Source organism: Legionella steigerwaltii (assembly GCF_001468065.1).
GTDB lineage: Bacteria > Pseudomonadota > Gammaproteobacteria > Legionellales > Legionellaceae > Legionella > Legionella steigerwaltii.
In genome coordinates this window covers 1-40,533 of the sequence record NZ_LNYZ01000042.1, presented here as the reverse complement: position 1 = coordinate 40,533, position 40,533 = coordinate 1, and the positions used below count along the sequence as shown (strand labels likewise).

The window sequence follows — 40,533 nt, the reverse complement described above, 5'->3', positions numbered from 1 at the left end:
GGGGCATAACGACTAAGTGGCATATTGCCCGAACTATTCCAGCGAGCAAATATTTGATGCATGTATGATTTTGGTGTTCTTAATAGTAAGCAGACTAAATGCATTCGTTCAAATATTTTATCTGCTCCATGAATAATATTTTCAGCAATAATTTTAGCATCAGCATGCGTTTTACAGGATCTGGTATTTATTCCCAGTTTATTAAGCTCATTAGCTGTACTATTTAAATCTACATTCGATAATTGAGCGCGCCAATTTTTTGCATATAAGCGTTCAATCTCTTGGAAATCACCGCTGACCCATCGATTAAAAGCGTCATTTTCGGATGTCACTTTTTGTACTATCCCCGATTTTCCATCCTTTTTTACAAAGTTACCTCTATTTAAAGGTATACCTCTTCGCATGGGAATGGGAGAGCCGAGCAAATTTACTAGTGCCATTTCTAAATGAAATGCGCAAGGTGAACCACTTGCGTCTGGGAACTTATTAGCGATTCTTTCCACAATAGTTTCTGGCGGAATTTTGCCGTTTGTTTTTGCTAGGTCTGCTAAAGTTTCAACATAAAATATAGGGCATATGATGGGATAAAAAAAATGTCCGAACCATACAGATTCATCCACAGAAAGCGCCTGTATGAATGATTTATCAAAAAGCGTTATCGGCCCCATATCGACCCCAAAATTTCCTTATAATCTGTCTACATTGCGTCTACATGATTTTTTCAAACTTTCTGAAAACTACCGTAACTACTTGATTTTATTGGTGGGCCCACTAGGACTTGAACCTAGGACCAACGGATTATGAGTCCGCTGCTCTGACCAACTGAGCTATGGGCCCGGAGAGGGGGTCATTTTAAACTTAATTTGTTTAATGTTCTAGTTTTTTTTGTGTTTTTTTTAGGGATTTTCCTCTCCCGTTCGGGAGAGGGGTAGGGAAGGCAAAGAGGTCACAAATCCTTTTTATCCTTCCTTTTATTTGAATGATTAGCCTTCATCACCTTCTAAGAAGCTTCTCAGTTTCTCCGAGCGAGAAGGGTGGCGCAGTTTACGGAGCGCTTTTGCTTCGATCTGACGAATTCTTTCGCGAGTTACGTCAAATTGTTTACCCACTTCTTCCAGAGTATGGTCAGTATTCATTTCGATACCAAAACGCATACGAAGTACTTTGGCTTCTCTTGGGGTTAATGTTTCCAAGATTTCCAGAGTTGCTTCGCGTAAACCTTCGGCGGTTGCCATATCAATTGGTGATTCGATGTTGTTGTCTTCTATAAAGTCACCTAAATGCGAATCATCATCGTCACCGACCGGGGTTTCCATGGAGATGGGTTCTTTTGCAATTTTTAAAACCTTGCGAATTTTGTCTTCGCTCAATTCCATTTTTTCCGCGAGTTCTTCGGGAGTGGCTTCACGGCCGGTTTCCTGAAGAATTTGTCTGGAAATACGGTTGAGCTTGTTAATCGTTTCGATCATGTGTACCGGAATACGGATGGTACGTGCCTGATCGGCGATGGATCGGGTAATTGCTTGTCTAATCCACCAGGTTGCGTAGGTAGAGAATTTGTAACCACGGCGGTATTCAAATTTATCTACTGCTTTCATCAAACCGATATTACCTTCCTGGATTAAATCAAGGAATTGCAAGCCGCGGTTGGTGTATTTTTTCGCGATGGAAATTACCAAACGTAAGTTGGCTTCAACCATTTCTTTTTTTGCGCGGCGTGCTTTGGCTTCGCCAATAGACATTTTGCGGTTGATGTCTTTAATTTCTCCGATCGTCAATCCATATTCAGCTTCGAATGCGACCAAGCGGGATTGGATACGCAAAATTTCGTCAGTATACTCCTGGATACGATCCATATCGAGTTTTTTGCCGTGTTTGGCAATAATGCCATTGAGCCATTCCATATCCGTTTCTTGGCCTGGGAATGTATCAATAAACAGTTTACGTGGAATACGCGCTTTTTCAATGCAAAGTCGCATAATACCGCGCTCAAATTCTCTGATGTGGTTACGCAATTGACGGAAGTGACGCGTTAATCGATCGACTTGTCTGGAAGTGAGCTTAAGCTTTAAGAATGATTCAGACATTTTTTCCAATGCCTTGAGCGTTTTGGCATGTTCTCTACCATGCTCTTTTAAAGCAGCGATTGATTCCTCAAATGTATCGCGCAAGTCATCAAAATAAATTTTGGCTTGTTCTGGATTTGGACCGTCATCGACTTCACTGATACCGCCTTCGCCATCTTCATCTTCTTCATCAGATAGCATTAGGTCATCCATTTGTTGCTCTTCATCCAACATGGAACCAATACTTGCTGCAGGAGCCATTTCATCTTCAACGTCAGAGAAGCCACTAATAATTTCATTGAGACGAATTTCTTGAGCGTTAAATCGCTCATAATCATCGAGCACTAATTGGACGGTTTCTGGGTAATTTGCCAAAGATTTAAGTACTTGGTAAATACCTTCTTCGATGCGTTTCGCAATACGGATTTCGCCTTCGCGGGTTAACAGTTCTACTGTACCCATTTCACGCATGTACATGCGAACAGGATCGGTCGTTCGTCCTGTTTCTTTGTCCACAGAGGCAAGTACCATTGCGGCTTCTTCAATATCGGGTACTTCTTCTGTATTAAGCAGAAGTGCCAATTCATCATCACCAGGGGGTAACTCAAATACTTTGATGTTCATGCCTTCTAGCATGCTGATAATGACATCAAAGTGCTCTGTATCAACTATGTTAGGCAAAAGGTCATTAATTTGGCTGTAAGTCAAGTAACCCTGCTCTTTTCCCAAGCTAATGACTTTGGTTATTTGTGAGCTTTGCTGTTCTTGATCGTTCGTGGTCATAGGCACTTCTCTAGGGACAATTAGACACAATCCTAAAAAATAAGCGAATCGTACAGCATTTAAAGCACTAGTTGAAATGATCGCTTTTTTAGGATTACAAAATCTTACAATTATAAACCGGGAGTTTGCAACATACTAGTAATTTTTCCTGCTTTTTTCAGAACATCCTATTTATGAGGTTTTGGCTCATTCCCTGCCAAGTTTTATTTATCATATTTTATACAGAATGTTCAATAAAATCTATAATTACAATGGTCAATAGATAATTTTATTGCGCTTATGAAGTAGATTAAGGGGGCGTCAACATGAAAGAGAGACCCAAACATTTTGTTGAGAGAATTAAGTATGCTTATGATCGCATTAAGGACATGAAACACGGATATGTTTGGGTAGGATCGAGTGATTATAACTTCGAATATGCAGAGGGGGTGAAATTAAATACCAAAAATCTTATTGAAGAAGCAGCTCATGAACGAGATATCACGGTATTGGATATTGGTACTTCAAATGGAACATTTGTTGCTGCGAACGATACAGATTTAAATAAAATGCTCAAACACAAGCATAAGGTGAGAGTATTTGGTATTTCAGCAACGGATGAACGTCCTCCTAGTGGTACTATTATCCCAAACGAAAAATATCTTACTGGCAACGCAGAATATTTAGGGACTCCGGGGTATGAAGAGTTTCAAACGATTGCCTCACAGCAATTCGATTATATTTTTTCTAGTAAAACGTTCATGCACCTTGTTGATCCGGTTGGTGCAATAATTCAAGCTTACGATAAACTCAAACCTGGCGGTATCTTAGTGATTGATGAATTTACGCTCAAAGGTTGTGAGGGGCGATTACAAGATATTGTGACGTATCTAAGGAAACAAGGTCATTGCATCGCTGTATCGTTAAATGATCAAAAGGGAACCATAGAGCAATTTTGCATAAAAAAAACCAGCAAATCACTGGAATTTCCTCTCGAATACAATGGACAGGAACTCAGTTATGTGCCATCTCCTATGTTAGCAAAAGACAATCGCAGCACTCTTGAAAAAATTGTTGCAGCACGAACTCTTCTTGACGGTATCTTAGAACAATCAGGATTATCTTTATATAAAGAATTTAATTCCCTTGAAGCATTATTAAAAAGCAAAGGCTATCAAAGTCTCACTCATAAACAACAGGAGTATTGTATTTTATATGTTGTTGCCAAAGAACTAAGTGTTCATTTCCGAGAGGAACATAAACCTCAATTAGGCTCAACAAGTACTCTTTTTGCAAGCCATTCCATTTCATTACAAAAAGTTCTTAATTTGAAACGAATGTGTTACAACAGGGCCGGGGAAGGGGATCGCATTCTTTCGGGTGATTTGCACGGTGTGGGTGTGGATAATATCATAATTAACAGTGATCATATCCCATTAGCAGTTCGGTTAAATTTGATCCGCTTAACGGCCTGTCAAAAACTGTTAAGTTTGGATCTGGAAAACTTTGCCGAGAATGCAAAGGCTTTTGCGCAGATGGGGATACAGCCCACTGTCATTGAGTCTTACCATGATGCAAGCCTTTTCAGTAAAATATGCAAAATTTTGTCGCAGTCTCAATCATCAAAACCAATGAATGTAGTTGTAGGCAGAAAATTTACTGAAAATTCCCAATTATCTCAGTTAAGTCCTTATTTTATTGAGACTCTCAATTTTATGTCTAATAATCAAAACAAAGAATATATCTGTAATATGTTGCAAATAAAACTCAATTCTTCTTCCTATGATTTTACCAAAGTTGAATACGTTAATAATAATGGCCATTATTTCTTTAAACTTCTTGCAGAAAGCCCATATTCGACTGATGCGGAACAAAATTTTTTAATCCCAGCTTCTCAATTCCTTGCTGTCATGAATTGGTCTTACAGTACGATACATCGACATGAATTGGCATTAGAAAAATTACCTCTTGTTTTTGATTCACCAACTATAGTCGATTACCTAAATGGTAATCTAGGAGGTACTGGTATTCATGTTCTTGATTGTTTGGCAGGGTACTTTAGGGTAGAGGAGATAAGCACTACTGAGGATCCTGATTGCTTTAAAATTAGCATTAGAAAAGAGGGCTTAGAAGGGGCTTCTCAAGAGATTATGATTTCCAAAGCTGAAATGTCCGAATTGATTTTGCAGCAGCAAAGTGTTGCGTTGGCGTTAGGGCATCATTAGGTCCTGCTTCCATTTCTGCTATCTTGGCTCAACTCTCCTGATTTTCTGTGCCCTATGCTCAGATAGCCCTAAATTTAAATATGTCGCTCTTTTAACATCTCTTGCAATTTTATTTTTTCAGCTTCATTCAATCCTTGCTGACGTGATTTATTAATCAGCTGGCGTATAGTTAATTCACGATTTTGTTTTTGTAAAAACAGGATAATATCAATGAATTCTTTCACTAATTCTTGTTCGGGGACCAGATGGTCCCAGGCAGCAAGTTTATTCAAGGAATCAAAATAAGAATGATTACGCCATGATTCAATCAGTGTCGCAGTAGTTGCTTGAGGGGTTGTTGCCAGTTGCTTTAATACACTGAGCAGAACTTCATGTTCTTTAGCGTCCAGAAGCTCTAGATTGATTTGCGGTTTGATCTGCGTATAAATTTCAGGATGTTGTAGGAGTAAAGCTACCGCAATACGCATTGGCGTACGAGCAATAGTCATGGTTTGTTCTTGCTGAGGCGCTTTAGATTCCTCTGTAATCAACTGATTTAAGCGATGTGTTTCGATATGAGTTAAACGAGCTAGATCTTCGATGAGAAGTTGTTTGTACGAACCCTCATTCATTTTTTGTAAAAACGGTTTAGCCAAATTAATCAGTTGAGTTTTTCCTGCAGGTCGAAGCAGATTGAGATCTTTGGCTAAGCTGTCAAAAAGGAAGCGATGCAATGGTATGGCTTGCTTGAGTTGGTTTAAAAATTGGTCTTTGCCTTCATCACGAACTAAACTGTCTGGATCATGTCCATCGGGCAAGAACATAAAACTGGCGTCCAGTCCTAAATTCAAATGAGGCAAACTGCTTTCAAGAGCACGCCAAGCTGCTTGTCTTCCAGCGTTGTCGCCATCAAAACAGAATATGAGAGACTTGGTATGTTTGGCAAGAAGTTGAATGTGGTATGTACTGGTCGCTGTCCCTAAGGTTGCAACTGCGTTCATAACTCCATGTTGGGCTAATGCGATGACATCCATATAGCCTTCAACCACAATGATGTACTCTATCGTTTTTTGCTGGCTTAGAATTTGATGTAAACCATACAATTCCCTGCTTTTTTGGAAAATGACAGTTTCAGGTGAGTTAAGGTATTTGGGTTTTTGTTCCTTGTCCAGTACGCGTCCGCCAAAGCCTATGATACGTCCATGGCGGTCATGAATAGGAAACATGATGCGGTTACGGTACCGATCATAGATTTTTCCGTCCTCATTTTTAATCAACATCCCAGTTGCAAGCAGTTCGCGTTGATTGCGGGGAAATGCTTTTTCAAGATGGTGCCATCCTTCGCTTGCATAACCTAACTGATACAGTTTGGCAATTTCTCCGCTTAAGCCCCTGCCTCGCAAATAATCAATGGCAACTTGTCCTTCATGTCTCAATTTTTTTTGATAATAAAGACTCACGTCTGACAAAAGTTTATAAAGATCCTGCGATGGATTATTTTTCTCAGTTTGTTTGTCCCGAGGGATTGTTAAACCCACACGAGTGGCCAGGGTTTCAATGGCATCAACAAAGCCCTGATTGAGGTAGTTCATGACAAAGCTGATGGCATTTCCTGAGGCACCACATCCAAAGCAGTGATAAAACTGCTTTTTGGCAACAACATTAAACGAAGGGGATTTTTCATTATGAAAAGGACAGCACGCAATATGGCTGTTCCCTCGTTTTTTCAAGGGAACATAGCTGTCAATTAATTCAACCAGATCCGTGCGGTGAAGAAGATCATCAATGAATGGCTGCGGGATTAAGCCAGACATAGTGATCCTTAACTTAGCTTAGCCTTAATCATGGCACTGACTTGAGCCATATCAGCACGTCCTTGCAGACTGGGCTTTAAGAGTGCCATAACTTTACCCATGTCTGCCATTTTTTCTGCACCAGTTGAGGCAATGGCATCTTGAACCATTTTCTCAATTTCTGTGGCAGATAAAGGCTCAGGTAAGTATTTTTTCAGGACTTCAAGTTCAAATTGTTCCTGAGCAACCAAATCATCTCGATTGGCTTTTTCGTATTGTGCAATGGATTCCTTCCGTTGTTTGCTCATTTTATCCAAAATCACCAACATGCGCTCATCATCCACTTCAATCCGTTCATCGACTTCAACTTGTTTTACGGCAGCAGTAATTAAACGAAGTGTGGCTAATAATTCTTTATCTTTGGCACGCATTGCGTCTTTAACATCATTATTGAGACGTTCTTTAATAGTCATTTCTTATTCCTTAAAATCCAATGAGCAGCTCGGCCCTAATGTAAGGAACCTCTCCTCATATTTTGCTCACTACGTGAGGAAGAAGTTTAATATAATCTAAAAAGCGAAAGGCCACTAAATACAACATCATAATCATAAATCAAATTGTGACTATGCGAAGTACATGTGGCCTAGTAAAAAATACAGGACAGAAAAAATCCTATTTACGTCGGCGTTTTCCGCCTTGTTGTTTTGCTGTCATATCACGAGAAATTTTCTTCAGATGACGTTTTACTGCAGCAGCTTGCTTGCGTTTACGCTCAGCAGTTGGTTTTTCATAAAATTCACGACGGCGTAATTCGGTTAAAATACCGGCTTTTTCACAAGAGCGCTTAAAACGGCGCAATGCGTATTCTGGGTTTTCGCCTTCTTTGACGCGAACGGTAGGCATTAAACTAATCCTCTGGTTATTTGATCTTAATAGGTGGGCAATTCTAGTGCTAGTTGAAGCCCTCGTCAAGTTTTAATAGATAAATTTTATTTTAACTTCTGTGGCTGGGTGATGTTTGGTAGTTGGGGTGAAGCGTAGCGTACCCGGGACTATGGTTTTCCTTTGGGTTTGAGAACCCCCGGGTTACGCTGCGCTTCACCCAGGCTACATGATGTATGGTACAATCACTGAATTTTTTTATCAGGCTCTTTCTATGTTGGTTTTAGGTATTGAATCTTCCTGTGATGAAACTGGAGTAGCGATTTATGATTCAGATGCTGGTTTGTTAGCGCATGCCTTGCATTCGCAAATTGATACCCATCGAGTGCATGGTGGGGTAGTGCCTGAGCTTGCTTCGCGTGATCATATTAATTATTTGGTTCCTTTGCTCGATAAAGTATTGCAACAGACGGGGCTTGATAAAAAAGCACTGGATGGAGTTGCGTATACGGCAGGGCCTGGGTTAATTGGCGCATTACTGGTTGGTTCTTGTTTTGCCAAAAGCTTGGCGTATGCACTGCAAATTCCTGCGTTGGCCATTCATCATCTGGAAGCACATCTTTTGGCCGCTAAAATGGAAACCCCCTCACTTCAATTCCCTTTTATTGCGCTTTTGGTATCTGGTGGCCATTGTCAATTGGTTGAAGTTAAAGATTTAGGTGAATACCACATACTCGGGGATACTCTCGATGATGCAGTAGGCGAAGCGTTTGATAAAACCGCCAAGTTAATGGGGATACCTTATCCAGGAGGCCCTGTACTCGCAGCCCTTGCTGATCAATGCGAATCAACTCCATATCGTTTCCCTCGTCCTATGACCGACCGTCCCGGTCTTGATTTCAGTTTCAGCGGTTTGAAAACATTTGCTTTAAACACTTGGAGCCAAAGCACTAAAGATGAGCGCGCACGCGCTGAAATTGCCAAGGCATTTCAGCAGGCTGTTGTTGATACCTTAATGATTAAATGCAAACGCGCCGTGCAAGAGTCTGGATGTAAGGAATTAGTAGTTGCAGGTGGAGTGGGGGCGAATAAAGCCTTACGTTCAGGTTTGAGCGAATGGATTCAGAGCATTGGCGGAACAATTTATTTTCCAGCTTTAGAATATTGCACTGACAATGGGGCTATGATTGCTTACGCTGGGTGTTTGCGAATGTTAAGAGGCGAAAAGGATTTGAGCTCCAGTGTAGAAGTTAAGGCGAGATGGCCGCTGGCTTAATTGACTTTCTTGTTTCAATTGCGACTCTGCATTTCAACTTTGTACGCTTTCTCCTGCATCATGCCAATAAGAAGAGGCTGTATTTTATCATCTGTCAACTTTATGCCATACTTTAAGTTGTTTGTTTATTGAGCAATCAATTGAATATTATGTTCAATAAATATCACGTACAATCAAGGAGGATATCATGCGATCTTCTTTAGTTGCTTTGATGTTGTTCTTTTGGGGATTGTCGTTTAATGCAGCTGCAGCACCATCCGGTGGTGGAGGTGGTGGTGGCTTGAAAGATTCTTGTGAAATGTCAGGAGGTACTTTTACAGGGAGTGAAGGTGGGGATTGGGCTTGTTGCTGGTCAAATTGGGGTTGTTATGGATGTATTGGTGGCAACTGTAAAATTAAATGCAATACCGATAAATGCAGAAAAGCAAATGGAGTAGGGAGTAAAGTTACTTCAGGCTTGGCACCAGTTAATGGTTTGGCCCCCGCAGGAATGAAGGCGCCAATTGTTCCTAAAGCACCTACTAAGATAAAGCAAATACCAATACCAAAAAATAACCAAAATTATCAGCCATAGTTTCTGAATCTCTGAAAAATCGATTACTGCATCGGTTTTTCAGAGATTTTTAATTTGATTTTTGCTTTGACTATTCAGTTTATTTTTATTCCTCTTTAGGTTGCTTATTTTTTTCAGCTTTGGATGTAGCAGTTTTTTTAGCCGTTTTGGTTTTCTTTTCAGATGTCTCAGTCTTTTTACTGGTTGTTTTCGTAGTTTTAGCTGTTTTTGTTGTTTTAGGCTTAGTTACTACGGTTTCAGTGATTGTTATGGTTTCCACTTCAATTGCTACTTCTGGGACAGGGGTTTCTGCCCGTTTAGGTTGAATCACGGTTTCTTCAGGTTCATCCTGCATAATCTCGTCAATAACATTATTTTTTAATTTGATTTTTGGTTCTTTTTTATCAATAAGACGCACAATATTGTCTTTATGCTTGTAGAGAACCAAGAGGGCCATGATGAATATGGGTGGGAAAATATCCAAACGTTGGATGAGTAGCAGCGAATAGAATGGAGACAAACCAATAGCGGTGATGGATGCTAAAGAAGAATAGCGGGAAAATTTAGCGACCAATAACCAGGTTGCGGCGACTAAAACACCAACAAGAAAATGAAATCCTAAGAGCGCTCCAATTGCTGTTGCAACTCCTTTTCCACCTTTGAAGTCAAAGAACACAGGGTACATATGGCCGATAACTGCTGCTAAAGCAGTAAATCCTACTGTAGCTGGGCTTGCATCCAAGATTTTGGCGATGAGTACTGGAATGGTACCTTTGAGTATATCGGTAACCATAACTAAGGCTGCGTATTTTTTTCCTGAAAGTCGTAATACATTAGTAGTGCCAGGATTTTGTGAACCCTCGATACGTGGATCAGGTAAAGAAAACGTTTTGCTGACAATGACTGCAGAGCAGATAGATCCCATTAAATAAGCAAGAACTACCAAGAATATGAATAATATCACCGATTGCTCCTTTTTCGGAAAGTAACTTATTATCAATTAATCTTTATTTGCAAGCAAGTGTCTGCGCATGACTGAGTACTTCGTAGCCTGGGTGCAGCGCAGCGGAACCCGGGTTTCGCTGCGCTGCACCCAGGCTACAAATTCATCATCGCTATAAATACAGAGCTTGTAAGTCATTTGTGTAACGTCTACCGAACGCAGTTACTTGCCAGTGTGTGTCTGTTAGGGTAATAAGCTTTTTATTTGCTGCAATTTGAAGTTTAGGGAGGAGATGACTTAGCGGCAATCCGGTAGTTTGGGTAAAGAGTGCTAATGGAATGGCTTGTTCCAAACGCGTCGTGTTGAGCATAAATTCAAAGAGAAGATCTTGGGCATTCACATGTTCCATACTTGCCAGGTAAGACTTTTCTGGAGCTAGGTAATCTTTAGGCTGACGATGTTTGCGTGTTCTAATTATTCTGTTTTCAGCAGTGATTTTGCCGTGAGCTCCAGCTCCTATGCCTAAGTAATCGCCAAATAACCAATAATTCAAATTATGTCGAGCGTGTCGCCCAGATTTAGCAAAGGCAGAAATCTCATAACGTTCAAAACCGGATTCTTTAAGTAATGCGAGTCCCTCCTCCTCAAGAAGCCAGGCTTCATCTTCAGAAGGTAATGGAGGTTTTTCTTTGTAAAATACCGTATTAGGTTCTATGGTTAATTGGTACCAAGACAAATGTTCCGGTTGATGCGCGATTGCAGTCCGTAAATCATCGATTCCTTGAACGACACTTTGTTTGGGCAAACCGTGCATGATGTCTAGATTTAAATTGTTAAATCCAGCATTACGTGCGGACTCTATGGCACGATGAGCTTGTTGTGCATCATGGATCCGGCCCAAGGCATATAAATGCTCTGGATTGAAGCTTTGAATTCCCAAGGAAAGTCGATTAATGCCAATTTGTCGGTATTCAGTAAAACGTTGTTGCTCTACAGTGCCTGGATTAGCTTCCAGCGTGATTTCAATGTCTTTGGCAAAGGGCAAAAGACGCTTCAATTCGGTGAATAAAGTATCGTAGGCTTGTGCAGAAAATAGACTTGGGGTGCCGCCACCAATGAAAATAGAGTAAATTTCGCGGGCTTCGACGTGTTGTAAATCTGTTTTTAAGTCAGCAATAAGTGCTTGCACATAGTTTTGTTCGGGCAAAGTTTCAGGACTTTTATGAGAATTAAAATCACAATAAGGGCATTTTCGAATGCACCATGGAATGTGAATGTACAGCGATAAAGGGATCATTACTCTTTTTTATACTGGCTTGTTTGGGAATGCAATAGTATCATGTTGCGAGTTTTCTAACAAAAAATGTAATCATGCGTTTTGCTTTCTTTCCAATTCAAAAGAAAGAATTTGCATGAATTACCTAAAAAATAAGAGGAAATCACATGGCAAATAAACGAGTTAGAGTTGCTGTTACTGGGGCAGCTGGGCAAATTGGTTATGCATTATTGTTTCGGATTGCTTCTGGACAAATGTTTGGTGCAAACACTGAAGTGGAATTAAATCTGCTTGAGCTTGAAGCAGCGCTTCCTTCTCTAGAAGGGGTTGCTATGGAGCTGGATGATTGTGCCTTTCCTTTATTGAAGCGCGTTGTTTGTACTGCAGATATGAATAAGGCAATGGACGGAGTGAACTGGGCGTTACTGGTTGGCTCTGTGCCACGTAAACAAGGCATGGAACGTTCTGATTTATTGCAAATTAACGGTGGGATATTCACCAAACAAGGCCAGGCAATTAATGATCATGCAAGTGATGATGTGCGCGTCTTCGTAGTGGGTAATCCTTGCAATACAAACTGCTTAATCGCAATGCATCACGCCAAAGATGTACCCAATGATCGCTTTTATGCAATGACTACGTTAGATGAATTAAGATCTCGCACCCAGTTGGCTAAAAAAGCAGGTGTTGATATTACTGCAGTCACTCAAATGACCATTTGGGGGAACCATTCCTCTACTCAATATCCTGATTTTTACAATGCGAAAATCAATGGGGTTTCTGCAGCTCAAGTTATTGATGAATCTTGGTTGAAAGATACTTTTGTTTCCACGGTACAACAGCGTGGTGCAGCAGTAATTAAAGCACGAGGCTCTTCTTCAGCCGCTTCTGCTGCTAATGCGGTCATCACAGGTGTGAATCATTTGGTTAATGATACTCCTGTAGGTGAGTCATTCTCTGTGTGTCGTAGCTCTCAAGGTGAGTATGGTGTGGATGAAGGGTTGATCTTCTCATTTCCTTGCCGTCGCGAACATGGAGAGTTAAGGGTAGTTGAAGGGTTATCCTTTAATGGTTATGGTCGTGATATGTTTGACAAAACATTGAATGAGCTAAGACAAGAGCGTGATACGGTTAAGTCTTTAGGTCTGTTGGATTAAGGGTAAGTTTAACCCTCACCCCTGCCCCTCTCCCGATGACGGGAGAGGAGATTTTTTTCAAAAGAGATAGAGGCTCTTGAATCCCTTCTACCCCTGGGGAGAAGGTGCCAGTAGGGCGGATGAGGGCTTTGATAATTCACCACCTTGCAAAATTAGCGTGGTTTCGAAGATACATTTTCTGCAAATGAAGGGTGTTCTTGGCGAGTTTCCTGATATGTTTGAAACAATTCTGAACTCTCTAAAATCGCTTTAGCTTTGTCACTACGTAAAAGCATAGGAATAGGACGTCTATACAATTTTTCATTCAAACCATCCATGAGTTGTTTTAACGGAACCGAGGGATTCTCTTGGGCTAAAACAGGTAAGTATTTGATAATGGCTTTGGCTATATCTTCATCAGTTAAATGAAAAATAAGCTTCGATTCAGCGATGTCGAAAAAATGTTCCTTGGATTCCATAATCAAGCGCGATAAAAATTCTGGATCTTTATCCAAGTGAGAATTTAATTTTTGAGTAAATCCAGACTCACTTGTACCCGCAATTAACTGAGAATGCAAGCTTGGTTCTTCCAGAGTAAAAGTTTTATCTAATAGGGTGTCAAGCCAGGGGATGAGCTCGATTTCTTTTTGTGAGTCGCCAAATTGGAATCTTGGAGAAACTTTAGGATGAGCAAAGTCAAAAGGAGGCATTTGATGTTTTGCAGCCAGAGAATCTATTGCATTTTTAATCGGCTGAAAATTAATCTGCCACCCCTCAAAAAGGGGTAATGCCGCACTTAATTTATTTGCTAGTTCAATAAACGTAGCTTTTTTATTGGGCTGATAATTTTCAATAGCATCCTTAAGCTCTTGGATTTCAGAATAAGTATATTTTCCGTTGCTTCTTGGTTGCACGTGAAGAAAAACGGGTTCAACAGCTTCTTTTAGCTCTGAAAAGGGGTCAAAAGGGTCACCCATAGATTCATCCTCAATAGGAGAAGGCCCTTCTTTAAAAGTAGTTTATAAAAAAAGAAAATGCCAAGCTTTTTTACATATTGGCGTTAATAAAGTTGGAATTTACAAAAAAAGGCCTTAAAATCAGGGTTTTTTAGGTGCAGTGCAGCATTTTAGGTCAGAAATTTTTTGGCTTTGACTCAATATAATGTGATGTGATTGTCTAGGGTAATTCTGGTACAATAAGCCTATTATTTTTTCCACAAAGTAGGTGTGCAATATGCAGTCTTTCAAAGTAAGCTGTGTCATTATTATTGCCATTGTTTTTTGGGCTTCAGCATTCGTTGGAATACGTATTGGTTTAGCCGGCTACACCCCAGGAGCGCTTGCTCTTTTGCGATTTATCGTTGCGTCACTGTGTATGTTTGTCATCTACTATAGTTTAGGAATTAAAAAACGAGTGGCATGGAAGGATCGCATTCAATTGCTCCTTGCTGGGATGGCTGGTATTGGCATTTATAATATTTGTTTGAATTATGGCGAGTTAAGCGTCTCTGCAGGTATAGCCAGTTTTGTTATGGGTTTAATGCCGGTGATGACCGTACTTTTATCGTTGATTTTTTTACGGGAGAAACTGACGCGCGGTGTTTGGTTCGGCATTTTCATCAGTATATTAGGCCTGGCTTTATTAGCGATTGGTGAGAGTTCAGAGCCTGGAATGCAACAAGGAATTCTGACAATTTTGGTTTCTGCATTGATGGGCGCGATCTTAACCATCATTCAAAAACAATTTGTGAGTGTTTATCATCCTGTCGCGATCATTGCCTGGGTTATGTGGGGTGGCACATTATTGTTAGCCATATTTTTGCCTGACATGCTTCAGCAAATTCAAATTGCTGATTTTCAAACTACCTTAGCGGTGATCTATATGGGTATTTTTCCAGCCGCGCTTGCTTACTTAGCATGGGGCTACGTGTTGAAATATTTATCTGCTTCCAATGCATCCATCACGCTTTATGCACTTCCAATCGTATCGACTTTGATGGGCGCTTTTTTGTTAGATGAACAAATTTCTCCTCGTTCTTTGATTGGATGCAGCATTACCTTACTAGGTGCTTTTATTGCCAATCATTTTCAGTTGCGTCCTTCTTTTGCCAGGTAGCCTGGGTGAAGACGAAGCCGTAACCCGGGTTTCGCTACGCTGCACCCAGGCTACAAGTTTCTTGCTTATTCTCTGTGAAAAGATGCAAACAGGGTTTATACTTTTATTTTTCGTTTTGATGTCCCTTTGTGAGAGTACTCATGGAATTGAGAATTGATAATACCCCGTTTAAAGCTTTATTTCAGCCTTTAGATTTAGGCTTTACTCAATTAAAAAATCGTTTGTTGATGGGTTCTATGCATACTGGCCTTGAAGAAGATAAGGACAGTTTAAATCGGTTGGCACAATTTTATCGAGAAAGAGCGCTTGGGGGCGTAGGCTTAATCACAACAGGTGGTTTTGCTCCGGATCGTGCCGGGCGTTTAGCTCCTTTCGCTGCTAAGTTGACGAACAGTAAAGAACAACATCGACATGAATTAATTACGCATACAGTACATGAAGCAGGAGGCAAAATTATTTTGCAAGCCCTGCATGCTGGTCGTTATGGCTATCATCCATTTATTGTTGCACCCAGCGGTATCAAATCGCCGATTAGTCCTTTTAAACCTTGGGTAATGAGCCAACATCGTATTAAAAAAACCATTAAACATTTTGCGCGCTGTGCTCGTCTTGCCCAATTGGCGGGTTACGATGGTATTGAAATTATGGGTAGTGAAGGGTATTTACTGAACCAATTTATCGTCACGCATACTAATCAACGCCAGGATGAATGGGGTGGCAGTTATGAGAATCGCATTCGCTTTCCTATTGAAGTGGTTCGCAGTGTGCGTGAAGCAGTAGGCGAAAAATTTATTATCATTTTCCGTTTGTCCATGCTTGATTTGATTGCGGATGGTAGTAGCTGGGACGAGGTAGTGATTCTTGCTAAAGCGATTGAAGAGGCGGGGGCTACGCTCATAAATACAGGAATTGGTTGGCATGAAGCGCGAATTCCAACAATAGCGACTATGGTTCCTGCTGCAGCGTTTACCCATCTCACACACCATTTAAAACCGGAAGTTAAAATTCCAGTAATTACCTCAAACCGTATCAATACACCCGAAATAGCCAATGAAATAATCGAGTCTGGGGTAGCGGATATGGTTTCCATGGCCAGACCCTTTTTAGCGGATCCATTATTTGCTGAGAAAGCTAAAAAAGGAGAAAGCGAAGCGATTAATGTGTGTATTGCGTGCAATCAGGCATGTCTTGATCGCGTCTTTGTAAATAAAACAGCTTCTTGTTTGGTGAACCCCCGCGCCTGTAACGAAACGGAATTAATCTATGAGGTCACTGCACAACCTAAATCCATTGCCGTTGTGGGATCGGGTCCAGCAGGGCTTGCCTTTGCTGCAGTTGCTGCGGAGCGAGGACATCAAGTAACGTTATTTGAAAAAAATGCTCAAATAGGCGGACAATTTAATTTGGCAAAACGAATTCCTGGAAAGGAAATTTTTCAGCATACACTGGATTATTTTAATTATCAGCTGCAGAAATTTAAGGTTACGATTCGTTTAAATACCGAAGCAACAGTTGAGCAATTGCACGATTTTGATGAGGTTGTTATCGCCAGTGGGATTAGGCCGCGTATTCCTATGATTCACGGAATTGATCATCCTAAGGTAGCAAGTTACATCGACGTGATCACAGGTAAAAAAGATGTAGGTCAACGAGTGGCTATTATTGGTGCAGGTGGGATTGGTTTCGATGTAGCCGAATTTTTAACACACCAACATCCAGTTCCCAAGGAACAGTTTTACAATGAATGGGGTATTGATATTTACGGGAAATTCCGAGGTGGGATTAAAACTCCTGAAATTACTCCAAGCCCGCGCGAAGTTTATTTGTTACAACGTAAAAAGGAAAAAATGGGTAAACGTTTGGGTAAAACAACGGGATGGATTCATCGTTCCAGCTTGAAGCATAAACAAGTCAAAATGATTTCTGGGGTGCAGTATGATGCGATTGATGATGAAGGTCTGCATGTACACATTAATGAGAAATCTCAGATTCTACCCGTGGATACAGTAGTGATTTGTGCCGGACAAGTCGAACTGGCTGAATTGTTCACTCCTTTAAAAGAGGCAGGAAAAAACGTGCATTTAGTAGGTGGAGCATATAAAGCTTTAGAGCTGGATGCGCGCCATGCGATTGATCAGGCATGTCGTTTGGCTGCTTTGATTTGATGAAAATCCCATTTACTGCCATTGAGTTAAGAATCCCCGTTTATTAGCTGTAATCAATGATCTCATCCGCCCTGACGGGCACCTTCTCCCCTAAGGGAGAAGGGAAATTCTTAACTTACTGTGAGAGAATCCCGGGTCACCAAACACTTAAACTACGGTTGATGTCCTATGATAATTTCATAAATATCGTGCATTATTCTGGTTATTTTGTTATTATAATGTCCAATTTTTATATCACTTAGCCTTTTGTAGGTTATGTTTTAATCGATCAGGATTTTTATGTCTCAAGAAATAACAAGCTTCGCATCCTTTAATTTTTCAGATGCTTTAAATAAAGCATTGGAGGATATGAAGTTTACCACTCCTTCTCCAATCCAAACACAAACAATTCCTTTACTGTTGGAAGGTCGTGATGCGATCGCTTTGGCACAAACAGGAACAGGAAAAACAGCTGCTTTTGCTTTGCCTATATTGCAAAATTTATCTCCTAATGTGCAGGGCACTCAAGCGTTGATTTTGGCTCCTACCCGTGAATTAGCGATTCAGGTTGCTGAACAGTTTGAGTTATTAAGTGCAAAACAACGGGGTACTACTGTAGCTGTTTTATGTGGCGGACAAGATTATGGCCGTCAATTAAAACAATTAAAGGCTGGCGCTCAGGTTGTGGTAGGAACTCCCGGCCGTATTTTAGACCATATCGACAGACGTACTTTGCAGCTAGACAATTTGCGTACATTCATTCTTGATGAAGCAGACGAAATGTTACGCATGGGCTTTATTGAAGACATTGAAACCATCATGGCAAAATTGCCTGAAAAAAAACAAATTGGTCTGTTTTCAGCGACCATGCCTCATCGTATACGACAAATTGCCAATACTTATTTGCATAATCCTGCATCCATCGAAATACGTGGAGAAACAGCTACGGTAAAAAGTATCGAACAACGCTTTTTATTTGCCTCAGGACATCAAAAACCTGATGCATTATTGCGTGTATTGGCTGTAGAAGAGTATCAGGGTGTGATTGTATTTGTGCGTACTAAAAGCAGTACCGAAGAAGTTGCTGAAGTCTTGCAGCAACAAGGGCTGCGCGCTATGGCCATTCATGGAGATATTACCCAGGCATTGCGTGAGCGTATTATTGCGCAATTCAGACAAGGGGCTATTGATATCCTAGTTGCTACAGATGTGGCAGCACGAGGTCTGGATGTGGATCGAGTAACCCATGTGATTAACTATGATTTACCGCATGATAATGAAACTTATGTTCATCGTATTGGAAGAACAGGTAGAGCAGGGCGTTCTGGGGTAGCTGTTTTATTTGTAACTCCCAAAGAATCACGTTTAATCAGCAGTATTGAGCGACATACGCGCCAACGTATTGCCAAAGTAACTGTCCCTAATGACCATATGATTCAAGTGGTGCGGCAACAACGTTTTATGGCAAACATCACGTCACGTTTAGAGCATGCAAACTTGCCTTCATACAAACGAATCGTTGAAGAATACATTAAAGAAAATGATGTGCCTGCAGTAGATGTTGCTGCAGCACTTGCTTTGCTGTTAAACAAGGACCTGCCTTGGCAAAAAGAGCAAGCATTACCTAAATCACCACGTCCAGTTAAAGAGGGGCGTACTGAACGCGTTGGCAAATTCGAACGCTCTCGAGCAGATGAGCGAAAAGGTTTTGCTGCGGATAAAAAAGGGTTCCGCGACGGACGTAAAAAATTTAGTGATGAATCTGTAGAACAGGATTTATTTCGAATTGATGTAGGCAAAATTCATGGTGTGAAGCCAGGTAATATTGTTGGTGCCATCGCGAATGAAGCTGGTTTGCAAAGTAAGCATATTACTGGTCTTAAAATTCATGAAGATCATTCAACTGTACGCTTGCCCAAAGGCATGCCTAAAGAGGTAATGAGTGATTTAACTAAAGCTTGGGTCTGTGGACGTCAGCTAAAAATTACCTTAATAGGGAGCGCTCAATAACCATCTTGGTGAAGGATGGGGTTGTGATATGAAAACACCCCGGGTTCCGCTGCGCTGCACCCAGGCTACAATTTTATTATTCTGATGTCACTGAATGAGTCAATTTAATTTTTCGTAATCACGTAGCCTGGGTGCAGCGCAGCGGAACCCGGGTTATTGATATCAGACTTATGCTTTGTAAGCTAATAAAGCTGCTGTTGTAGCTGCGACAGCCAGCACAGCTAAACCTGCGGTGACAGGGGTGAAGAAAGTGTAGGGGTTCTCAGACCGTTCTATTTTATTTTTCAGATCTGTTTTCATTTGTACTATCTTTTCTTTTACTGAATCAATTCGGTTACTAGGATTGGTTTTTTCAGTCATTATCGGTAAATAATGCTCCTTAAACGCTGTATTAGCCGCATTTATTTCATGCGCTCGTTCCTCGCTCTCTGAGTAAAAGGATAAAGAGGTGCGGGCAATTGCTTCAAAAACGGAGGCGTTAAAGCACAACTTATCATGTTCACTCCATTGTGATGATTCAGTAATCTTAGAATTGAGTTGATAGCGCGAAATATCAGCTTTATTTTCGGTAAAATGACAAATTGCTTCTTTTAATTCTTCCTTATTAGAAAGTATTTGCTCTATATAATCTAGACACTTGAGGATAAAATTTTGTTCAAAAGCCATTGTTTGAGCCTCCGTGGCAAAAATATTAGGGCCTGTTCCATTTCTACTATCTTGGCCAAACTGTCCTGATTTTCTGTGCTCCGATGCTCACATACTTTGTGTATGCTGCGCTTCGGTGCTCGAAAAATCAGGCCATTTTGGCTCAAGCTAGCGAAATGTATACAGGCCCTAATATAAAATAACTTTTGCTTGAGGCGCAATCGAAAAATACTTCAAAGCCATTTTTTTGTCCACGAAATAAGCATAACTTTAATTTATACCTCTGTTTCCAGGGAGTTTGTTTATATTTAACCTATTGATAAATAAATGAAAAATATGGAGAGCAAGCGTAATTGCTTATAAAGGATCTTTCATAATATAATGCGGAAGGCTTTTGTTTTTAAAATAACCAGATAAACTCTTCAAAATTCAGTGCGGTAGTCATTCTTAATCAAGATGTCACTGCTTTTTTGGGGATTAGAACTTAAGGGTATACATGAAACTGTTTGCAACTATAGGGGCTTTTTTATTCTCTGGGATTGTTTGGGCTACACCTCTTCATAATATAGTTGTATTTGGAGATAGTTTGTCTGATAACGGTAATTTATATAAATTTATGAAATATCAATTACCTCCATCCCCTCCTTATTATAAAGGCCGTTTCTCCAATGGGCCTGTCTGGATAGAACATGTAATCGCTTCTTATTTTCCTAAAGACCCGGCCGCCCATTTATTAGATTATGCTTATGGTGGTGCTGGAGTATCTGAGGAAGAAGGGGCTGACGATGTATTGTTTACTTTAAGAAGGGAAGTGAGCAATTATTTAACAGAGCATCATGATAAAGCAAGTGAAGACAGTCTGTTTGTCATATGGATAGGCTCAAACAATTATCTAGCATTTCCTTCAGAGATCGAACAAACATTACACGACGTGCATAAAGGAATTATAAACAGCATACAGCGTTTAGTAGAAAAAGGTGCTAAGCATATTTTGGTGGTTAATTTGCCAGACTTGGGGCGAACTCCTGCAGCAATTGAATTTGGCTCGGTGGATGCGATGACCTATTTTGCCAAAGAACATAATAACATGATAAATAAGTCGATTGATGAATTAAGGCAAGAACATCCTGATGTAGAGTGGTTGTATTATGATCTGCATCAAGCTTTTGAAGAAGTGATGTCTCATCCACAAGATTATGGTTTTACCAATTTAACGGGTACTTGTGTTAATTCAGTGGTTGAAGACATTACCAAAACATCTGTCTTAGAAATGGTGGCATCAGTCAAACCTCGAGCAGCACAGGATGCATGTACAGGTTATTTGTTTTTTGATTTAGTACATCCAACTGCATTAGCACATAAAATTCTTGGGGACAGAGCTAGAGAAATGTTGGATCAAGCGGGTATCGAATTGACAGATTAGAGGAAGGGTGATCTTTCAAATGTAGCCTGGGTGCAGCGTAGCGAAACCCGGGAAATTGACTATCCATACCCCGGGTTTCGCTACGCTGCACCCAGGCTACATATTTCGTTTTTAATCGATTAGGACTAATTTATTAGGATGCTATGAAATACATTACAAGGATTGTTTTGATATGTTTCTGCCTCTTTTCAGTTGCCTTTGCAGACAAACTAGAAATTAAGGTTGATGGTAAAAACATTGACTTACCTTACTGGCCTGCAAAAAAAGAAAAATATGGGGCTGTACTCCTAGTGAATGGTGGTGAGCAAACACAATCTACTTCATTGTTAGATAATTTGGCAAATCAATTGGCCCAAAATGGATGGCAGGTTGTCTTACTCAATAATGACAGCGGTATTCCTGTGCCCTGGATCAAACAATTTCCTGAAGTAATTGCTACGTTACGAAAACAAAAAAACATACGTGTTGTGCTCTTGCATTATGGGGAGCAATTAAAACAAACGTTTGATTACTTAGGTAAACCTCCTATACCTGAAATTGAAGGCTTGATTTTATTGTCTGCTTACGATGTTCCTCCCTCAGGGGATAAGGAACCAAAATTGAACATGCCTGTTTTTGATATCGTTGGTCAGTTTGATTATGATATGACAAAACAAGAAATGGCCGTCAGAAAAAAGGAATTTGGATCGAATAAAGATAATTATCTGGCTATAGAGATTCCTGGGGCTCACCATGATTATGAATACTCGAGACAACTGCTGTTTTCATTTATCCATGGTTGGATGGTAAAGCTTCCTGAGTTTCAAGGGAAATCGCCTCCAGTTATGTACTCTTATTTGTCTCCAATTACCCCTTTTTTTAAGGAACAAGTGGCAAAAAATAAGGAATCGGATTGGAGCGGATACCTTGAGCATCCTCCTGAACTTGATTGAAAGTAAATGCTCACCCTGTATTAAGGAACGGCCGTATTTGGCGCATCTTGCTCGAAAACAATACTTCGGAAGCCTCACATACTGATGTATGCTGCGTTTCCTCAGCATCATTTTCGGGCAACCTGCGTTCAAATCCAACCGTTTTCCAAGATTCAAGAATGCCCCCTGAACGGTTACTGACTTTATTTGTGCGCTCACCAAGATTTATGCATCCCTCATGACCTAATGTGTTTACCATCCTTTACTGGTACAAATTAATTCATAGGCCTTCACAATTTTCTGAGTTTTTTCATTGGCTATTTTAATCATTTCTTGCGGTAAGCCTTGAGCAATTAATTTGTCAGGGTGATTGCGGCTTAATAAACGTCGATACGCTTTTTTCACTTCTTGTTTGTTGGCATCCGGCGACACCTCTAAAAGAGCGTAAGCATAATCCATGTTTGTTTTTGTAGGTTGATAATTGTATCTACTGTAGGATGAATACGAATGGGATGACGAAGAGGACTGTTGCGATTGCTGCGATTGTTGCTCGGCATTATTTTGTGATTCTGATGAATAGCTCCTGCCAAAATCTTCATAAAATCTATATTGATTATGAAGGGGGGCAAAGCCGAGCTTGGAAAAAATCTTATCCAGGACCTGGATTTTTTTGACATCAAGTCCATCAGCTTGAGCGGCTCGATATTGAATGTCGATAAATAACCGTAACAAGTCTCGGTTATCCTTACAGGTCTTTTTTAAATTTTCAAGCATTGCATCGAGGTTGAACTCGGATTGCTTTCCTTCATTAAATAAATGTTTTGCCCGTGTTTTCTGTTCACTATTCAAACGCATTTCGTTCATGAATAAACGCGCCATTTGCAGTTCTTGCTCTGTAACTCGGCCATCTGCCTTGGCCAAATGTCCCATGATGGAAAAGGTGGCTTCAAAAAAGATTTTTTGGGTTGTCTTACGTTTTTCAGTGTAATATAACCAATGAGGATTAGAAAAATAGCTGTATAAGCCGCGATCAAAAAAATTACCCACCAAGAGACCAAAGATTGCCCCTGTAGGACCGCCGATTAAATAGCCAAAGAAAGCGCCAATAATCTTTCCCCACCAAGTTGATATGATAAAGAAGTCCCGAAAAGACATTCAAATGATTCCTTAAATTAGTTCATTAAACTGATTTTATCGCTTTATACCACATTTTAAGTATATACTGTCGACTTTTGGGTTTGGTTTTATATGCGATTTTTTTACTCTTTTTTGATGTATTTACTTACTCCTTTTATACTGGTTCGTTTATGGTGGAAAGGAAGAAGCTTACCTGCTTACAGGGAACGTATATCAGAACGTTTTTTTCTTGGTAAACATGAGTATAAACCGGTTGACGTCTGGGTTCACGCGGTATCTTTGGGAGAGGTTATTGCTGCTATTCCCTTGATTGATGCTATGTTGGAAAAAAATTGGTCTATATTTGTTACTACTATGACGCCAACTGGTTCTGAACGAGTACAAGCACGTTTTGGTAATAAGGTAACCCATCAGTACTTGCCCTATGATCTTCCCAGTGTGCTTAAACGCTTTTTTAAACAAATTCAGCCGAGAGTTGGCGTGATTATGGAGACTGAGCTATGGCCGAATTTAATTTATCAGGCACGGGCAGCACAAGTTCCTTTACTGCTCGCTAATGCACGGATATCCGATGATTCATTAAATGGGTATAAAAAGATTAAATTTTTAATTAAACCGATTCTAAATCAGTTTTCTGCTATTTTGGCGCAAGGAGAAGAGGACGCACGACGTTATATCACATTAGGAGCAAGAAAAGAGATAGTCCACGTTTTGGGAAATATTAAATTTGATTTGCAAACTAATACAATCGACAGCAAACGTTTTAGTGATTTAAAAAGTCATTGGGGAGCAGATCGAGTTGCGGTGATTGCAGCAAGTACTCATGAGAATGAAGAATCACAGATTTTGTCCCATTTAAAACGGTTACAACAAGCGATCCCTGGTGTGATTTTATTAATAGCCCCACGTCATCCAGAGCGCTTTCAAACCGTATATCAATTATGCATTCAATCGGGATTTAAGACCGGGTTACGCTCTGATTTAAATACATTAAATCCGGAAAATGAAATTGTAGTATTAGACAGTTTGGGGGAGCTTTTAGGCTTATATCAAATCAGTGATTATGCTTTTGTCGGTGGTAGCTTAGTTCCAGTGGGTGGACATAATGTATTAGAGCCCATCGCGATGAATATACCGGTGTTAAGTGGAAGTCAGATTCATAATTTTAAAGCCATTTGCAATGATCTACAGACAGCTCAGGGGATTTTATTAGTACAGCAGGCAAATGAAGTGATTGATGGAATCATTAAGTTGCATACGGATCCAGAGTTTCGTCAGCAGATGATAAAGAATGCCACTGCAGTTTTCGAAAAAAATAAGGGATCAGTCACGCGACATCTGCAACAAATTGAAGGGGTTATTTAGGGGGGCGGCCTTATTCATCGAACGGCTGTATTTGGCGCAACCTGCACTCAAATCCAGCCGTTCTCAACGATTCAAGTAATATCCCTTGAACGGTTATGATTTATTGTAGCCTGGGTGAAGCGAAGCGTAACCCGGGTTCCGGATATTGAGAATAGTCTATATAAGAGAGGGATTTGAAAATGGAACCTCTCCCAAGCGGAAGAGGTAAGCAGTTATTTAGGAGCCTTGATTTTGTTTTTCTTTAATCTCAGATAAGGTTTTACAATCGATGCATAAAGTTGCAGTAGGTCTTGCTTCCAAACGTTTGAGACCGATTTCAATGCCACATGCTTCACAATAACCAAAATCTTCATTTCGCAAGCGCTCTAAAGCATCTTCAATTTTCTTAATCAGTTTACGTTCACGATCACGAGTACGCAGTTCGATACTGAATTCTTCTTCTTGGCTCGCTCTATCTGAAGGGTCAGGGAAATTAGCCGCTTCATCCTTCATGTGCGTAACCGTGCGGTCAACTTCTTCCATCAATGATTGACGCCAAGCCAGCAATATTTTTTCAATATGTGCCAACTGCTTTTCATTCATATATTCTTCACCTGGAGTTTCCTTGTAGGGGGTGATTCCCATACTACCTATCGCGTCGTTTTTCACGTTGTGTCGTCTCTCATTGTTTTTTTCAATTAATTGTTCAGTCATTTTAGCCTCCGCACCCAACTCGTACCTGGGTTTACAGAAAGCGGTTAGGTATATCAAAAAACTATTGTATCATCAATAAAATTATCGCCAACCCCCACTTACTCTGTCATTACCTTGGATGTCTTGCCAACACATTACGTTTTTATATTGTAATTTGTTAAGTATAGCCTGTACTTTTAATTTTTGATCGTACCCATGTTCTAACAAGATCAAGCCACCAGGTAAAAGATACTCATGACCTTGTTTAATAATACATTGTAGATCACCTAAGCCTTCTTGACTACTCACCAAAGCATTTCGTGGTTCAAAACGTAGATCGCCTTGCTCTAAGTGTGGATCGTGTTCCGCAACGTAAGGCGGATTAGCAACAAGAGCATGGTATTGTCGTCGCGGAATGTTCTCAAACCAATTGGATAGATAAAAACTTACATTGTGTATTTTATGATTTTGCGCATTTTCTTTTGCAATATTTAAGGCCTCTTGACTGATGTCCCCAGCAACAATACTCCAATGAGGCCTTTCTTTAGCAAGAGCTAAGGCAATTGCTCCGCTCCCTGTACCCAACTCAAGAACATAGGTATTTGGTTGATTGGGAATAAGCTCCAAAGCTAATTCAACCAATCGTTCTGTTTCATGTCGCGGAATTAACGTGTGTTGGTTGACTTTTAAATTGAGTGACCAGAACTCACGCTCTCCTATGAGATAAGCAATGGGGATCCCTTGGGCCCTTTGGGCCATTAAATTTTGAAAGGATTCCCATTGTAATGAGGTTAATTGTTTTTCAGGATGTGCAAAGAGATACGTTCTGGTCTTGTTCAAAACGTGACAGAGTAAAATTTCTGTTTCCAGATCCGGAGTTTTTCCCAGAGCTGTACGGATACTAATCATTTCGTCCCAGCTCTGCGAGCAATTCTGCGTGGTACTCACGTTTTAATGGATCGATGACCATTGTTAAATTACCCTCCATCACATCACCGAGTTGATAGATCGTCAAATTAATGCGGTGATCTGTCAGTCGGCCTTGCGGGTAGTTATAGGTACGAATTCGTTCAGAACGATCACCAGTACCCACCAGCGATTTACGCGTTTGTGCCTGCTCTTTCTTCTGTTTGCTTTGTTCTGCATCCAGTAAGCGGGTTTTAAGTAATGACATCGCCTTAGCACGGTTCTTGTGCTGGGAACGCTCATCTTGGCATTCCACTACGACACCCGTTGGGATATGGGTGATGCGTATGGCCGAATCGGTTTTATTGACATGCTGACCTCCAGCACCTGAAGAGCGGTATGTATCAATTCGTAAATCATCGGGATTAATTTGGATGTCATCAATTTCATCAACCTCAGGCATAATTGCAACCGTACATGCAGAGGTATGGACACGTCCTTGAGATTCAGTTTCAGGGACACGTTGCACTCGATGCGCACCGGATTCAAATTTGAGTTGTGAATAAACTGCATGACCACTAATCCGTACAATAATTTCTTTATATCCACCATGTTCACCATGATTGGCACTGATTAACTCTTGTTGCCAACCTTGACCTTCCGCATATCGACTGTACATACGATACAGATCCCCGGCAAAAATTGCTGCTTCATCACCACCAGTTCCTGCTCTGATTTCGAGATAAACGTTACGCTCATCGTCTGGATCTTTGGGAATCAAATGCCATTGTAGTTGTTCGTCAAGTTCTTCCACTTGCTTTTGGGCGCTTTCTAATTCTTCTGCCGCCATTGATGCTAATTCTTTATCATCACCTTCGAGCATTTCGCGTAGTGACGATAAATTATTTTGGGCTTCAAGGTAGGTTTCATAACATGTCGCAACAGGTTCAAGTTGAGCGTATTCTTTTGAAAGCGTTTTAAATTGATTTTGATCGGCAATTATGGAAGCTTCCGATAATAAACGGCCCACTTCCTGATATCGCTCCAGCATTTGCTGCAGTTTGAGTTCAAGAGATTTCTTCATAGGATGATTGATGTGTTGTTGTATTAAAAAGATATTGAGCTAAAGTAAATAAATCTTCCCGACCATCTTTGGCTATTTGTCGTAAACCCGCAGTAGGATTATGCGTGAGCTTATTCACTAGGCGTTCACTAAACTCATTTAAAACGACGTGCTGACATTGTCCAGCAGAAAGTTTTTTTAAGGCACGTTCCAGTTCTTTTTGTGCCAAATCCTGCATTTGACTGCGGTAATCACAAATGACTTTTTTGGCCTTAAGCGAACGATGTTTGTGAATGTACTTATTTAATTCCTCATCGACTAATTGCTCTGCATGTAATGCCGCATGACGTCTTTCTTCCATTCCTTTGTCGACCATAGCTTGTAAATCGTCGATATTATAAAGTTGTACGTGTTCTAATTCCCTGATGCTTTCTTCAACATCTCGGGGAACCGATAAATCCAAAAAGAACATGGGAGTGTTGTCTCTTTGATTTAATGCTTGCGCAACTAAATTTTTATTAATGAAATGAATTGGACAATTTGTTGCAGAAACAATAACGTCTGCTTGTGGCAGATATTCGGCAATGTTGGTGATCGGAATGGTCTGTCCATTAAATGAGTTGGCAAGTTTCTCTGCATTTTCTAACGTTCTACTCGCTATCATAAAACGCTCAACACCTTGTTGGCGCAAGTATTTAGCAACTAATGAAGCAGTTTCTCCAGAACCAATTAAAAAAACATTGAGCAATTTATAGTTTGTAACAAGTTGACCTATTAATTGTGTTGCTGCATAGGCAACAGAAACGGGATTTGTCCCGACACTGCTTTGAGTGCGTACTCGTTTTGAAGCACTAAACACATATTCAAAAATAGGGCGTAATTCTGATTTTATTGCACCAAGGCTACACGCATGTTGGTATGCTTGTTTCATTTGCCCAAGGATTTGAGGTTCGCCAATCATCATAGAATCCAAACCACTGGCAACCCGTAAAAGATGTTTGATTCCCTGATGACCTTTATGCATATAGATAAACGGAGACAATGAATCCAAGGGTAACTGATGTTCTCTGGTAAGCCAGTGTGTCAGGATCTGCGGATCTTGGGTGTCACAATAAATTTCTGTGCGATTACAGGTAGATAAAATAACGGCTTCACTTACTTCAGGAAGATGCAACAAACTCTCCAGCACTAAATCCTGGGTAGCAGGAGATAAGGCGACTTTTTCACGCACGTTTATTGGAGCAGTTTTATGATTCAACCCGCAAGCAACAAACACCATATAATATGAATTATTTGAATATGAATTATTAAGTTAATCGAGGGATTGTAAACGATTAGCCATTAAATTTGTAGTGCACTCTACCTTATTTCTTTATTTCTTTATTTCTGATTGTAGCTTGGGTGGAGCATAGTGAAACCCGGGTTACGGCTTGCGCCTTCACCCAGGCTACAATTGAAGTTTTTGAACGTTGTAGCCTGGGTGCAGCGTAGTGGAACCCGGGATTAAGGAGCTTGATTTTTTATTCGAAACCCCAGTTATATTTTTCCTACCACTAGACTACAAAAAATCATCTGTAAAATTAAAGTACATCTTTGTTCAGCCGCTAACAATAATAGAGGGTTTTATACATAAATCCCAAGTTATGGGGAGACGATCATGGATATAATTCTACAAGGTGAACACAGTGGCGAAGAGGCAGCGCAAAGTTTGGCACGTGTATTAGAATTATTTAAAGAGCGATATCATATCGCTGGATTTCGTGAAATTCATTTAACTGTCACATTAATTGATGAACAAGGCGATGATGTTGAATTGGTTGATAGCGAATCGAATCAAGCGTATCGAGTGTTTGAAGTATACCGTAAAGGTTATGAGTTAGGTGGTAGAAAAGGAACACCAGTATTACAATTGATCGTAGATAACACACGCCCTCGGTGAAGGAGTAACTTATGTTTTTGGCAATTATCGCCATAATACTGACATTAATCTTGGTAGTAGGCATTCATGAGGGAGGACACGCATTAGTAGCGCGCATTTTTTCAGTAAAAATCAAAAAAATTTCCATAGGTTTTGGTAAGCCGCTATTACGTTGGCAGAGTCGCAGCGGTTGTGAATGGGTATGGGCATTTTTTCCTTTAGGGGGTTATGTCCAGTTGGAAAATACACGTATTAGTCCAGTGGAACCTGCAAAATATTCCCAATGTTTTGATAAAAAACCTGTTTGGCAGCGTATTCTAATTTTATTGGCTGGGGCAGTTGCAAATCTGATTACTGCTTGGTTGGCCTTTGTTTTAGTGTACAGTATTGGGCTGACTTATACTGTGCCGGAAATCAAAGAGGTTCTGCCTAATAGCAGCGCAGCCCGAGCAGGAATGCTTCCAGGGGATAAATTCATCTCCATTGATGGTACTGCAACGCCAACATGGAGTGACGTAGGCATGCGGCTAGTTATTCTTTGGGGGAAAAAAGACATCCCGGTTACCTTGATTCGCGCTGATGGCAATGAATCAATAGTAATGTTTGATTTAAGTCACGAACACTTTCACGGGGCAAAAGTATCTTTATTAACTCAGTTAGGGATTAATCCCAATCTATCTGCGGCCAAAAGTAAACTACGAGCTCCATCACTTTTAGATGCGATACATCAAACCAATGCATTCATGAGCAACATGGTTTATTTTTTTATGATGATCTTAAAACAATTATTTACTGGAGTGATTCCTTTTTCAGTATTGTTAGGTCCTATTGGTATTTTTGCAGCTTCAGTATCTTCACTGATGCAAGGAACAGCTGTTTTCCTGTTTTTTATAGCCAGCTTAAGTCTTGCTGTTGCCGTGATTAACCTTTTTCCTATCCCAGGATTGGATGGAGGTTCGATTGTTTATGCGATTATTGAAAAAGTTCGCGGTAAAGCAGTCTCTGTACCCATGGAGATTTTATTGCATCGACTGGTCGTTATTGTGTTTTGTGTGCTTTTGGTTCACTTATTGATGAATGATCTGCAAAGAATCTAGGGCCTGCTTCCATTTCTACTATTTTGGCAAACGGCCCTGATTTTCTGCGCTCCGATGCTTACATACTTTGTGTATGCTGCACCCAGGCTACAATTTACTACGATTTACTCACCGTTCGTGCGCAACACCAGATGTCCACCTGTTTTACTCCAGATTTTTTTAAAGTGAATGCCAGTTCATTGGCTGTGCTGCCTGTAGTTAAGAGATCATCAATAATTGCCACATGCTGCCAAGGGAGTTTTTTAGTTTTGAAGGCATGGTGTAAATTTTTTTGTCTTTGTTCTCCATCAAGACTTGCTTGAGGCTCAGTGTTACGAATTTTCTGACAACTGCTTAAGTCGTAAGGCAGTCGTAATGTTTTGGCCAGGAAACGAACTAGAACTGCTGCTTGGTTAAATCCACGTGATTTGATTCGTTGTGGATGCATAGGGACTGGGATTAAACATTGAGGTAAGTTTTCATCGTTTGGCAGTGAGTTAACCATTAAATGACTTAAAAAAGAACCCAGATAAAGGCCATCATGATATTTAAATTGATGCAAAAGATTGCGTAATGGCTCTTCAAAGGTGTGATTAATGAATGCACGGTCAAAATAAGGTTTATTTTTAATACAACGGCCACAGACCAGTAAATGTACATCCGGTAAGGGATAAGCGCAGTGCCGGCATGCCGGGCCTAAATAAGGCATGAGTTCGATACAATGAGTACAAACTGCCATTTTATTGTCATGAAATTGATTACATAAAGTACATATTGAGTACAAGCGCAAACTTTGTGTTAAACTCCATATTTTCTGGCGCACAAGTGTTGGATTCCTTTAATTTTTCCTGGTTTTATAATGGCTGTTATCTACGAAATTAGCAAGGCATTTAATCAGCATGCCACTGAATATGAATTTGCTGCCAAAGTACAACAAGAAATTGGGGTGCGTTTATTAGAGCGTTTGCAGTATTTAAATATTAAGCCACAACGTATTCTTGATCTTGGATGCGGACCAGGTTTCTTTTCTTATGAGCTGACCCAAATTTATCCCAAAGCTCAGGTTGTAGGTTTGGATATAGCGCAGTTTATGTTGATTCAGGCACAAAAAAAACAAAGTTGGCGACGAAAATGGCCTTTAGTGACAGCAGATATGCGAAGCATGCCTTTTGCTACAGGTGCGTTTGATTTGGTTTTTGCCAATCAAGTGATTCACTGGGGTGGTCCTTTGATTCCAGTTTTTCGTGAGTTGAATCGAGTCATGAAAGCCAATGGTTGCTTAATGTTTACTACTCTGGGTCCTGATACATTTAAGGAATTGAAGCACGCTTGGGCAGATGTAAATCATTTCGCTCATGTGAATGAATTTGCTGACATGCATGATGTAGGTGATTGCTTGATGGCAGAGCATTTTTTAGAGCCAGTAATGGATATGGAATTATTGGCAGTGCATTATGAAACCTTGCCTAAGCTATTACAGGCTTTAAAAGCTCAGGGAGTAAAAAACATTAACTCCCAAAGAAATCAGGGGCTAACAGGTAAAACAGCTTGGCGACAGTTTGAACAAAATTATTCCACACTACAAACGGATAAAGGAAAATATCCGTTGACTTATGAAGTGGTGTACGGGCACGCCTGGAAGGGAGAACAAAGAAAAACAGAACTTGGGATAGAAACTATGATTCCTATTTCACAGATAGTCAGGAGTAAGAGTTAAGCGGGGTTGAATTAAACGTAGGCTGGGCTGAAAAGCCCAGCAATGATGCCCTGATACAGATGTTGCTGGGCTTTCCAGCCCAGCCTACGATGTGAATTTCGTAACTATATATTAGCGATCCAACTTACTACGGTCTTGTAATTTCTTAGTTAAGTCAATCAATGCCGATGCTTTTTGATCAAATATTTTTAATGCATCAAGAGCAATTTGATAATGTTTACTAATTTCTTCTTCTAATTTATTTTTAGAATAAAGATTTGCAAACGTGGTTTTTTGATTTGCTAAATCAGAGGAACGTCCTTTACCTAATACTTCGGTAGGCGCATAACGATCTAGGTAATCGTCTTGCATTTGAAAAACTATGCCTAGATGACTGGCATAAGTTCGTAAAGCGACTTTATCTGCTTCAGGTATGGAAGAACGAGCATTCAGAACCATTTCAATGCACGCTAAAATAAGTCGTCCAGTTTTAAGGTAGTGAATTTCTCTAAGTTGTTCTTCACCAGTGGATGATTTGGCTAATTCAGATAAATCCAAACTTTGTCCACTCACCATTCCACTAATCCCGCTGGCCTTAACCAGTTCAAGCGTGACCGCAATCACTTGCTCGGGTTGTAGCAGAAGAGAAAGATTGGTTAATAATACTTCAATGGCCAAGGCTTGCATGCCATCGCCAACTAAAATTGCAGTTGCCTCATCAAAGGCCTTATGACAACTCGGCTTGCCACGACGAAGATCATCATTGTCCATAGCGGGGAGGTCATCATGAATTAAAGAGTAGCAATGAGTTAATTCTATAGCTGCTGCAATAACATCGAGAATTTTCAGATCCAATTCAAGTAAGCTTCCGGTTAAATAGACTAGGATGGGCCGGATTCTCTTCCCACCAGGAAATAGAGAATAGTTTATTGCAGAACGTATCGTTGTTGCAGGTACAGAGGATTCTTTGATTAGTTCTCTAAGAAACTCTTCATGCCTTTTTATATAGTTACTTATCACTTAATTGTTCATCCGAGCTGGGTTCAGCAGAGGTTAATGTTTCTATTTTTTGTTCGGCCTTTTGTAACACTTCCTGACAACGTCTGGCCAGGCTAATCCCTTTCTCAAATTGCTTCAAGGAGTCCTCCAAAGAAAGCTCTCCCTTTTCTAGTTGCCTGACAATTTCTTCTAACTCTGTGATCGATTGTTCAAAATGCATGCCCTGGCTCATAGATTTTGTCCTGATTGTTCAAAATGAACTGATTATACTGAGTTGTTCTCAGGATTCAATGTAAGTGAATTAATTTTATTGGAGTTGGGTTCCTGGATTTGTCCCGTTAGTATGCGTTCAAGGAATCAATGTAGTCTGGGTGCAGCGGAACCCGGGATCAATAATAGTGCATTCCCGGGTTCCGCTGCGCTGAACCCAGGCTACCGTGATAGGGCACGTAAATAGGTGCAATGAGGATTCAATAGAATAAATCGTGTATATTAATTTCAATTTAATCTGATGGAATAAGCATGAAAACAAAAACCCAATTTGTATGCAGCCAATGTGCCGCGATTTCTAAGCAATGGGCAGGTCAATGCACACATTGTGGCGCATGGAACTCGATCGCAGAAGAGGGTATGCCAGTAAATCGTAATTCACGCAGTGGCTCTTGGGTTAATCAACGCTCTGTAATTACTGCAGTAGAAGATGTTGTTATGGATAAAGAACTACGTATGGATTGTGGCTTATCAGAGCTCAACAGAGTCCTTGGTGGTGGTTTGGTTTATGGTTCAGTGGTTCTTATTGGAGGTGATCCTGGTATTGGTAAGTCCACTTTGTTATTGCAAACCTTGGCTAATCTTTCCATGCAGGAAACGGTTTTATATGTCACGGGTGAAGAATCCTTACAGCAAGTAGCCATGCGCGCCAAACGTCTGGGATTACCTTTAGCGGGGCTAAGACTTTTAGCTGAAACACAAGTTGAGTCCATTATTACACACGCACAAAAAGAAAATCCTAAAGTGATTGTGATTGATTCCATCCAAACTATTTTTACAGAGAGTATCAGTTCTGCTCCAGGCGGGGTAAGTCAAGTGCGCGAATCGGCAGCACAATTGGTTCGTTTTGCGAAACTAACCCAGACGGCAGTGTTTTTGGTTGGCCATGTCACTAAAGAGGGCGCTTTAGCTGGACCACGGGTTTTAGAACATATGGTGGACAGTGTTCTCTATTTTGAAGGCCAAAGCGACAGTCGTTTCAGGGTCATTCGTGCCATTAAAAACCGTTTTGGTGCAGTCAATGAATTGGGCGTATTTGCTATGACCGACAAAGGATTAAAAGAAGTAGCAAATCCTTCAGCGATTTTTTTATCGCGCCAACCAGAACCTACTTCAGGGAGTGCGGTGATGGTAACTTGGGAAGGATCACGCCCCATGTTAGTCGAAGTACAAGCTTTGGTTGATGAGGCACATGGACAACAATCCAAACGGGTGACCGTGGGTCTTGAATCCAATCGTTTGGCCATTTTACTTGCGGTTTTACATCGACATGGAGGAATAGCTACCTACGATCAAGATATTTTTATCAATGTAGTCGGTGGGGTGAAAGTGACGGAAACTGGATCAGATCTTGCATTATTAGCAGCTGTTGTATCCAGTTTGCGTAATCGGATTTTTGACAGGGAAACCATTATTTTTGGTGAAGTTGGCTTGGCTGGTGAAATCAGACCAGTACAAAGTGGGCAGGAGCGCTTAAAAGAAGCCGCAAAACATGGATTTAAACGAGCCATATTACCTTTTGCAAATGCTCCCAAACAACACGATTCTTCAATGGTCATTGAGCCTGTCAAATATTTGCGCGAAGTTTTGGAAAAAATGTAGCCCCCCTCACCCTAACCCTCTCCCCCAAGGTGGAGAGGGGATGGTTGATGAAATAATATTAATAGGGCACTAAAAATCCCCTCGCCCGCTTGCGGGAGAGGGCTAGGGTGAGGGTATATTTTCGTAACCCGGGTTACGGCTTTGCCTTCACCCAGGCTACAAGGTTACAAAACAGTCTTTGTTGTTAACGTTTTAAGAGTTTAAGACAGCGTCTTTATCGTATTGAAACCAATCAACATAGGAGCAATGATGACTTTTCCCACCGAGCTAAAACGTGCATTTATGGATAGGTTAACCCGCAAAAAAATGTCTTACAGCCAAGGTTGGTCGAATTTTATGGGCACTGTGAAGAATCCAGCCGCTGTGGTTATTGATGTAGAGTCAGAAGAACAAGTTCAATTCATCATGAAAGAGATCAAGAAGATGAATGAAAATCGGACTCCAAAGAATAAAATTACCTTGAGAGCGTGTGCCGGTTGGGATGATAAGAAGAGTGACAGCTGTTGCTTATTTCCTTGGGCTAAAGTTCAGGAAGCAGAATATGGAAGCAGTTTCTCTTTTTCAGAAGTAGTGGGAGGTCGAGCATCGCCTCAAAGTGAAGGTACAGACATTATTATTCGCTTTAAAAAGAAATTTCATAAAGCGAAAGTGTTAGGGCCAGCTACTACAAAACCTGCATGGATTAATCCTGACAATCCCATTCATCAACTCCCAGCCATGCTGGTTGAAGTCAACGCAGGCATGCAAGTCGCTGAATATGCGGAATTTTTACGAAAAAATAATTTATCTTCATCGACAATCAGTATGTTGTGTTGGGCGAGTCTTGTCGGATTATTTACCCCTGGTGGACATGGAACAGGTCGTGATGAGCCTGCAATAAGTGGCTTGATTGAATCAATCAGAGTATGTGATTTGGATGGAACCATTCGGGAGCTGACTCCTGATCATCCTGATTTTGAAACGCTATGTGCAGCAAACAGCGGGTTTTTAGGCATTATTTTGAGCGTCAAGATACGTGCAGTGAAAGCCTTTAATTTACGTGAAACAGTGGATGTGTTTCATAACACCGAAGAAATGAAGGGCAAACTGGGGGACATATTAAAGAACAATCAATACGTGAGTATTATGGGAATGCCAAGCACTGCCAACTCGGAACTCAGTGAAAACATTCATCAATGGCAAATACGTAAGTGGAACTTCACTACAGAAAAGCCAACTCAATCCAGCAAAGCGACTTATGCTCCTACGGGCACTTCCTTTGTTCAAGAACTGGGATTAAGACTGGGGGCTGATTTGATGAATTTTCTGGTTAATTCGGAATTAAGGAGTTTATTACCGGAATTCATGTTAATCGCTGCAGCCGAATCAATTGAAGGACGAGGCACAAAGCCTATAGTCGATTTCGAAAACCATATTACCCATCCACAAGTTGCTTTTCCAAAGGTATTGCGCGACGTGGATTATTTTATCCCTGTAAAAGACGACAAGGCTGGGGAACAGTTGGAAAAAATTTTGCGGCAAATAGAAAGCCAGTTAAATAATGCCGCAAAACGAGGAGAAAACCCGGTAACTTATGCGATTTATGTGCGCTATTTGAAAGGTACGAATGGGGGATTGTCTCCAACCAGTACTCATGCACCAGATGAACGTATTATTGCTTTGGATGTTGTGACTCATCCCCAAGCGAGAGGTATCGCGCGTTTTGAAAAAGAATTCTTAGGGTATTTAAGAGAACAAGGATTTGAAGTAAGAAATCATTTAGGAAAAGAATTTCCTGCTGGGGTGGTTCGTTATTCTCAGTTCCTAGATCCAAAAAATATGAAGAAATTTGTCGATGCAGCGGAGCGTTGGAATGCAACTCCAGGGGAGAACGATGGGGCAGAGCGTTTGGCTATGGCTCCTTATAATACGAATTATTTCCAAGAAATGCTGGATACGAGTCCCCAGTTGGCCAGTGAAATGGAGGAGAAAAGTTCGGAAGAGAAAAGCACAAAAGAAGAGCTTCTTCCGCCCAAAAAGCAGACTATAGAATATACTAAAGAGGAGCACATACAATTTTTGAACCGTCTATGTGACGCGGTTGAGTTAATGCAAGTGCATAATGACGCTGCAAAAAATGCGAAGGCGGCATTTTTAAAGACGTGTCAGAGTGAATTGGAAAATCGAAGATTACATGATTTAGTTATTAGTTAAAATCGATGTATTGTAAATTTGTAGCCTGGGTGAAGGCAAAGCCGTAACCCGGGATTAAGGAGCTTGATTTTTGCCCGGAAAACCCGGGTTACGGCTTTGCCTTCACCCAGGCTACAATATTCTAAATTATACTAGGTGATATATGGACATAACTCCTTTTTTTAAATTAATGGTTGATCGAGGTGCTTCGGACTTGTTTTTTAGTGTCGGTGCACCGCCTAATATTAAAATCGAAGGAGTTATTTCGCCTGTGGGGCAGGCACCCCTCAAAGCGCAACAAATGGCTGAAATTGCTTTATCACTGATGAATGATGATCAGCGTAAAGAATTTGAGGCGACTATGGAGCTGAACATGGGGCTTTCCATTCCTCAGGTTGGGCGTTTCAGAATTAATTTATTTCGTCAGCGTGGTGATATTTCCATGGTGGTGCGTTACATCAAGAATAAAATCCCTTCAATTGAGCAATTAAATTTACCTCTTATTTTAAAATCAATCGTGATGGAACTCCGTGGACTGGTTCTCGTCGTTGGGGCTACCGGATCAGGCAAATCAACTACTTTGGCAGCCATGATCGATTATCGCAATGAAAATCAAAGCGGGCATATTTTAACGATTGAAGATCCAATCGAATTTATTCATCAACATAAAAAATCCATCGTGGATCAACGGGAAGTGGGCATTGATACGATGAGTTATGATAACGCTTTAGTCAATGCAATGCGCGAAGCGCCAGACGTGATTTTAATCGGTGAAATACGTGAGCGTAACGCCATGAAACAAGCCATTGCGTATGCAGAAACAGGGCATTTATGTATTTCAACGCTGCATGCCAATAATGCGAATCAGGCAATGGACCGTATCATTAATTTTTTCCCGGAAGATGCAAGAAAACAAATATTAATGGATCTCTCGCTTAATCTGCGCGCGATTATTTCAATGCGACTTGTTCCGGGGGTGAACAACCAACGGATGGCGGCTGTGGAACTCTTATTAAATAGTCCTTATGTAGCTGATTTAATCGAGAAAGGGAAAATTGATGACATTAAGGAAGCGATGGAGCGCAGCACGGAACAAGGCATGCAGACATTCGATCAGGCTTTATTAAAATTATATCGAAGTGGTGCTATTTCCCAGGAAAATGCGATCAAATATGCTGACTCAAAAAATAATGTGGGTTTGCAAATTCGTTTGAATAGCGCAGGAGACTTGGATGCACAAGATGGCAGTCTGACCATAGAAGAGAATTGATTTTTTTATGCTTCATGTTAAAATTTAGCACAATTTGATTCCCATATGGGACATAATGTGGCTTCCATTTGATCTATGGCAGAATTTTTCCATACTAAAGACATAAAAAAAGGTCCCGCAACACAGGCATCCGCACATGTGGCCTATCTCGATGCTATTTATACCCCTCCCGATAAAATAAATCCTCCTTACAAAATCATTTATAAAAAAAATAAGCACGGTCGAGCGGAGCTTTCTCGTCTTGAAGTGATGTTTGGTCAATTAGCTCGTCTTTTTCTTTTATCTGATCTGACCCCTTCGAATCATTTAGTGGTTAATAAAGACAATCATGTTTGTGGTTTAGCGGTCCAACATCTTTGCTATGTCATAGCGAATAGAGAAGGATTAACGCATGATTTTTATGCTTTAAAAAAAACGGATGAAGGATATGATTACGCTGCAAAAACAGCGAATGATCCCACCCAAATACCTATTTATTTTCTAAATAAGCTTCCTCAAGGATTTTTTGCACGCTTAGTTGCAGAAGAGGAGGCCAGACGTTTAAGCATTGATTATGAATCACTGGCCAGTATTTTTGCGACTTCTTATACCTTGGAAGAGGATGATTTACATAAAGGAAATTATGGTTTTTATTTGGTAGAACGTGAGGGCAAGCCTCATGCGGTGTTTTTCAAAATCGATCATGATTTAATGTTTGTAGACAGCATCATGGGTTTTCAAACCCGAAGACCTTTCCATTTATTCCATGGTCCTCATGCGTTTGACATCACTGCGGATGACCTCCAGTCGCTCATGTGTTTAAGCACTTCATCCAACAACTATTGGCCTACGAAATTTGGTTATGTTTCTAATCCTTTTGATAATAAGGAGTATCATAGTTACGCCGAAATCAACGCTTTTTCCCAGCTAAGCGATAATCCCAAATTTAACAGAGCAAAATGGAAATCCTTTTTTAAGCATATTTTAATGCCAAAGGAACTCATTCAGAAGACCTTATGGGAATGTGCTGATATGAAGAAGGCTTCAGAGCGCGCGGAAGTTGCTTTAATGACTCATGCCACTCTAGCCAGGCTTACACGTTTGCGTGCTGCATTGTTTTCTATCCAGGAATTTCGTGATTATGTGGCTCAATTAGATGAGCAACAAACACGTGATTTAGTGAAAGAAATCATTCCCTCGTGTTGGGCAACAGAGACCCTCCGGCACCAAGTTCGAGAGTCGATTGTTCGTTATCAAGATTTATCGAAACAAGATGATGAATTTGATCCAGAAGATACCCCTTTACATAGTGCAATTAGGCTTGGCGAATACCGCTATGAAGAAACCTTAAGTATGTTTGGAAAATTCATTAATGTACCCAACAAAGCAGGTAAGACTCCTTTAGATATTGCATTGGAACGAGTGCAAGCTGGGCTGGCTGATGAAAAAGAGGTGCAGAACAACAGCATGTTAATAGCCCATCATTTATTCACAAACGGGGCGCAATACGCTGGAGAATACCAAGATGAGTTCTTGAGCACCATTAAATCATACACGTTTAAAAATCCTTATTTAGACGGAATAAAAGCGAATATGAGTTATGAAGCGTTTAAAAATATTTTAAGGGATATAGGTGAAGATCATCGTTTTGGTTTGAAATTTAAAAAGGATTTAGCACTTCAATGCATTGAGCATTTTATTGAAGTTAATGAGGGACGTCCTGGTTTTAAAGATAAGTTACAGCAGTTAAAAGACGACATCAATGGCGACTCATCTGAAGAAGAAGCTGCAGGAGTGAAATACATACGCCAGTTACGCAGTAGGCTATGGATTATTCGCCAAATACGTGGATTATATGGTTGGACTTCAACCCAATGGGAAATAAATACCCTGATTAACCAAGCGATGAAGCAGAACAAAGTCACAGAACCTAATTCGTTCTCATTCTTTTCTAGCGAAGAAAAAATGGATGATTCATTCAGCCCCAAAGTTGGCCCAGGAGCCATATCTCGAATGTAGCTGTGTAAAAAATGTAGCCTGGGTGCAGCGCAGCGGAACCCGGGTTAAGGGAGCATGATTTTTTTCTGAACCCCGGGTTACGGCTTCGCCTTCACCCAGGCTACAAATAAGGCGATGTAATGTAGCCTGGGTGCAGCGCAGCGGAACCCGGGTTAAGGGAGCATGATTTTTTTTTCTGAACCCCGGGTTACGGCTTCGCCTTCACCCAGGCTACAAATAAGGCGATGCAATGTAGCCTGGGTGCAGCGCA

At 40.6% G+C, this 40,533-nt stretch carries 34 protein-coding genes and 1 tRNA gene; 17 read left to right on the top strand and 18 right to left on the bottom strand.

Going from position 1 to position 40,533, the window contains the following annotated elements:
- The 3 genes from Lstg_RS16450 to rpoD all read right to left on the bottom strand — a co-directional run.
- The coding region (locus Lstg_RS16450) for a hypothetical protein (RefSeq protein WP_193787203.1) at nt 1-668 on the bottom strand (668 nt) is incomplete at its 3' end.
- Between the two features lie 92 nt (nt 669-760).
- Nucleotides 761-837, bottom strand: a tRNA-Ile gene (locus tag Lstg_RS16445).
- A 146-nt stretch (nt 838-983) separates the two neighbouring features.
- On the bottom strand, nt 984-2,849 hold the full coding sequence (gene rpoD / locus Lstg_RS16440; protein ID WP_058478696.1) for an RNA polymerase sigma factor RpoD: 1,866 nt from the start codon (nt 2,847-2,849) through the stop codon (nt 984-986).
- Between the two features lie 305 nt (nt 2,850-3,154).
- Between rpoD and Lstg_RS16435 the strand changes: the two genes are divergently transcribed.
- Nucleotides 3,155-5,053 (top strand): class I SAM-dependent methyltransferase, encoded by a 1,899-nt coding sequence (locus tag Lstg_RS16435; RefSeq protein ID WP_058478695.1) that lies wholly within the window; start codon nt 3,155-3,157, stop codon nt 5,051-5,053.
- Nucleotides 5,054-5,127: 74 nt separating this feature from the next.
- Here Lstg_RS16435 and dnaG read toward each other — a convergent pair whose 3' ends face one another.
- The 3 genes from dnaG to rpsU all read right to left on the bottom strand — a co-directional run bounded on the left by dnaG (nt 5,128) and on the right by rpsU (nt 7,728).
- Nucleotides 5,128-6,846, bottom strand: a complete 1,719-nt coding sequence (gene dnaG, locus Lstg_RS16430; RefSeq protein ID WP_058478694.1) for a DNA primase — start codon at nt 6,844-6,846, stop codon at nt 5,128-5,130.
- A gap of 8 nt (nt 6,847-6,854) precedes the next feature.
- Nucleotides 6,855-7,298, bottom strand: a complete 444-nt coding sequence (locus Lstg_RS16425) for a GatB/YqeY domain-containing protein (RefSeq protein WP_058478693.1) — start codon at nt 7,296-7,298, stop codon at nt 6,855-6,857.
- A 199-nt stretch (nt 7,299-7,497) separates the two neighbouring features.
- Nucleotides 7,498-7,728, bottom strand: coding sequence for a 30S ribosomal protein S21 (gene rpsU, locus Lstg_RS16420; protein ID WP_010652681.1), 231 nt, complete (start codon nt 7,726-7,728; stop codon nt 7,498-7,500).
- A 253-nt stretch (nt 7,729-7,981) separates the two neighbouring features.
- On the opposite strand from rpsU, the gene tsaD reads away from it, so the two are divergent.
- Entirely contained in the window at nt 7,982-8,983 is a 1,002-nt protein-coding gene (gene tsaD, locus Lstg_RS16415; protein WP_058478766.1) for a tRNA (adenosine(37)-N6)-threonylcarbamoyltransferase complex transferase subunit TsaD, read from the top strand.
- A gap of 187 nt (nt 8,984-9,170) precedes the next feature.
- Complete coding sequence (locus tag Lstg_RS16410) at nt 9,171-9,557, top strand: hypothetical protein (RefSeq protein WP_058478692.1); 387 nt, start codon at nt 9,171-9,173, stop codon at nt 9,555-9,557.
- 85 nt (nt 9,558-9,642) lie between these two features.
- Here the strand turns inward: Lstg_RS16410 and plsY are convergent, their stop codons facing one another.
- Nucleotides 9,643-10,500 (bottom strand): glycerol-3-phosphate 1-O-acyltransferase PlsY, encoded by an 858-nt coding sequence (gene plsY, locus Lstg_RS16405; RefSeq protein WP_058478691.1) that lies wholly within the window; start codon nt 10,498-10,500, stop codon nt 9,643-9,645.
- A gap of 151 nt (nt 10,501-10,651) precedes the next feature.
- Nucleotides 10,652-11,776, bottom strand: coding sequence for a radical SAM family heme chaperone HemW (hemW, locus tag Lstg_RS16400; RefSeq protein ID WP_058478690.1), 1,125 nt, complete (start codon nt 11,774-11,776; stop codon nt 10,652-10,654).
- 146 nt (nt 11,777-11,922) lie between these two features.
- On the opposite strand from hemW, the gene Lstg_RS16395 reads away from it, so the two are divergent.
- Nucleotides 11,923-12,912, top strand: coding sequence for a malate dehydrogenase (locus Lstg_RS16395; protein ID WP_058478689.1), 990 nt, complete (start codon nt 11,923-11,925; stop codon nt 12,910-12,912).
- Nucleotides 12,913-13,064: 152 nt separating this feature from the next.
- Here the strand turns inward: Lstg_RS16395 and Lstg_RS16390 are convergent, their stop codons facing one another.
- A complete protein-coding gene (locus Lstg_RS16390; protein ID WP_058478688.1) occupies nt 13,065-13,868 on the bottom strand; it encodes a hypothetical protein in 804 nt (267 codons plus the stop codon).
- Between the two features lie 256 nt (nt 13,869-14,124).
- Between Lstg_RS16390 and Lstg_RS16385 the strand changes: the two genes are divergently transcribed.
- From Lstg_RS16385 to Lstg_RS16375, 3 genes are all read left to right on the top strand, one after another.
- On the top strand, nt 14,125-15,006 hold the full coding sequence (locus tag Lstg_RS16385) for a DMT family transporter (RefSeq protein ID WP_058478687.1): 882 nt from the start codon (nt 14,125-14,127) through the stop codon (nt 15,004-15,006).
- A 140-nt stretch (nt 15,007-15,146) separates the two neighbouring features.
- Entirely contained in the window at nt 15,147-17,171 is a 2,025-nt protein-coding gene (locus Lstg_RS16380; RefSeq protein WP_058478686.1) for an NADPH-dependent 2,4-dienoyl-CoA reductase, read from the top strand.
- A gap of 279 nt (nt 17,172-17,450) precedes the next feature.
- Entirely contained in the window at nt 17,451-19,160 is a 1,710-nt protein-coding gene (locus tag Lstg_RS16375; protein ID WP_058478685.1) for a DEAD/DEAH box helicase, read from the top strand.
- A gap of 168 nt (nt 19,161-19,328) precedes the next feature.
- On the opposite strand, the gene Lstg_RS16370 is transcribed toward Lstg_RS16375, so the two are convergent.
- On the bottom strand, nt 19,329-19,826 hold the full coding sequence (locus Lstg_RS16370) for a hypothetical protein (protein WP_058478684.1): 498 nt from the start codon (nt 19,824-19,826) through the stop codon (nt 19,329-19,331).
- A gap of 475 nt (nt 19,827-20,301) precedes the next feature.
- Here Lstg_RS16370 and plaA point away from each other — a divergent pair, with 475 nt between their 5' ends.
- Both plaA and Lstg_RS16360 read left to right on the top strand, forming a co-directional pair.
- Nucleotides 20,302-21,228, top strand: coding sequence for a GDSL family lysophospholipase PlaA (gene plaA, locus Lstg_RS16365; protein WP_058478683.1), 927 nt, complete (start codon nt 20,302-20,304; stop codon nt 21,226-21,228).
- A 143-nt stretch (nt 21,229-21,371) separates the two neighbouring features.
- The gene (locus tag Lstg_RS16360) at nt 21,372-22,160 is read left to right on the top strand and encodes an alpha/beta fold hydrolase (RefSeq protein WP_058478682.1); all 789 of its coding nucleotides are present in this window, start codon (nt 21,372-21,374) and stop codon (nt 22,158-22,160) included.
- Between the two features lie 231 nt (nt 22,161-22,391).
- Here the strand turns inward: Lstg_RS16360 and djlA are convergent, their stop codons facing one another.
- Nucleotides 22,392-23,294, bottom strand: a complete 903-nt coding sequence (gene djlA / locus Lstg_RS16350; RefSeq protein ID WP_058478680.1) for a co-chaperone DjlA — start codon at nt 23,292-23,294, stop codon at nt 22,392-22,394.
- A gap of 93 nt (nt 23,295-23,387) precedes the next feature.
- On the opposite strand from djlA, the gene waaA reads away from it, so the two are divergent.
- Nucleotides 23,388-24,641 (top strand): lipid IV(A) 3-deoxy-D-manno-octulosonic acid transferase, encoded by a 1,254-nt coding sequence (waaA, locus tag Lstg_RS16345; RefSeq protein ID WP_058478679.1) that lies wholly within the window; start codon nt 23,388-23,390, stop codon nt 24,639-24,641.
- Between the two features lie 216 nt (nt 24,642-24,857).
- On the opposite strand, the gene dksA is transcribed toward waaA, so the two are convergent.
- The 4 genes from dksA to hemA all read right to left on the bottom strand — a co-directional run bounded on the left by dksA (nt 24,858) and on the right by hemA (nt 28,561).
- Nucleotides 24,858-25,334 carry an RNA polymerase-binding protein DksA gene (gene dksA / locus Lstg_RS16340; RefSeq protein WP_058478678.1) on the bottom strand — a complete coding sequence of 159 codons (477 nt, stop codon included), beginning with the start codon at nt 25,332-25,334 and terminating at the stop codon, nt 24,858-24,860.
- Between the two features lie 81 nt (nt 25,335-25,415).
- Entirely contained in the window at nt 25,416-26,222 is an 807-nt protein-coding gene (gene prmC / locus Lstg_RS16335; RefSeq protein WP_058478677.1) for a peptide chain release factor N(5)-glutamine methyltransferase, read from the bottom strand.
- A complete protein-coding gene (gene prfA / locus Lstg_RS16330) occupies nt 26,215-27,303 on the bottom strand; it encodes a peptide chain release factor 1 (RefSeq protein WP_058478676.1) in 1,089 nt (362 codons plus the stop codon). The genes prmC and prfA overlap by 8 nt, the downstream gene beginning before the upstream one ends.
- Nucleotides 27,287-28,561 carry a glutamyl-tRNA reductase gene (gene hemA, locus Lstg_RS16325; protein WP_058478675.1) on the bottom strand — a complete coding sequence of 425 codons (1,275 nt, stop codon included), beginning with the start codon at nt 28,559-28,561 and terminating at the stop codon, nt 27,287-27,289. The genes prfA and hemA overlap by 17 nt, the downstream gene beginning before the upstream one ends.
- Before the next feature lie 378 nt (nt 28,562-28,939).
- Here hemA and Lstg_RS16320 point away from each other — a divergent pair, with 378 nt between their 5' ends.
- Entirely contained in the window at nt 28,940-29,221 is a 282-nt protein-coding gene (locus tag Lstg_RS16320) for a hypothetical protein (RefSeq protein WP_058478674.1), read from the top strand.
- A gap of 11 nt (nt 29,222-29,232) precedes the next feature.
- Complete coding sequence (locus Lstg_RS16315) at nt 29,233-30,297, top strand: M50 family metallopeptidase (protein WP_058478673.1); 1,065 nt, start codon at nt 29,233-29,235, stop codon at nt 30,295-30,297.
- 97 nt (nt 30,298-30,394) lie between these two features.
- On the opposite strand, the gene Lstg_RS16310 is transcribed toward Lstg_RS16315, so the two are convergent.
- A complete protein-coding gene (locus Lstg_RS16310; protein WP_338011243.1) occupies nt 30,395-31,099 on the bottom strand; it encodes a ComF family protein in 705 nt (234 codons plus the stop codon).
- 36 nt (nt 31,100-31,135) lie between these two features.
- On the opposite strand from Lstg_RS16310, the gene bioC reads away from it, so the two are divergent.
- Nucleotides 31,136-31,993 (top strand): malonyl-ACP O-methyltransferase BioC, encoded by an 858-nt coding sequence (gene bioC / locus Lstg_RS16305; protein WP_058478672.1) that lies wholly within the window; start codon nt 31,136-31,138, stop codon nt 31,991-31,993.
- Nucleotides 31,994-32,104: 111 nt separating this feature from the next.
- On the opposite strand, the gene Lstg_RS16300 is transcribed toward bioC, so the two are convergent.
- Nucleotides 32,105-32,992, bottom strand: a complete 888-nt coding sequence (locus Lstg_RS16300; protein ID WP_058478671.1) for a polyprenyl synthetase family protein — start codon at nt 32,990-32,992, stop codon at nt 32,105-32,107.
- Nucleotides 32,982-33,203 carry an exodeoxyribonuclease VII small subunit gene (locus tag Lstg_RS16295; RefSeq protein ID WP_058478670.1) on the bottom strand — a complete coding sequence of 74 codons (222 nt, stop codon included), beginning with the start codon at nt 33,201-33,203 and terminating at the stop codon, nt 32,982-32,984. Before Lstg_RS16295 ends, Lstg_RS16300 begins: the two co-directional genes overlap by 11 nt.
- A 290-nt stretch (nt 33,204-33,493) precedes the next feature.
- Here Lstg_RS16295 and radA point away from each other — a divergent pair, with 290 nt between their 5' ends.
- From radA to ankK, 4 genes are all read left to right on the top strand, one after another.
- Nucleotides 33,494-34,843: a DNA repair protein RadA gene (radA, locus tag Lstg_RS16290; RefSeq protein ID WP_058478669.1), complete on the top strand. Its 1,350-nt coding sequence runs from the start codon at nt 33,494-33,496 to the stop codon at nt 34,841-34,843.
- Nucleotides 34,844-35,092: 249 nt separating this feature from the next.
- Nucleotides 35,093-37,036, top strand: coding sequence for an FAD-binding oxidoreductase (locus Lstg_RS16285; protein WP_058478668.1), 1,944 nt, complete (start codon nt 35,093-35,095; stop codon nt 37,034-37,036).
- Nucleotides 37,037-37,178: 142 nt separating this feature from the next.
- Nucleotides 37,179-38,285, top strand: a complete 1,107-nt coding sequence (locus tag Lstg_RS16280) for a PilT/PilU family type 4a pilus ATPase (RefSeq protein ID WP_058478667.1) — start codon at nt 37,179-37,181, stop codon at nt 38,283-38,285.
- 75 nt (nt 38,286-38,360) lie between these two features.
- Nucleotides 38,361-40,283, top strand: a complete 1,923-nt coding sequence (ankK, locus tag Lstg_RS16275) for a Dot/Icm T4SS effector AnkK/LegA5 (RefSeq protein ID WP_058478666.1) — start codon at nt 38,361-38,363, stop codon at nt 40,281-40,283.
- Nucleotides 40,284-40,533 lie beyond the last annotated feature (250 nt).

What these genes read in the sequence shown, in the direction of transcription:
- radA (WP_058478669.1), top strand. Translation starts at nt 33,494, where the DNA reads ATGAAAACAAAAACCCAATTTGTATGCAGCCAATGTGCCGCGATTTCT.
- tsaD (WP_058478766.1), top strand. Translation starts at nt 7,982, where the DNA reads ATGTTGGTTTTAGGTATTGAATCTTCCTGTGATGAAACTGGAGTAGCG.
- prmC (WP_058478677.1), bottom strand. Translation starts at nt 26,222, where the DNA reads ATGATTAGTATCCGTACAGCTCTGGGAAAAACTCCGGATCTGGAAACA.
- Lstg_RS16375 (WP_058478685.1), top strand. Translation starts at nt 17,451, where the DNA reads ATGTCTCAAGAAATAACAAGCTTCGCATCCTTTAATTTTTCAGATGCT.
- Lstg_RS16295 (WP_058478670.1), bottom strand. Translation starts at nt 33,203, where the DNA reads ATGAGCCAGGGCATGCATTTTGAACAATCGATCACAGAGTTAGAAGAA.
- dksA (WP_058478678.1), bottom strand. Translation starts at nt 25,334, where the DNA reads ATGACTGAACAATTAATTGAAAAAAACAATGAGAGACGACACAACGTG.
- dnaG (WP_058478694.1), bottom strand. Translation starts at nt 6,846, where the DNA reads ATGTCTGGCTTAATCCCGCAGCCATTCATTGATGATCTTCTTCACCGC.
- Lstg_RS16390 (WP_058478688.1), bottom strand. Translation starts at nt 13,868, where the DNA reads ATGGGTGACCCTTTTGACCCCTTTTCAGAGCTAAAAGAAGCTGTTGAA.
- Lstg_RS16380 (WP_058478686.1), top strand. Translation starts at nt 15,147, where the DNA reads ATGGAATTGAGAATTGATAATACCCCGTTTAAAGCTTTATTTCAGCCT.
- prfA (WP_058478676.1), bottom strand. Translation starts at nt 27,303, where the DNA reads ATGAAGAAATCTCTTGAACTCAAACTGCAGCAAATGCTGGAGCGATAT.
- rpoD (WP_058478696.1), bottom strand. Translation starts at nt 2,849, where the DNA reads ATGACCACGAACGATCAAGAACAGCAAAGCTCACAAATAACCAAAGTC.
- waaA (WP_058478679.1), top strand. Translation starts at nt 23,388, where the DNA reads ATGCGATTTTTTTACTCTTTTTTGATGTATTTACTTACTCCTTTTATA.
- Lstg_RS16385 (WP_058478687.1), top strand. Translation starts at nt 14,125, where the DNA reads ATGCAGTCTTTCAAAGTAAGCTGTGTCATTATTATTGCCATTGTTTTT.
- Lstg_RS16285 (WP_058478668.1), top strand. Translation starts at nt 35,093, where the DNA reads ATGACTTTTCCCACCGAGCTAAAACGTGCATTTATGGATAGGTTAACC.
- ankK (WP_058478666.1), top strand. Translation starts at nt 38,361, where the DNA reads ATGGCAGAATTTTTCCATACTAAAGACATAAAAAAAGGTCCCGCAACA.
- Lstg_RS16315 (WP_058478673.1), top strand. Translation starts at nt 29,233, where the DNA reads ATGTTTTTGGCAATTATCGCCATAATACTGACATTAATCTTGGTAGTA.
- Lstg_RS16410 (WP_058478692.1), top strand. Translation starts at nt 9,171, where the DNA reads ATGCGATCTTCTTTAGTTGCTTTGATGTTGTTCTTTTGGGGATTGTCG.
- hemA (WP_058478675.1), bottom strand. Translation starts at nt 28,561, where the DNA reads ATGGTGTTTGTTGCTTGCGGGTTGAATCATAAAACTGCTCCAATAAAC.
- djlA (WP_058478680.1), bottom strand. Translation starts at nt 23,294, where the DNA reads ATGTCTTTTCGGGACTTCTTTATCATATCAACTTGGTGGGGAAAGATT.
- Lstg_RS16435 (WP_058478695.1), top strand. Translation starts at nt 3,155, where the DNA reads ATGAAAGAGAGACCCAAACATTTTGTTGAGAGAATTAAGTATGCTTAT.
- Lstg_RS16320 (WP_058478674.1), top strand. Translation starts at nt 28,940, where the DNA reads ATGGATATAATTCTACAAGGTGAACACAGTGGCGAAGAGGCAGCGCAA.
- Lstg_RS16370 (WP_058478684.1), bottom strand. Translation starts at nt 19,826, where the DNA reads ATGGCTTTTGAACAAAATTTTATCCTCAAGTGTCTAGATTATATAGAG.
- hemW (WP_058478690.1), bottom strand. Translation starts at nt 11,776, where the DNA reads ATGATCCCTTTATCGCTGTACATTCACATTCCATGGTGCATTCGAAAA.
- Lstg_RS16395 (WP_058478689.1), top strand. Translation starts at nt 11,923, where the DNA reads ATGGCAAATAAACGAGTTAGAGTTGCTGTTACTGGGGCAGCTGGGCAA.
- Lstg_RS16425 (WP_058478693.1), bottom strand. Translation starts at nt 7,298, where the DNA reads ATGACTATTAAAGAACGTCTCAATAATGATGTTAAAGACGCAATGCGT.
- plaA (WP_058478683.1), top strand. Translation starts at nt 20,302, where the DNA reads ATGAAACTGTTTGCAACTATAGGGGCTTTTTTATTCTCTGGGATTGTT.
- Lstg_RS16280 (WP_058478667.1), top strand. Translation starts at nt 37,179, where the DNA reads ATGGACATAACTCCTTTTTTTAAATTAATGGTTGATCGAGGTGCTTCG.
- bioC (WP_058478672.1), top strand. Translation starts at nt 31,136, where the DNA reads ATGGCTGTTATCTACGAAATTAGCAAGGCATTTAATCAGCATGCCACT.
- rpsU (WP_010652681.1), bottom strand. Translation starts at nt 7,728, where the DNA reads ATGCCTACCGTTCGCGTCAAAGAAGGCGAAAACCCAGAATACGCATTG.
- Lstg_RS16360 (WP_058478682.1), top strand. Translation starts at nt 21,372, where the DNA reads ATGAAATACATTACAAGGATTGTTTTGATATGTTTCTGCCTCTTTTCA.